The following is a 57,671-nucleotide window of genomic DNA, read 5'->3' as shown; positions in this document are numbered from 1 at the left end:
GCTTCCATGCATGGAATGCCTCATGGGGGAGGTGCACTAAAAAATAACTTCCGAGGCCACTTTTGTATACACTTTTATGGCAGTACAACACACCGTACGAATTTTATGGACTTATCGCATAAATTGATGATTTTAAAAGCAGCCGGGAAGCTGGAAGACTATCTTCATGGTGCAAACCCTTATGATGTAATCAGTGCATTTATCGCAGGTTTGAAGCAGCAAGATCCTAAGATAGTAAAACTAATATCCCTTCAAACACTAAATTGGAACAAATTGCTGCCCAAAATAGAGAATGTCAGACTAAGCGCAATGCCAGTTTTTCCTGCTGAAGATTTAACAGAGGAAGTAAGCCTCGAAATACCAGTAGAAATAGATTGGTTTATAAAAGATCAGGGCAGGCAGCATTTTCGAGGCAGCATGTACTTGGTCCGTTTCTCCCCAGCTGACTCATGGAAAGTGGATAATGAACGGTTTTTGCAGGAGAACGATCTCATCTCAAATAAATAAAAGCTTGAGACAAAATCTCAAGCTTTTATTTATTAGTATTCTGAAAAGTGCGAGCTTTTTTATTGCTTCTCACCAAATTTAACAAATGTCCGTTCATCTTCTACTAGTCCGCAGGCAGCGCATTGAACCCTTTTATCAGGGCCCTTATATGGCATGTGAAAAGGGGATAGCTGTTCACTGCTGTACTCCTCGAGCACCTGCCCTGTCAGGGGATCCATCTTGATCGATTGTGGAATCTGCTGAATGATATTAAATCGGCTTCTGTTCGTTTTACAGTTTGGGCACCGGTAAGGTGAACTCATACATTCATTCTCCTTTCTAGCATATTAGCTATATTTTTTGCATTTGCAAATTTATTTATGTAAAAATACATTTATAGATCAATAATATTTCCTGGATTGGAAGGGATGTGTGCATAAAATGGAGCTGAATTTTACTCATTTACTTAATGAATATAGAAAACTCTGGAATAATCGGAAACTTGCTGGAGATGAAGATGCAGAAGCCGTGTTGAAAGAAGCGATCGAAAGAGAACTAAAGGATGAAAATTCCCATCCGAGAGTCCGTAAACCGCTTTATGAAAAGTTTTTCCTTGCAGTAAAAAGAGTAACAGGTTCAAATTTGGACGCTGCTGATAAAAATTCCCTCATTAAATTACATATTGAGATGCTTGAACGTATGAAATAGGAAGTGGGAAGCTTCCTATTTTTTTATAAGTAAGGGTTCCTTTCATTTTAATTGCTGTATGGTTTTAGTCAAAAATTTTGGCAAAACCGTAATCATTAGCTTTTCGTGCAAGATTCAAAGTCCTTTCACATTTATCACACAAAATTAATGTATGATGAAGTTAAGATTGTCTTAAGGAGAAAATGGTATGTTTAAAAAATATTGGTTTTTCGGATTGATTTTGATAACCATCCTTCTTTCTTCTTGTACAGAAAAGAGGCAGCCCTCCCTACCGGAAGATATTTCTTTTGCCGCTACTATCAATTTAAAGGATATGACAGTTTCGTTTGTGGACTTAAAAAAGCTGGCTCTTGCAGAGGAATGGAAAATGGAAAAGCCTTATACAGGGGCACTAATCCTGCCTGACAGGGATACGATTCTCTTTTACGGGAATCAGCTGGAGACGGCTGATTTATATTCCTTAAAAGAAGGGAAAAAGATTGGCAGCTGGGAAACGGGAACCGGGATTGTAAACGGAAAATTGCTTGAGGACAAGACTGAAGTCGCTCTGGTCGACCAGGATCTGAATAAAATACGTTTTTTTAATATAAAAGGGAAAGAACTTAAGCAGATTGAGACTGAAAGCAATCCGCTTACAATCCTTGAGTCAAGGAAAGCCAAAAAGTTATATGTGCTCAGCTTCAATCATGAAAAACTGGCTGTGATCGATCTGCAAACGAAAGAGAAAACAGACGAATTCATTACGCATCCATCTGCTGCCGGCGCCTGGCTAAATGAAGAAAGCAATGAACTATGGATTGGAGGCCATGGGGAAGGAATAGAGATTGAACAGGATATCCATGTTTATGATTCGGAGACCGGAGATTTAAAAAAGACGATCCCGGCTCCGTCCATGCCGATCAATTTTCTTGAAAAAGATAGCCATGTATATGTTTTAAGCCATGGGTCAAACATGTTATATAAAATAAAAGAATCAGGTGAGTTGGCTGCTTCTGTTTCAATCGCAGCCAATCCTTTTGAAATGGCTATTGCTGAAGGGAAATTATTGGTTGCCGGATATGACAGCAATGATGTCCATATCCTGGACCCTCAAAATTTAAAATCGCTGAAAACGATAAAGGTAGGGGAAGGACCCTTCAAAATTGTTTTAAGGGAGAGAATGAAATGAGCTTGCTAAACATCCTCATTATTGATGATGAAGCAGATATGAGGCATCTAATTGAAATGTACCTGGGGAATTCCGGGTTTCAATGCTATACAGCAGAAAACGGAAGTGAAGGGTATAACATTCTTGAAAATACATCAATCGATTTAATCATTCTTGATATCATGATGCCAGAAGAAGATGGATTTGAGGTCTGCTCAAGAATCAGGGAGAAATCCGATATACCTATTATTTTTCTATCGGCTAAAGGAGAGGAATGGGATAAAGTTAAGGCCCTTCAGCTAGGGGGCGATGATTTTATTGTTAAACCCTTCAGTCCGGGTGAACTTATTGCCAGAATGAATGCTGTTCTCCGGAGAACAGGCGGGGTAAAAATGGAACCAGGTTCTCTGCAAATTGGAAAAATTACAGTTGAGAAGAAGGCGAGGAAAGTATTAGTAGAAGGAAAGAAGATTGCACTGACTCTGAAAGAATTTGAACTTCTCCTGTTTTTTATCGAACATAAAAACCATGCATTAAGCAGGGAACAGCTTCTAGAGCGGGTATGGGGCATCGATTACACAGGCAGTTTAAGAACGGTTGATACACATATAAAAACATTAAGAATGAAATTGGGTGTTGGCGACTATATCCAGACTGTCTGGGGAGTAGGCTATAAATTTGAGGTACCAATTGAATGAGGTTTCTGACTAATAGTCTCGCCAAAAAAATGTGGCTCACTGTAACAGCTGCTATTTTAATTACCATCCTTTATTCCTATTTTTTATCTTATCTTTTTTATGAAAAAATTTATGTTGAAAATGTTGAGGAGTCCCTGCTCGCTGAAGGGGAACGCCTGGCTTTGGAGTACCAGGGCGGCCCTTTGACAGATGATCTCAGGGAGAAAGTTGACTGGTATAATTCCAAATCGGAAACAGAAGTTTTTATCGTCAGCAATCCTAGGGAGTTAAGTGCCTGTTTGCCTTTTGAAATAGATTATCAGACTTTGATAGGGAAGGAAGAGCGGGAAGAGCTCCTTAAAGGCAATGCTGTACAAAAATTGGGCTATGAAGAAAGGTTCGACCGCAAAATCATGGGTGTGATCATCCCGCTGCTGGATGAAAATAGGCTCCAGGGCATTCTTTATTTATATTTGCCTCTTGCAAAGATTTCGGAAATAACCCAAGGCTTTGCGTATCTGTGGTTCATTGCAGCCATGATATTTACAGTGGTCAGTATGGTTTTGGGAACTATACTCGTCAAAAAACTTACCAAGCCGCTGCTGGATATGAAGGATGCTGCAGAGCACGTATCCCAGGGACACTATGACGTGAACCTGGCAATTGATTCTAAAGATGAGATTGGGCAGCTGGCCCATGCTTTTAACCATATGTCTTCTTCTATACAAAAAGAGGACGAACGGAAAAGAGATTTTCTGGCAAATGTTTCACATGAGCTCAGAACTCCCATCAGCTATGTTAAAGGCTATAGCGATGCTCTTATGTCTGACATGGTCCAATCAGATGAAGAAAGAAATAATTATTTAAGGCTCATTCATAGAGAGGCCGGAAGAATGGAACGCCTTGTCGGGGATTTGCTTGATTTGTCCAAACTTGAATCAGATGAATACAAACTGGAGAAAATGCCTCTGCCTCTTGCACAGCTAATAGAAGATGCCTTAGAAAAATACAAACCTTTTATTCAGGAAAAAGGGCTTGAGCTTCATTATGATTTAGATCCCGACATTATCATTAATGGAGACGAAGGCAGAATTGAACAGATTATCCAAAATATTATGGATAACTCACTTCGTTACACAGAAAAAGGAGAGATTAGAATCCGCTTATATCAAATTAAGGAAAAATGCTGGATCGACATAGAAGACACTGGAATAGGCATTCCTGAAGAGCATTTAAACAAAATCAAGCAAAGATTTTATAGAGTGAATAAAGGGCGTACGAGATCAGATGGAGGTACAGGCCTGGGGCTTGCTATCTCAGAAAAACTTGTGAAACTCCATCAAGGCGAATTAATTGTATTAAGTGAAGTTAATAAGGGAACAACGGTAAGGATTATGCTTCCTGTCCTTGAAATGGAATACAACAATTAACACGTATATATAAAGGAGATTTATAATGAAAAGAATAAAAAAACGTAGTTTGCTCCCAATGCTGTTGCTGTTATTTGGTTTAGCAGCATGCAGTGATAATGATGCTGTCGAGGAAGAGCCGCAATTTCTTGAAGTAGAATTATCTATTAACCCGGACAAAGCAGAAGTAAATGAACCGGTAGTTTTTGAAGCAAAGGTTACTTACGCCGAGGAAGAAGTGACAGATGCAGATGAAGTTAAGTTTGAAATCTGGAGAGCAAATGATGAAGAGCATGAGAAAATTCTTGTTGAAGACGCTGAAAATGGAGTGTACCGTCTTGAAAAAAGCTTTGCAGAAGAAGGAACCTACTATATATACTCCCATGTAACTGCACGGAGAATGCATAATATGCCAAAAAAAGAGTTTATCATTGGGAAGCCTAGTGAACCTGAAGAAGATCAAGCAAAATCAGAATTGGAAAATAAGGAAGATACCGAAGAACATAGCAGCCACTAAAAAAGCAGCCACTGGCTGTTTTTTATATTCTAGGTATAATTACCCTTTTTTCGTGATCCTGACGTTCATTTTTGTTACATCGCTGTAATAAACGTAAAAATAACCACGACCCTAAAAACCTGTCAACAGCAATCTTTTAGTATATAAATGGCATTGTTTTAAGAGGATTTCCACCATAGTGAAAAATACCCATCCATACCTCTACCCGTTTTTATAGGACTATAAACCTTTTAAAATAAGGATTTACGATACTTTTATAGTTTTTATATTCTTGTAATTTTCTAATAAAGAAGCTGAATTTGGCTAATTGTAAAATACACCCAGAAATATTACGAAAAACCCTGTGATATGATGATGTTGCAAGTCACACGGAACAACAAAAGAAAACATACAACAGGGAGGATTTTAATAGATGAATAAGAAATTGATTTTTTCAGTAGCAGCTGCAGCAGCATTATTAGTATCTAACCCTGCAGCAAATAAAGCAGATGCAGCAGAGCCTGTACAAGTTCAATCAAAGGTATTTTACTATCAAACTGGCAACTTAAGCCAAGAACAAATCAATAGTATTCTTCAAAAATATTTAAAAAACTACAATATTAATTGGGGAAATGCTCAAGTAAATAAAGAAGAAGCACAAAAGCCGAAAGCGCCTGTACAAGAGCCGGCTAAAGCACAAGAACCTGCAAAAGCCCCAGCTCAACAGCCTGCTAAAGCACAAGAACCTGCAAAAGCTCCAGCTCAACAGCCTGCGCAACAGCAGCAGGCACCAGCTGAGAAGCCAAAAGCAGCAGCACCGGCAACTTCTGAAGTAAGTGCATTTGAACAAAAAGTGTTCGAATTAACAAACCAGGAACGCGCTAAAGCAGGCGTACCTGCACTTAAACTAGATGTTGAACTAAGCAAAGTGGCACGTGAAAAGTCACGTGATATGAATGCTAAAAACTACTTCAGCCATACAAGCCCAACTTACGGTTCACCATTTGATATGATGAAGCAATTCGGCATTTCTTACCGCACTGCTGGTGAAAACATTGCAATGGGCCAGCGTTCACCTGAAGAAGTTGTAAATGCATGGATGAACAGTGAAGGCCACCGTAAAAACATTATGAATGCAAGTTTCACACACCTTGGTGTGGGCCATGTTGCAGACGGCAACTACTGGACACAAATGTTTATCGGAAAATAATATAGGATTTCTCAAAAAAGGCAGCCTGACAAGGCTGTCTTTTTGTATTTTATCTGCCATAACTGTATATTATACTTGTCTATTTAATGTATGTATTTACTTCGTGAAAGGAACATTATTTAGAAGACATTACATTAGAAATGACAGGTGATTTTAAGTGGAAATACGAAAAGGTACAGAACAGGACCTGGGAAAAATTATGGATATCGTTAAACAAACAGTTGATATCATGGAATCTGAGGATAATGACCAATGGAATCGGACATACCCAAAGGATCAAGATTTTTTAACCGATATTAAAGCAGGAACATTATATACTGCTGTCCTGAATGGAAGTGTCACTGGTTCCATTACAGTTGACCAAAATCAGGCTGAAGAATATAAAGGTGCCGGGTGGAGAAAGGATGCGTCATGCTATGTATTCCACCGCCTGGCAGTGGATCCTGAAATTAGGGGAGAGGGAATTGCCAGCAAGCTTATTGAATTTGCTGAAAGTTATGCTGTCAGCCAAGGTGTTCCTTACATGAGAACGGATACTTACTCACTTAATAAAAAGGCACAAAGCTTGTTTGAAAAAAACAAATATACAAAAGTTGGCACCATTTACATGGACAGGGACAATCCGTTTTATTGCTATGATAAATTTTTGAGCTAGCTCGCTCCATTATTCTTCATATAAATAGGCACCTTTTCACCCCCATCGTTCTGGATTGGAAGGGTGATCGAAAGAATTCCATGGCTGAACGAGGTTTCAATGCGGCTTTTATCAATAGGAAAAGGGATAGTCAGCTTCTTTTCAAAAGTTCTGCTCGGCCTTTCCTTTAAAAAGTAGCGGAAATGATTCTGAAATGAGCTGCATTTTCCTTTAATAATAAGGTCATCTTGTATAAGGGTTACTTTTATGTCGTCTTTCTCCACTCCTGGAAGTTCTGCTTCAATAATAATCCTTCCGCCGGCTTCATACATATCACAGCGGGGATAAACTTCTTGGGTGGAAAGGAAAGTATTGATTTTTCCTTTTTCAAGGCCTGAAAAGGAACGCCTTTTGTTTAAATCCGAACTTTCCGGCGCCAGAAACCCTTTCCAGAAATCTTGATCTTGATACTGGGCCGACAATTTAATCAATTCTGTCCATTTTTCCATGTCCATGATTGTTCTCCTTTCTTAACAGAGATGTTAAAGGATTTCGGTTACGTCTATTTCTGAATATTGCATATCTACGTTTTTCGGTATTTTAATCTCCAGAAATCCATCCTTAAAGTGGGCAGTTGAACCTTTTCTTTTTACAATGGCCGGGAGGGTAATGATATGCTTATCATCCTTCTCAGGAATATGTTCAATAATCATTTGATTTGAGGTATGGTAAAGCTTCATATCTTTGAGCCAATCTTCCTTTTTAATGGGCATTCTAATATATACATGATCATGGGTTTCAAATACGGAGGAATCCAATGCTGAAGGATTTGGCTGTTTTTGGCCAGCCGCAGCTGTATTAAATTCTTTCATAAAATCCGGGGTGCCGGACATCCCTTGCATATTTTGAGGGAACATTTGCCCCATGATATTTTGGACATATTTATCTATCTCTTCCGGTTTCATCTGTTGCATCATATTCTTCATATCTTTATTAAATGGAAAAAGATTCCACGGGAACATCCTTCTCATCCTTTCCTTGCAATACTGCTGACAAGGCTCAGCCAGGCATTTAAAGTCATTTTATACTATGCTGAAAAGAGCCTATCCGTTAAGAATTTTCACTGCAAAAGCTTGCCTATCCCTTAAAAATTTAAATGGCAGGAAGGAAAAACTTCTTATTATTTGCATAAATACAGCGTAGTTACTAGTATATTGTTAATGGCGTATATAAAATTTTAAAAAAATTGAGGGGTAATTTTGTGAGAGATAAAGCAGCTTTAATCACGGGAGGAGCAACAGGGATTGGTAAAAGAACGGCGATTGCACTCGCTGAAAATGGTGTCCATCTGGTGATCAATTACCGTAGCAGTCAAAAGGAAGCTGTCTCATTATGCAAAGAACTGACCGAGAAGTATGGAACAAAAAATATAGCTATTCAAGGAGATATTACCATATCTTCGGATTGTGAAAAGATGGCTGAGGCTGCACTTAGCGAGTTTCCCGCAATTGATATTTTAATACATAATGCCGGCCCATACGTCCATGAACGAAAAGAGATGGCAGATTATACTTTTGAACAATGGAATTACCTTATAAATGGGAATCTGAATGCAGTTTTTTATTTATCAAAGCTGCTTCTTCCGAAGATGAGGGAAAACAAGTGGGGGCGTATCGTTACTATTGGTTTTGATAGGGTGGAAGCAGCGTCAGGCTGGATTTACCGCTCTGCTTTTGCGGCAGCTAAAACGGGTGCAGCTTCATTAACAAAATCAATTGCGCTAGAAGAAGCCGGCAATGGAATAACCGCAAATATGGTGTGCCCCGGCGATATTATAGGAGAATGGAAGGAAAAAAACATTGAAGACATAACTACAGTTGAAGACAGCGCCTCGCCTGTGGGCAGGCCTGGAACAGGGGAGGATATCGCAAGGGTAATCAGTTTTCTGGCGGATGAAAAATCAGGTTTTATTACAGGCAGCATCATTCCAGTTACAGGCGGGAAAGACGTTTTGGGAAAAATATATCAGGAATAACAAAAGCCATCGCTAAAACACGATGGCTTTTGTTTTCCTTTTGGCTCTGTTAAAGCTTATTCTTGATATTGGAAAGGAAAACCGAGATCCTCGAATTGCTTCGCATTTCCTTCGTACGGTGATGATCCAAGGATGTTTAGTCTAAAGGAGACCCTACAGGCGCTGGGAGCAGAGGAAGCTCCCGGACCGCCCACTGGAGTGGAAATGAACAGGCAAGTTTAACAGAACTTTCTTCTAAGAGTTCTTCTGTAAACCGGCAGGGAATTTCCTTTTTTGAATATAAATAAGGCGGCTTGTTAATGTGATGGCACCTGCAGCCAGTCCGGTAATTAAACCGATCCAATAGCCATATGCTCCCCAGCTTGTATAATTGGCAAGATAATAGCCGAAAGGAAGCCCGATCACCCAGTAGGAAATAAGTGACATAATAAAAGTAACATTTACATCCTTGTAGCCGCGCAAGGCCCCTTGGACTGGTGCCTGTATGGCATCGGAAAGCTGGAAGAACAATGCGTAAATCAGGAAATGTGCCGTCAGTTTTAAAACATTAGCATCTTTTGTATAGATGGAAGCCACTTCTTCCGGAAAAAGCAGAAGGATGGCGGCGCATACCAATGCCATTAAAACAGCTATGACCACTCCTATCCAGCTGTACTCTTTCGCATCCCCATACCTTGCAGCCCCGACTTCAAAACCTACTACAATCGTTAAAGCCATTGAGATGCTAAGTGGAATCATATATAGCAAAGAAGCAAAATTCAGTGCAATTTGATGGGCGGCAATTACCTTTGTTTCAAAATTGCTCATTAATAGAGTAACGGCAGAAAAAATGCTCGTTTCGAAAAAGATCGATAAACCAATAGGGATCCCGATCAAAAGAATTTCCTTCCATTTTGCCAAAGAAACTGCATGAAGTTTCCGGAATACTCCATAAGATGAAAAAGGAGTATGTTTATGAATAATATAAAAAGAGATAAGGGTAATCAGCCAATAGGTAATTGCAGAAGCAAAACCAGCTCCAGCGCCGCCCAGTTCTGGAAAGCCAAACTTTCCGTAAATGAATAAATAATTAAAAACCACGTTGATAGGCAGGGATATGAGTGTGATGATCATGCTTACCCGTGTCTTTCCGAGAGCATCGATAAAAGATCTTAACACATTGTATGCAAATAGGGGAATCAATCCAGTGCTTAAAGCTGCCAGGTAATCAAATGCAGTTTCGTGTACCCGGCTTTCCAGGCTCATCCCGTTTAAAATGGGCGTTAATGAAAATGCACCTGCTGCAAAAACAATGAGAGCCATAATAACTGACAAATAGACACCCTGTATGACGGAAAAAGCAACATTACCCTGTTTCTTTGCCCCGACCAAATGCGAAACGATCGGCGTAACAGCCAGAAGGATACCGCTCAGCCCAGTAAAAACAGGAACCCAAAGGGAAGAGCCAATGGCTACTCCTGCCAAATCATCTGAACTGTAGCGTCCTGTCATCAATGTATCAATAAAAGTCATTGAATACATGGCAAGCTGTGTAATAAGAATAGGAATTAAAATGAATAAAAGCTGTCGCAGTTTTTCTTTTTTGTTGTATGTCTGATCCATGAAATTTTCCTCTTTCTGTGAAGTGACGAAAGAATTATAACATAGAAAGTGGGAGCAGGCTTATTTTTATCTTTTTTGTATAGATAGGTCTTAACCTCTGTTCTATCATTAGACTGCTGATTCTATTCCCAAACTTCACAATTAGATTGCTAAAATTCAAAAAAAAAAAGCGCCCCAAACAATTGGGACACTTTCATTATTCTATGGAATAGGGAATTTGAAGCTTATTCAATGCCCCGCGGTTCGCTGAGCATCCTGGAGCGGAAATCAACCTCTCTCACTTAGCAACAAAGTTTGCGAAAACAGCCTAAACTAAAGGCTAACTTTTTCTCTTTTTACGAATGTGAATGCAATCGTTCTTTTTTCAGCAGATCTTGCTGTTCATCAACTGCCATTCCGTCCTGCTGGACAATTAGTGTTCGGGTAGGGAATGCGACTTCTACACCTTCTTCTTCAAGCAAGTCCATAATCCTGAAATTAACATCCTCCTTGATGTTTAAGTACTCAGCAAATGTAGTGACAGTTGTGAAGAAGTACAGGTATATATCCAGGCTGGAATCGTTAAAACGATCAAATTTAACAAGAATTGTATCGTTATGAATGTCTTTGTGGTCAATGAGCATCTGCTCGATTCTCCTCACCAATTTTTCAAGCTTAAGTTTTGGTGTAGTATAGGTAACGCCAAGATGGAAAGCAATCTGCCTTTTACCCATTTTGGACCAGTTGATGATTGGTTCGTTGGCAAGCGTTGAATTGGGGACCGTTACAAGAGCCTGGGCGAACGTTCTGATTTTCGTACTTCTAAAGGTAATATCCTCAACAGTTCCTTCCACACTTGGAGTTTTAATCCAATCCCCGATAGTAAAAGGCTTTTCTGTCACAATGACAACTCCGCCAAAAAAGTTACTGACCGTTTCTTTTGCAGCAAGCGCGAAAGCCAATCCGCCAAGTCCCAAACCGGCAATAAATCCATTGATGTTATAGTTCCATTCCTCTGCAATAATTGTAATGCCCAATACAACGATAATCAGTTTTGCAATCTTCGTTATAAAAGGAATAACAATCCGATCGACATCAATGTCGAGCTTATTCATGAGGCGGGGGAAAATGATCGTAATGGTTGAACTTAAATTAAAAAGGCCCCAGGTGATCAATAAAACAAAGAGTGTCCGGAAAATCTGTGTTTCCCGGTTATCGGCAATAAGATCATAAGGGAAGAATTTAAGAGCAAGCTGAAGTCCAATGATGACGAAAAGCAATCTAACGGGCTTTTCAAATGCAATTAAAATATTTGCTGCCGTTTCGACTTTCCTCTTTTGCATAAAAGAGAGAATCATTTTAAAAACGTAAGTTGTAAAAACCTTTCTCAGTGCTAAAAACAGTAAAAGGATACCTGCTGAGATGCCTATCCGCACCCATGTATTTTCTAAATTAATAAAATCCATTCATTATCCTCCATATCTAAGGTACTATGCTGACAGTCGAAGAAATAACCCGATTACTTTACCATCTTTTTAAAAATAGTTTAATAGTGAAAAAGGTTTATTTTTATTGGATTTTAACGTAATTAGCAGCAGGGAATCTTTTTCATGCTAGCAGACAAACAAAAATAGAAGTAAGTCCAAAGATATTCTTTATAAAAGGTCTATACAGACGAAAAATTCCCACAGAAGTGTCTTTATAAGAAAACAAAAAAGGTACTTAGCCTAAATCAAAGATTTGGCATCAGAATGATGAATCCTCAGCCCTCCTGCGGGAAGGTTTCATCATTCTGAAGAAAAGTTATAAAATCGACACATCATTTTTTCAATTATGTGAACTTTTAAAAATTAGGAATGAAAACGTTTACACTTGTGGAGTATAAATTAATAAAGAAACCATTTCAAATTAGAATTGCACTGTTGTCCTGTCTGCAGCTTATTTTTAGGAAGGAGGAGAAGATGATGAGCTTTAATTTAAACAGGATTAATCCGAATCAGACCCAAGTCATGTTTTTCGATGGCCGATTTGAAACACTGACAAATGAAGAACTGGAAGAGCTGCTGTCGCAAACGGGAATTAGTGAAAAAGCAGAGGAACAGGAATCCAGTGTAACTAGTTAACAGCTGCCCAATTCGGTGCAGCTGTTTTTTCTTAACATAATAAAAAGCACTCGTTCAAAAGAGCAAGTGCTTTCACATCTGCTAAGCCTCCAGTAATTGGGACGATACTTGGGCTGTAACTCCTTGCCGCATAACATGCAGCATATATAAATCCTTTGGAATTTCATATAAATTGTATATATCGCCATTGGCATTTAATTGATCATACACAGACCTTCTTGTTTCATTTGCAAGAATGACATAAGGAAGCTTTTCTGCAGCTTTTTGCGAGCGGATATTTTCTTTTCGAATTCTCATGAAGATGGTTTCAATGCCTGTTTCATAAAAAAGCTCTTCAAAGAAAGCATCCTTGGCTAATTTGTTGTAGCCCTTCCCGTGGTAGGGTTTTCCTAGCCATGTACCTAAAAATCCTGCATTGTCCTGGATGTCGAATAAATTAATCGTCCCAATCGGAGCGCCCCATTCATCAAGAATTGTGCGTGAAATCAATTCACCGCGTTCTTCTGCTTCGATTGTCTGCTTTGTTATAAACATAAATTCATCATAGGAATTGGCTTTTTGGCGAACAAAAGGGAAGACATCAGGGTGCGTCATTAAATCATACAAAGCATGGCAGTCGTGAAGATCACGTTTCTTGAGCATAGGTTATCCCTCCAATTGAGGGCAGTCCTACTCCATGCCAAATAGAGCCTTCGGTCCACCCTCGAAATTTTTTATAATGTTGCAAAAAATTTCGGGGTGGGAATCGAACCCACTAGAACCAGATAAACCTGGTGGCGCACCATTTGCCTTCCCTATAACTATCGTTTCCGATATTTGATTGTCTGTCATTTTAGAAGCAAATTTTTCACTTCACTTAAGGTATAATACTAAAAAAAAATTAAAAAGGAAATAGGTTTTTTGATTATTTTTATTGCGATTTTATGTCAAATAACACCAGCAATTTTCGACAATAATTTACACATCTTTGAACGCAAAATTTCCTCCTATGATGGTCCATTTTGGCTTTGCCAAAAAATGAAAGGGATGGTGGCTCCATAGAACCAAATCAGCATCTTTTCCTTCTTCAATACTGCCCAGCTGGTTATCAATCCGCAAATTTCTTGCAGGCAGAATTGTAATGCCTTCCAGGGCTTTTTGCTCAGATAGACCCTCCCGGACTGCAATGGCCGCACACATATTTAAATACTGTACAGGCGTGTAAGGATGATCTGTTGTTATAGAGACTTCTACTCCATGCTCGGTAAGCTGCTGATAGGTTTTCCATGTTTTGTTTTTCAGTTCAACTTTTGACCGCCTTGTTAGAGTTGGACCAACAGATACTTTTAAATTTAGCCCTTCCAGCTCCTTGGCAATCAAGTGGCCTTCTGTACAATGTTCAATACGAAGATCCAAGTTAAATTCTTCAGCAAAACGGATGGCAGAAATAATGTCATCTGCTCGATGGGCGTGTATTCGGACTGGGATCTCCCTTTTTAATGCTTTTACAAGAGGTGCAAATCTTAACGCTTCCGGGTTATCACAATGAATCGCCTCATAAAAAGCTTCTCTAAGCATCCCCATTATGCCCATTCTGGTGATGGAATCTTTATTACCCTGGCTGTGAATCCGCTTGGGGTTTTCCCCAAGGGCGATCTTCAGTCCGGCTGTTTCCTGAATAATCATTTTTTGAATATTCTTTCCCGCGGTTTTTATAACAGAGGTTGTACCGCCAATAACATTGGCACTGCCAGGCATAATATGGGCTGTTGTTATTCCGTATTTCACCGCATCCGAAAAAGCAGGGTCCAGCGGATACACTCCGTCCATTGCCCTGATATGCGGGCAAAGCGGCTCAATTGTTTCGTTTGCATCGTTGCCGGCCCAACCGGTTCCTTCATCATAAAGGCCAAGATGTGTATGGACGTCTATGAAACCGGGGAGAAGGTGGAGGTTATTGCAATCAATAATTTTCACATTAGAATCAGTTTTAAGGTTTTTGCCAAGCTTTATAATTTTCCCATTCTCTATCAAAACGTCACCGTGAAAAGAAGCGGAAGTGACAGGGTAAATTTGTGCATTTTTTAATAAGGTTTTTGTCATAGTTTTCGTCCTTTAGTCCTGTAGTATTTTTTCTATTTTACAAAAATTGAACGAAAAGGGGTACAGAAATTTTTAAAATAGAACGTTTTCAGCAAGCGCTTTGTAATTTATGCAGGGCCAGGCTAAGTTGATAATATATAAGGTAGACGATATTTTTCTATCGTTGACAATATATATAGTCAGTTGATGCTTTTTCAGCCGAAGTTAATGATAAATGCTTCTCCAGCTTTAAAAGAGCGTGAAATCAGCCCATTTCACACTCTTTCTTTAATTTAATAATTTTTTTTCATTTTCTTACCCCTTTTTTACCGTTAAATCTATAAAGCGCCATTATTTTTTCCGCTTTTTATAAAGAAAATAAATTAAACCGGAAGAGAAGGCGAGAATAATAAGCGGCATAATAAAGGGCTTCGCGTACTCCTTAATATCTCTCCAATGAACTCCAAGTTCCATTCCCAACAATAAAAAGAGAACTGTCCATGGCACCATTGCAGCTATTGTATAAACTGTAAAAACAGAAAGCGGCATTTTGGCAATGCCGGCTGGGATGGAAATGGCATGGCGGATTACGGGGATAAATCTGGCTGTAAAGATAACCCCTGTCCCGTATTTCTCAAACCATTCTTCAGAGGCATCCAAATGGCTTTTCTTGATCAATAGATACTTCCCATACTTATCAAGAACAGGCCTTCCTCCGTATGCGCCAAGCCAGTATAAAAACAACTGCGCCAGGGTCCCTCCTGTAATCCCTGCAAGCAAGGCTCCGGCAAAGTGAATGTTGCCTGTACTTACTAAAAAGCCGCCATAGCTTAGGACTATTTCGCTTGGAATAACTTCAACCATTAGGCCAAGGGCAATTCCAGCATATCCTAGCTGGGAAAGCACTTCAAAAATATAGCTAATTACTTCTTTCAATATGAAAACCTCCCCAGCAGGATTTTAATGATGAATTAAAATATCCCAGTCATCTGCAGGATTAATACAGTAAAGCCTAAAATCCAGACGTAAACAGCAAACACCTTCAACGATTTTCTTTTTAAAAAATTGATCATCCAAACGACGGCCATATATCCAAAGAAAGCCGATGACAAGGTTGCCATAAGCATGCTGCCGAGGGTTACCGCTTCTGTATGGCCTGACATCATTTCGCCAAATTGGAGGACGATACCGCCTGCGATGGCAGGAATAGAAAGCAGAAAGGAAAAATAGGCGGCTGTTTCCCTGTCCAATTTCCGGAAAAGGCCAGCTGCAATGGTTAGCCCAGACCTGGATACTGCTGGAAAAATGGCGGCTGCCTGGAATGCGCCGATGAAAAGGGCATCCCCGTAGCTGATGCTATCCATCTTTTTGGCCCCTTTTTTTATGCTGTCAGACATCCAAAGAATGAACCCGGTAAACAAAAATTCCCATCCAATGGTAACCCCCGATTTTGAAATGGAATCGAACAGGTCACTAAGCAATAACCCGACGATTACTGCTGGGATTGTGCCGATTACAAGCAGCATTGATAACTTGCCAAACGGGTTCTTTAAAATTTGGAACAGTTCATGTTTGTAAACGACGAGGACTGCCAGCAGTGTTCCTATATGAAGCATGGTATCCAGGAACAGGCCTGCTTCGTCAAGCCCGAAAAGATGCCTCCCCAAGTACAAGTGGCCTGTACTGGAAATGGGCAAAAATTCCGTAAGTCCCTGGATGATCCCAAGAATAAAGGCTTCAAGCTTTGACATCATCTATATCACCTTCCTAAATGTATGAATAACAAAATTAGGCAATGGAACTGCAAAATGCCTGTCTGTATCATGTGTATTCAAGTTGTCCTAATCAAGAACTGAAAATCGGACTATTGCGGTTCAGGAAATACAGGCTTAAAAATTGGGCTATTTCAAAGCTCATTGTTGATTTTGGTCCTCTGTTGATTGGATCGGAAGGCATAAGATCGTTGAAAATGCATTCGCGTTTCCTTCGTGCGGTGTAAATTGGGGGAAGTATATCAAAGCAGCGGGAAGAGCGAGTCAAAGGGAGACCAAGCATGTTAAGTGCTTGAGGAGTTTCCGGACTGCCCGCGGAAAGCGGGTGCTGGGGCGGAAATCATAGTCAAGTTTAACAGAGCCAAAAATTAAAAATTCATGAAACCTTTTTGAATGAATAACGTAAATAATATAGAAGCAGGAATTATTATTTAATCTTAATAAGGATAAATTTTAGGAGGAAACAGAATGAACGATTTAAAAATGCCTTCCAATGATGAAAGGCTTTTAGCAGCTGCAATCTATGTAACCAGCTTTTTTACCACTTTTATCGGACCGCTTATTATCTGGCTTTTGAAGAAAAATGACTCGGAGTTTGTTGATTATCACGGAAAGGAATACCTAAACTTCCTGATTTCTTATACTGTTTATAGTGCAATCAGTGTCGTTTTAATGATTATTTTAATAGGAGTCATTACTATTTGGATCGTAGGGATTCTGGCCTTTATTTTCACGATCTTGGCTGCAGTCAAAGCATATGAAGGAAAGGAATACAGAATACCGCTGGTTTTCAGGATTTTGAAGTAATGGAGGAAGAGCCCAAGGCCTTTGCCACAGGGCTTTTTTTAATAGATAATAATAAGTATTGAATCCGTTATATTTTAGGTGAAAGGGGTGAGAAAATGACCAGGCTTGATAATAAAGAAAGAATGCTAAAGCTTATGGAGATTCTTAGGGAACAGACAGATGAAGAAAATGAGTATACCCTGGATGACATCACTGAATGCTTTAAAAAAGAATATGGTCCGGATGTAAAGCTGAATAAAAATTCTTTAAGAGATGATATTGAGCATCTAATCGAAGCGAAATTCGATATTACGGTCAATCAGGAAAAAGAAGGTATGCCGAAATATTATAGCCATCAATATCGCCTGTTTGAGCTCTACGAACTTCGGATGCTTATTGATGCTGTTGCTTCTGCCAGATTCATAACAAAAGATGAAACGAAACAGCTGATCCGCAAAATTAAAAAGCTCACAAGCATGCATCATGCAAAAAAACTGCACAATGAAATTTTGATTGATTCGTCCGTTAAAAGCGAGAGCAAAATGGTTCGCCTCGCAATCAACGACTTGCATGAAGCTATTTCCGAACGGAGAATTGTAACCTTTCAATATGGAAGATACAATATCAACAAGGAATTTGTTTTAAGCCATGATGGCGGGGAATACAAAGTAAAGCCATTGGCGCTTACATGGGTAAACGATTTTTATTATTTAATAGCTTATTATTTTTCAAAAGAGGAAATTCGCCATTATCGGATTGACCGGCTTCGCAATGTCAGTATTACGGATGAACAATTCCCATATGAGCCTTTTGATGTTTCCAAATATGTTAGCTCAACCTTTCATATGTATGCAGGGTCGGAAGAGTGGATAAAAATCCGATTCCATAATGATCTGATTAATGTAATTATAGATAAATTTGGAAAAGATGCAGATATACGCAAGCTGAATGACGAACATTTCATCTTAACAGCTAAGGCAATTGTCAGTGATGGTTTGGTAAAATGGCTGCTGAATTGGGGGAACCAGGCCAAAGTCCTTTCGCCGGCTTCTCTGGTTGATGAAGTAGTATATGAAATCCGCAATATGATGGCAGTATACGAAAACACAGGAGATTGGTCCATTTTTTAATATTTTCATAAACACTCTATTCATGGGAGTGTTTTTTTATTTGGCTGTAAAAGCTTTTAGCACACTTGATTGGAGAGGAAGGTGCAAGACCCTTCGAAAATGTATTCGCATTGCCTTCATGTGTTTATTCGAAGAAGCTCTTCCAAAGTCCTGGGGAAAAAAGCGTGTCAAAGGAAGACCCCGCAGGCGCAAGTAGCAGAGGGGCGTCGGACCGCCCGCGGTTCGCTGAGCTTCTTGAGCTTAATCAACAGGGAGATTTAAAAAAGCTTTTTATTTAATAAATTTTATTTTCCATTGAACGGTTTCTCGATCTTTACGTCATATAGATGACAAAAGAAAACGAGGGAGGAAATTAAATGGAAATACTAGAAGGCATTAATTGGGCACTTCTTGCTCCGTTTGTCATTGTACAGCTTATTTTAATGGTTGTTGCCATTTTTGATTTAGTAAGAATCGAAAAAGCTAATGGACCGAAATGGGTATGGGCTTTAGTCATTCTGTTTATTAATCTGCTTGGCCCGCTTATTTATTTCATCTTTGGAAGGAGAAGTTACTGATGCCTGTCGTAAGCATTAATGGATTAAAGAAAAGGTTTCAGGACCAGGAAGTGATTAAGGGGCTGGACTTCCAATTAACAGAAGGTAAGTGCGTAGCACTTCTTGGTGCTAACGGCGCAGGGAAGACAACGACTTTGAAAATGCTCTCGGGACTTATGAAGCCTGATTCCGGAACGATTGTTTTCGAGGGAGCAGAGAAAGGGGATTTTCGAAGTTTAATAGGCTATCTTCCCCAGTATCCTGTTTTTTATGACTGGATGACAGGCAGGGAATTTCTTGAATATACAGGTAAGCTTGCGGGGCTTACCAATAAAGTGGCTAAAGGAAGAGCACAGGAGCTTCTTGAGCTTGTCGGTATTGCTGATGCAAAAAATCGTCGTACCGGAAAGTATTCAGGGGGCATGAAGCAGCGGCTGGGTATTGCACAGGCCATTATCCACCGTCCAAAACTAGTAATGCTTGATGAACCTGTTTCTGCACTTGATCCATTTGGGCGCAGGGAAGTGCTTGAGCTTATGGAAAAGCTGAAAAAAGAAACAACCATTCTGTTCTCAACCCATATATTGAATGATGCGGAAGAGGTTTGTGAGGAAATTTTATTTCTCGATAATGGTAAATTGGTTGAAGCAGGGACCATGTCTCAACTGAAAAATAAACATCAGCAGGCCAAAATTGATTTGGTTTTTAAAGAAAACACTTCTCAATATGCCGAAGAAATATCTGCTCTTTATCCAGTTACCTCTATTAAAATTGATGGGGAAAAGGCAAGCTTGTTCGTTGAGGATATAGAAGGAGCAAAAAAGTTATTCTTAACAGAGATAGCTAGCCGTAACTTGCCTTTAATTAAGTTTGAGATAAGCAGAACCAGTCTTGAAGATGTATTTATGAAGGTGGTGCAAAAATGAAGCAATGGCTGACATTATATAAGAAAGAGCTTCTTGAAATGGTCCGGAATTATAAATGGATTTGGGTTCCTCTTACTTTTATTTTAATTGCTGTAAAAGAGCCGCTGACAATCTATTATATGCCTCAGATTATTGATTCGCTGGGCGGGATGCCGGAGGGGACGGTCATAGAACTCCCTGTTCCGACTGCGGGTGAAGCCCTTGCGGCAAGCTTAAGCCAGTATAATACACTCGGTGTACTAATTATTGTTTTAATTACAATGGGGGTAATAGCTGGAGAAAGGAAAAGCGGTGTAGCAGGAATAATATTAGTTAAGCCGGTATCTTATGCCCGTTTTGTAACAGCAAAGTGGGCTGGTGTTATGCTGCTTATATGGTTCTCCTATTTTTGTGGCTATTTTCTCTCCTGGTATTATGTGGGAGTCCTGTTTGAGTTTATTTCTTTCACAGAATTTATACAATCCTTTTTTGTTTATGGAATTTGGCTGACATTTGTTTTAACGATTACAATTTTTTTCAATAGCTTTTTACAATCGCCTGGTGCTGTTGGTTTTATCACTATTGGCATCATCATCCTATTAAGCCTGGTAAGCAGCTCCCTGTCACATTTGCTTGATTGGAGTCCTGCTTTGCTCTCTGCTTATACAAATACTTTTATAATGGGCAGCGGTTTCCCGGAAGAATTGATGCCGACCATTCTTATCTCCTTATTCATGATCATTCTGTCCCTTTTTTCATCTATAGCAATCTTCCGAACAAGAGAACTTGCCTGATGCAAATTCTCTTCTATTGGGCATATTTCTATATTGGCCTAAATTATTTTGATAGTATAGTTTTATAAAAAATGAAAGGAAGATTACCATTGATTAGTGAAACGGGTCTGGTTCTTGAAGGGGGAGGAATGCGGGGGGGCTATACTGCCGGAGTCCTCGAATATTTCCTGGAACAGGAGCTCTTTTTTCCCTATGTGATAGGCGTTTCTGCAGGTGCGTGCAATGCCGCTTCTTACTTATCCAAGCAAAAAGGCCGAAATAAAATTGTGAATGTAGATTATGTAACAGACCCGCGCTATATTTCATGGCGAAACTATTTTAAATCCCGTCAGTTTTTCGGCATGGATTTTATTTTTGATGAAATCCCCAATAAGCTCGTTCCCTATCACTATGATGAGTTTTATAAAAATCAATCTGAGTTTGTCATTGGAGCGACAGACTGCCATACGGGTGAACCGGTATATTTTAAGAAAGAAGACTATGGAAAAGACATACTGAAAATTTTAAAAGCATCAAGTTCTTTGCCTTTTATTGCACCGGAAGTAAACTTTCAAAGCCGTATTCTGCTGGATGGAGGAATCAGTGACCCAATCCCAATCAAGAAAGCCCAGCAAGACGGATTCAAAAAAAATATAGTCATTTTAACCAGAAACAGAGGATATTTTAAAAAACCATCAAAGTTCGAGTTTCTGGTTAGAAGGAAGTATCCGGATTATACAGGGCTTCAGAAAGCTTTATCAGCCCGTTATCAAATTTATAACGAAACACTTCGTTATCTTGAACAGGAAGAAAAGAAGGGAACCGTCTTAGTAGTTCAGCCTCAGGAACCATTAGCAGTTGGACGAATGGAAAGAGATCCCCGGAAATTAGAAAAGCTTTATCTGAATGGTTATGAGGATGCCAGAAGATCCTTTGAGAAAATTAAGCAATTTTAAATGACCGCATCCATTTAGGTGCGGTTTTTTAATTATTTGGTTCTGTTAAAGCTTATTGTTGTTTTTTAGCACCCTGTTGATTGGAGCGGAAGGCACGAGCTCCTCGAAAATGCATTCGCATTTTCTAACGACGAGGTGTTTCTTCGAGGATGCTTATTCAACGTCCTGCGGGAGTGCGGATCAAAGGGAGACCCCGCAGGAGCAAAGCGACGAGGAGCGTCGGACCGCCCGCGGAAAGGGAGTGCCTCGTGCTGAAATCAACAGGCAAATTTAACAGAGCCAATTATTTAAGAGCAGGAAGATAGAAGGGGATTTTCGACAAAGGTGAAATGGTTTTTCTTTTGGGAGGCAGTGAAAATAGGTTATAATAATCATTGTTTTTTTAATATATGGAATAAAATGGAATTTATATGTATTTTTAGTAGGGGGGAGATGGAGAATTAAGAAGGTCCGTGTCGAAATATGCAGATTGATAGAGAGAGAATATTGAATATAATGAAAATTAGGAATGATAAGGGGGTCTAAATAATGAATATGAAAAAGAGTGTCTTTGCAGGTGCATTAAGTTTAGCTTTGTGCGCCTCGACTGTGTTTGCTGGTGCAGCCACCATTGGACAAGCACAATCTGTTGAGAAGAAATATTTGGTGGTCTTCAAGGATGAATCAAAGCTTCCGGCAGGCTATACAGATTTAGTAAAGAAGGCTGGCGGTCAAGTAGAAAATAAGCTTGATAAACTAGGAGCTGTTGAAGTTACATCCAGCAATCCTAACTTCCTGAATGAAGTAAAAAAGTCCTCACTGGTTTCAGCTGCTGGAACTGAAAATGTAATTTATCCGGAAACACCAGCGGTAGAAGCAGATCTGCCATTGGAAAGTGCTGATTTATATAACGACCTTCAATGGGATATCAAACAGGTCACAAACAATGGCAAGTCATGGGGACTTCCAGGTGGAACCGGAAAAACTGCTTCTGGCGAAGATATCGTGGTGGGTGTTATCGATACTGGAATTGACTATACTCATCCTGATTTAAAAGATAACTATGCATACGGTAAGTCATTTGTTCCTGGCTATCCTGATGCTATGGATGAAAATAGCCATGGTACGCACGTAGCCGGTTCAATTGCAGCGAAAGGCAGAACAATGGGTGTCGGCCCTGACTTAAAAGTAGCGGCTTACCGTGTATTCGGCCCTACTGGCGGCGCAGCAACTTCCCACATTGCAGAAGCATTAATGACAGCTGCAGATGATAATGTCGATGTGGTGAACATGTCTCTTGGCGGCTATGACTGGTTCCAAAACCCGGATTATGCTACAAGTGAAACAGTTGCAGATGTGCAAATGTTCAACAGAGCCATCAAATATGCCATTCAAAAAGGTGTAACAGTAGTTGGTTCTGCAGGAAACAATGCTGTTGATTTAAAGAGCCCAGGACAGCTTTCCGGAACTGATGCTGGTGCAACACACAGGAGCCCCAGCAGCCAGTTGATGATCCGAGTGTCTGCGGGAGGAGCCTTAAAGAACCTTGCTTTCTATTCCAATTACGGTGTGGGTAAAATTGATGTAATGGCACCGGGAGGAGACTTGGGACCGAACTATGATCCTGCGACTGGAGCTGGCGGGGATAATACTTACCTTGCGTATTCTACTATCCCAGGCGGGAAATATGGCTATAAAGGCGGCACGTCAATGGCTGCTCCTAAAGTAGCGGCTGTAGCTGGTGTGATTATTGCCAAGCATGGCAAAGACCAAATCACGCCTGCCCAAGTTAAACAAATCATTCAGTCTTCTTCTGAAGACATCTTCGAGCCGGGCTATGATGCAAAATCCGGCCATGGATTAATTAACGCAGTCAGTGCTTTAAAATAAAAATTTAGAAAAGGGCTGGCGGAATTTCCGTCAGCTTTTTATTATGGCATACAACTATAAAAGGAGAAATTGTGAACTTTGCGACTAAACAATGAAACTTACGAAAAAATAGTAAAAAATAACGAACAAGCTCTCAAAATCCCCGAATAAAACTTCAGATTTTGCGAATGAATTTCAATTTTTCACACATAAGTCATCAAACATTGCAAAACATTTTCCTGCAAAAAATCCTTCCAAAATTCATTTTTACGAGATTTTATTAATAGAATATAGAAGAATCATATAAAGCAGGGAGACAAAACGATGAATATCCAGCAATATTACCGAAACACGGCTGACATTTCACTAAATAGCAGCCTTGCCGCACTTGTACCTCCTTCGTTTTTGTTAATATATGCAATAATTGCCGCTCCCCCGATCAATTTGTTTCTGTTCGTAACTCCCTTTGTTATTTATAGTTTTTTCTGCTATCAAATTTATTTGCTGAATAAGCAAAGGGCAGATGAGATAGTGGATAGGGGTTTATCCAGCAGCAGCCCATATGCACGGCCATTGCTTTCGCAATCTAATGCCCTGATTGCCTTTATGCCGGCGCCTTCTCTTAGAATGGTCATTTTTGACTCGGAAGGAAGGCGAAGAGGAGAAATCAGGGATATGCATATGTGGAAACTCCGATGGTTCTTGCCCTATTCCTTCGATTGTTTTTTTTCTAAAAAGCTGGGTATCTTTAATGATGCTGACGATCTTGAGGCCATAATCATTTTCAAGAAAACTAGAATAGAAATTTTGGATGGCAAAGGTTCAGCAAAGGAATTGATATTTTTCAAAAAAGAAGGACGAATTCTAATATATAAACATAACAATGAGAGATACTATATTCCTAAAACCTTCTTCTATACTGACTTACAAGTTTATAAAGGGGACTCCAATAGAATTGCCCGCTTTCGCAAAGGCTGGATGCCGCTCGACTGGGGGCAGCGTTTTAAGGATCCTAACACACCAGTGCTTTCCTTTGAAGCCGGAGTGGCTGCAGAAGAAAAAGTCAGGATATACGCTATTTTTGCCTGTATTTTTCATTATCGGAATCATTAAAAGGCAAAGTGCAGAAAGATGGATTCCCTATTCCCCGTATTGTATGATAGATTTAGCAAATGTACGGGAATAACAGTAATTTATATAGAGGTGTCCAAATGAAAAAGTTTTTGCTGGGAGCGGCAGTTATTGTCCTTTTGCTGTTTATTGTTGATAAAACAATTCTTAAGGATAAAGGGGTAGTAGAACAAGCTGAACAAATGCAAAAGTATGAAAAAATAGAAAATCCGGAAGATCTGCCTGTTGGGCTGGAAAAAGGAAATCTTGCTCCGGATTTTGAGCTGACAGATATGAATGGAAACCCTGTAAAGCTAAGTGATTTCAGAGGCAAGGCGGTCCTTTTGAACTTCTGGGCGAGCTGGTGCCCGCCATGCCGGGCGGAAATGCCGCATATGGAAAAGCTCTTTAATAAATATAAAAATGAAAATTTTGATATTGTTGCAGTTAATCTTACGAATACGGAGAAAAGCAGCGGGGATGCCGAGAAGTTTGTTGAAGAACTTGGCCTTACTTTTACCATACCAATGGATGAAAAAGGGGTTGTTGGTGCTGATTATGAAGTGCTTGCTTATCCTACAAGCTACTTTATTGATTCGGACGGTGTGATTAGAGCAAAAGTTCTTGGAGCATTGAATGAAGAATATATGGAGAAGGAAATCACGAAACTTCCATAACTATTGGAAATGCCGGAGAGCTGTGAACAGCTTTCCGGCTTTTTATTCAGGATTCTCCTGTTCGAGGCGATTAAGGATTGCTCTTTTACGGTAGAGCATCATTCCAGCTTCTGCAATATCATTAACAGCAGAACGATTAATGAAAGCTCCAAATAGAAGTCCGGCAATCGGGATTATCTGAAAGAGCTTTTTCCAGCCAATCTGGTCCCGATAGGAAAATACAACCTCTTTCCAGCCCTGAAGCTCAGAAACAACTTCTCTTTTAGGCGCATCTGCATTAGAGTCAAACATGGAAAGCTGATGTAAAATGGCTTTCTTGCCAACGATATCAGAGGATACAAATTGCAAAATTTTGACGATGAACATTCTTTCATTTTTATCAGCAGGATCAAAGCCGTAACAGATAGCTATGTCCTGCAGTGTTTTTAGCTGAATGCCGAGGAGAAGGGGAATGTCAATGGTTAGAGTAAAAATTCCTCCGATCCCTGTACTGGCCCCTTGAAATGCCGCTGCTCTTTTCCGGTTGGAGGACAGTCTGGCAGCAGCTTCATCGATTCTTGCAATAGGCAGGCTTTCGACATCTTTTAAAGTATAAATATTTTGGTCAGAATAATAACTTTTTAAAGAGGATACCGAGCTTAAATACCTGCCTCCTGATTGGATGTATGTTCCTAGCTCATCAATCATTACCCCAACCTTTTTCTGTATGAATTCGGGTGTGTATTTGTCAATGAGTTTGAAAGGAAGCCGCCCGAGCTTCTCCCATAACCATAAGTCACTCTGGTCTTTTTCCCAGTCTTCGCATTTTTTTAACTCGATTTTTAAATGCTCTCTCGTTTCAATCATATATTTAGCGCCCTTTCAATTACTTGATAGCATTAATACGTTCAATGGCCACAAAAGTTTCAATTTATTTAGCCATTTCTCTTTGTATATTCCGATAATTCGTGATAAGATTCTTATAATAGAATAGGATTTCCTTCGGGGCAGGGTGAAATTCCCAACCGGCGGTAATGAGGGTATGCCCTCTAAGTCCGTGACCCGGTTTTGTTATTAGACAGAGACAGTAAGTTTAAGCGTTGAGATTCGATTACTGTCTAGCTCCAGCGCCTACCCCCTCGAGATCATAAGCTAATCCTCCCAAAAAGGCAAAGAACGCCTTTCCGTGAGGCTCGTCTTGTGCATATCGGGGGTGAGCGAGGCGCTTGCGCTTTTCTAATGAAAACGGTGGATTTGGTGAAATTCCAAAGCCGACAGTGAAAGTCTGGATGGGAGAAGGAATGATTAGCAGTTTGCGTTTAAAAAAGAAGTGATTAAACGCTTATTTCGTCATGTGATTTTTTGCCCCGTAGCACCTTTTGGTGTACGGGGTTTTGCCGTTTTTAAATACTTACTTGCTGAACTGGAGAAAAAATTAAGGAAGGAGGCTGAATATAAGTTGCTCGATATTGATTATATGAAATTAGCCTTAAGCTTGGCAGCTGCAACGAAAGGGCAAACAAGCCCGAATCCCCAGGTGGGTGCTGTGGTTGTTAAAAATGGCGAAATACTCGGGATGGGCGCTCACCTTAAAGCAGGAACTCCTCATGCAGAAGTCCATGCTATTGCTGCAGCTGGCGAAAAGGCCAGAGGAGCTGATATTTATGTTACGCTTGAGCCGTGCAGCCATTTTGGAAGAACACCACCGTGTGCTGATTTAATTATTAACTCAGGCATTAAAAGGGTATTTATCGCTTCTGTGGATCCAAATCCGCTTGTGGCGGGTAAAGGTATCGCCAGGATGCAAGAGGCTGGCATAGAAGTTGTTACCGGTCTTTTACAACAAGAAGCAGACGTTCTTAATGAACCATTTTTTCATTTTATAAAAACAAAGACACCATACGTAACGATTAAAGCAGCGTCATCTTTTGATGGGAAAACGGCTGCAAAAACAGGTGACAGCAAATGGATTACCTCTCCAGAATCCAGGCAGGATGTCCACCGGCTACGGCATGAACATGACGCAATATTGACAGGTGTAAATACCATCATTCACGATAATCCCCTTCTAACCGCCAGGCTGCCCCAAGGCGGACGAAATCCCATTCGAATCGTATTAGATACAAATTTAAGAATCCCGGCCGACTCCAATGTCATTCGTGATCAGGCTGTGAAAACCATAATTTATACAGGGTCCGAAATAGACAAATCAAAGGCTGAAGAAATTAAAATTTTTGGCGTTGAGATTTTCTCTTTTCCTTCCAGGCATGTTCCTATAGTTGATGTTTTAAAAGATTTGGGAGAAAGAGGCATAATGACTCTTTTTGTTGAAGGAGGTTCAGAAATCCACGCTTCATTTATAAAAAACAGTGCTTTTCAGCAAATTATTCTTTATATGGCTCCCAAAATAATAGGCGGAAAAGAAGCAATTCCTTTTGTAGGTGGAAGTGGAGCTGATTATGTAAAAGAAGCGCCTCACCTGGAATTTGTAAAAGTTGAAAGGATAGGCGGCGACCTTAAAATTATAGCAAAACCTCTAAGGAAGGAGGCAACCGATTAATGTTTACAGGAATTATTGAAGAGCTGGGCACTGTAAAGAAAGTAGTGCAGCGGGGGAAAGCGATGGAACTGGCTATTCACGCCTCTAAAATATTAACAGATCTTCAATTGGGAGACAGCATAGCCGTAAATGGCGTGTGCCTAACAGTAACGGAATTTACAAAAGACGGATTTTCGGCTGATGTAATGCCGGAAACATTCAAAAGTACTTCCCTATCAGCCATTAAGGAACGCACAAAGGTTAACTTGGAGCGGGCGATGTCAGCCAATGGCCGATTTGGTGGGCATTTTGTGACAGGCCATGTAGATGGCACCGGCAAGATAATGAAAAAATCAGCAAGTGAAAATGCGATCTATATTCAGATTTCGGTTCCGCCGGAGTTGAGCCACTTGCTTGTCATGAAAGGTTCCATTGCTGTGGACGGCATCTCCCTGACTGTCTTTGGCAATGAGGAGAATACAGTTACGGTGTCAATCATCCCGCATACGGCCAGTGAGACGGTTCTAGGCTTCAAAAGTGTGGGAGATGTCGTCAATCTTGAGTTTGATATGCTTGCCAAATACCTGTATTCCTTTATGAATAAACAGCAGGAACAAGCAGCGCCCAAAAAAGGAATATCAGAGCAATTTTTGCAGGAAAACGGCTTCTTATAAAACCTAGGAGCAGAAGGAGGGGGCAGTGATATGTTCAGTGAAATTAAAGATGCTTTAGAAGATTTAAAAGCAGGAAAAGTCATAATTGTCTGTGATGATGAAGATAGGGAAAATGAAGGAGACTTTCTGGCTATTGCCGAATATGCGAAGCCTGATACCATCAATTTCATGGCAAAAGAAGGAAGAGGTTTGATTTGCGCTCCCATAACCGAGGATTTGGCTGAAAAGCTGGAATTGAATCCAATGGTAGAAGTGAATACTGACAGTCATGGAACAGCTTTTACTGTAAGTATTGACCATGTAAAAACAACAACAGGAATCAGTGCATTTGAGCGTGCTTTTACAATAAAGGAAATGCTGGAAGACGATGCTGAACCTTCTGACTTTTCCCGTCCAGGACATGTTTTTCCGTTAGTAGCGAAAAAAGGCGGAGTTCTAAGGCGTGCAGGCCATACAGAGGCTGCTGTCGACCTTGCCCGTCTCGCCGGAGCTAAACCAGCCGGGATTATTTGTGAAATTATGAAAGATGACGGAACAATGGCAAGAGTGGATGATCTTGAAAAAGTGGCAGAAAAGTTTGAGTTAAAAATGATTACCATTAAGCAATTGATTGAATATCGATTGAAGCATGATTCGATTGTGAAAAGAGAAGTGGAAATCCAGCTGCCAACAGAGTTTGGAGATTTTAGAGCTGTAGGCTATACAAACACTGTTGATGGAAAAGACCATGTTGCTTTGGTAAAGGGAGAAATCGACGAAGATGAACCTGTTTTGCTTCGGGTCCATTCGGAATGCCTTACTGGCGATGTATTCGGTTCTAACCGCTGTGATTGCGGGCCTCAGCTTGAAGCGGCCTTAACGCAGATTGAAAAAGAAGGCAGAGGGATTCTCCTTTATATGAGGCAGGAAGGACGGGGCATCGGCCTGATTAATAAAATGAAAGCCTATAAGCTTCAGGAAGAGGGCTATGATACAGTCGAAGCTAACCATAAGCTGGGCTTCAAGGATGACCTGCGTGATTATGGAGTCGGAGCTCAAATTCTTAGAGATTTAGGCGTTAAAAAAATGCGGCTATTAACGAATAATCCGCGGAAAATAGCAGGTTTGGGAGGCTACGGGCTAGAGGTGGCTGAACGCGTTCCGCTGCAAATGCCTGCCAAAACAGAGAATGAAAATTACTTAAAAACGAAAAAGTCCAAGCTGGGACACTTATTACAATTTTAAGGGAGCGGTAAAGAGATGAAAAAAGTAATTGAAGGACATTTAGTAGGGACAGGATTAAAAATGGCTATTGTGGTTTCACGTTTTAATGAATTTATTACAGGCAAGCTTTTGAGCGGAGCAGAGGATGCGCTTAAGCGCCATGGTGTAAACGAAGAAGATGTAACAGTTGTTTGGGTTCCAGGAGCATTTGAAATTCCGCTTGCAGCCAAGAAGCTATCGGAATCAGGTAAATATGATGCTGTTATTACACTTGGAACAGTTATCCGTGGAGCGACACCACACTTTGACTATGTCAGCGGTGAAGTGGCAAAAGGAGTAGCTGCAACTGCTATGCAAAGCGGTGTACCTGTAATATTTGGCGTTCTGACAACCGATACAATTGAACAGGCGATTGAACGTGCAGGAACAAAAGCCGGAAATAAAGGCTGGGAAGCAGCTGCAGGTGCCATTGAAATGGGTAACCTTTATAAACAATTATCACAGATTGACGGGTAGTAATAGCCCCGCATTTAGATTTGAAGAAAAAAGAAGGATAAGCGGGAAAACTGCCCGTAAAGGCCCGACTATCAGAACTCAGACTAAAGGCGCTGCTTCCTCTCAAAAGCTGCCGCTTTTGGTCGTGGGATGAATCGCTGCTGCAGCTTTCCTCGTCCTGTCAATTTCTGAGTGACCCCTTATCGTGCGGGCCTTAACTTACCATCAATGTTGGAAGTTTCACTTTATCTGAATAGACGTCTGACCTTTCTATTGGCAGACAGCTTATTTTTTGTTAAAATACTGTTTGTGGCTCACCTGATTTTTCAGGCTCCTCTTCGGCGTGAAGAGACCAGCCTATCGGGGAGAGCGGGTAGGGAGAGGGCTAATTGAATAGATAGGTAGTATATATGAACAAGTGGTTTAACCACCTTTTTCAACTCGATTCAAATGGGACAACTGTAAAAAGGGAGGTAATGGCTGGAGCAATCGGCTTTTTTACGATTGTCTATATCATTGCTGTTAACTCTCTGATTCTCTCAGAAGCAGGAATACCTCTGGAAGCAGCTATTCTGGCTACGATTTTGACGTCGGTTGTCGGTTGTCTGATTATGGGATTCTGGGCGAATGTTCCGATCCTCCTTGTGCCTGGAATGGGGATAAATGCTTTATTCTCATACACAATGGTTCAATCCATGGGTCTTTCCTGGCAGGAAGCATTGGCTGTTGTCTTTATTTCCGGTCTTATCTTTGTATTCGTGGCTTTCTCGCGTTTCGCAAAGACATTAAGCGAATCCATTCCGCAATCACTCAAAGAAGCGATCACGGTGGGATTGGGGCTTTTCTTAATGCTGATCGGACTTGAAAAAGGCGGAATCGTTGAAAAAGGTACAAACTCCATCATTGCTCTTGGAGAACTTGGAGATCCGCAGGTACTGGCAACCATTTTAACCTTCTTGCTTGCAATCATTTTATTCATGCGAAATGTACCTGGCAACTTTTTAATTACAGTTGTAGCAGGCACTTTAATTGCATGGGCTTTTGGCCTAATAGAAGTGCAAAGTTCAGAGGGAAAATCGTTCTCGGTTTCAGATTATATGGAAGTCTTCGGAGCGATGTCATTTGAAAGTGTTCTTTCCATTACTTTCTGGGTCGCTGTGTTTTCTTTGACCATGGTGCTCGTATTTGAAAATATTGGATTGGTTCATGGGCATGTAGGCTTTATAAAGAGGCCAGAACAGTTTACTCGCGCCTTTCAGGCAAATTCGGTTTCAGCATTATTATCCGGTATTTTTGGCACAAGCCCGACTGTTTCGACTGTGGAAAGTGCAGCCAGCATGGCAGCAGGAGGCCGGACGGGATTGACTACCGTTACAACAGGTTTGTTGTTTCTGGTATCGGGATTCTTTATACCAGTCATAAAGCTGATTCCTAATAGCGCAATTGCACCCATTTTAATCATTATTGGCGGTTTAATGCTTCAAAATATCCGCCATTTGGATTTAAAAGATTTAAGTGAAAGCTTTCCGGCATTCTTCATTATTGCTATGATTCCTTTCACGTACAGCATTGCAGATGGTATAGCAATTGGTTTTATTCTATATCCCATTCTTAAAGTTTCGATTGGACGAGCAAAGGAAGTCTCCGTTGCGCTATATGTAATTGCTGCGCTTTTCTTGTTTAACTTTGTTTTTCATGTCATTAGTTAATATATTGAAAGGATGCCCGGAAAAGGGCATCCTTTTTTCATGCTTTGCTGATTATAGATTCCTCAGTACTTTCAGGTAAAAATGTTTTTTCCTAAGTGACAAAATGTGAGCTCTTTCCAGTGAAAAAAGAATTATTTTTGCGAAAGATCATATTTTTTTGTTATTTCAACAAGTTTCGACAGACATATAAAAGCTGTTTGGATAGAATGAGAATACAAAAATACGGCAATAGTTAGTTTCCGGAGGTATGAGGATGGAAGTATTTGTTGCGCGGCAGCCAATATTTAATGCAAAAGAAGAGGTTTTTGGTTATGAACTTCTTTACAGAAACAATCAGGATAATACTTTTCCAGACATAAATGGAGACCAGGCAACAGCAGAGGTCATTATTAATAGCTTTTTGAATATTGGAATTGACCAGTTGTCAGATGGCAAGCCATGCTTTATAAATTTCACCGAAAAATTGCTTAAATTGAGGCTGCCTACATTTTTTAGGCCCCGGGAAATCGTTGTTGAAATCCTGGAAACTGTTGAACCCAGCGAGGAACTAATTCACGTATGCAAGGAACTGAAAGGGCTTGGCTACAAAATTGCACTTGATGATTTTGTTTTTAATGAAGGCAATCCCTATGCAAGCAGGCTTATAAAATATGCAGATATTATTAAGGTGGACTTTCTCCATACTCCGAAAAATATACGCGAAAGAATTGAAATGCTCGTTAAAAAGCTGAATATTAAAATGGTCGCTGAAAAGGTCGAAACAAGAGAAGAATACGAGGAAGCGAGAAAAAAAGACTATGCTTATTTTCAAGGTTATTTCTTTTCCAAGCCTGTTATCATGTCAACACATGATGTACCTGCTTATTTTCACTCTTATTATGAAATGATTCAAACCCTTTCCAGCGCAGAACCAAGCCTAGACCGTATTACAGAGTTAATTGAAAGAGATATCTCACTTTCATATAAACTGCTTAAATTAATAAACTCGCCGGCATACAGGCCAAAGCAGAAGATTAATTCGATCCGTCAGGCGATTCTTCTTCTAGGACTGATTGAACTCGAAAAATGGATTTATATATTGGCTGTAAGGGAAACAACCAGCCAAAAATCAGAAATGGCTAAAGAACCAATAAGATTATCTATGACCCGAGCGAAAATGTGCGAGGAAATTGAAAGGCTAAAATCAGGTAATAACCCTTTATCCAGCTATTTTATGACAGGAATGTTCTCATTGATGGATTCGCTATTAAGTATTCCGATGAATCAAATTTTGTCTGGCCTTCCTCTGCAGGATGATATTTGTGAAGCCCTAAACGGAAGGGACAATATGCTAAAAGAGGTTCTTGACCTTGCGGTTGCTGTGGAAAAAGCGCAATGGGGCACAATCAGTGAAAAATGCAAGAAGCTGAACATTGATGAAAAAGATCTTTTTAAAATTTATGCTGAATCATTGAATTGGTCCAATAAATTGCTTAACCCGGAAAATATCTTTCAATAATGGACTGTCTGCAGGGGCCTATCTGCAGGCTTTTTTTCTTATGTTAAATCTCAATGTTGATTTTAGCACTGGGTTGATTGGAGTAGAAGGCGAGACTCCTCGAAAATGCATTTGCATTTCCTTTGTGCGGTGTTTATTGGAGGATGCTTATTCAATATCCTGCGGGAAAAGCGTGCCAAAGGGAGACCCCGCAGGTGAGTAATGCACCGAGGAGCGCCGGACCGTCCCGGTTTACTGAGCTTTTTGAGCGGAAATTAATAGGCTAGTTCAACATAGCTTTCATAAAAACGATTTTTGCGGCCGGATATACCTTTTTATTTCGGCAGCCATTTTTCTTTTAACAGATAAGGGGATTTCAGCAGCTGCAAGGTCTTGAGCATTAGGAAAGATTCCATGGTCATTGAATTTTGCCCGGATAACTCCTTCAAATACGGGAGCTTTATTGAAGAACGCTGTTGTTTCGATAAGGGCAATCTTTTCGTTAATGGGGCCGTCCATTTCGTCAATCTGCTTAATAAAAAATTTGAACGTATAGAGTTCAGTGTTTATGGCAGTCACCTCCCTGGGGTGCAGCGGAAGAATCGTATTCCCCAAATAGTATATTATTAATATAATATAGAAAACTATTATTGAATAATAAATGATTTTATGGCACTCTTACTATAAGTTAATTGAAATGGTTTGGAGGTTTTACTTTGAAGATCGACCTTATTAAATGCCACGGCTCAGGAAATGATTTCTTTATTATAGATGAAATATCCAACACATATGATTTTATAGAAGAACAGCGGGCCGAGCTGGCAAAGGCGTTGTGTGACCGCAGTACGGACCTCGGTGCTGATGGTATTCTCTATGTATTGAAAAGTGAAAAGGCAGACGCAAGGATGAGGGTGTTCAATCCGGACGGCTCTGAAGCTTCCATGTGCGGAAATGGGCTGCGCTGTGTAGCCCGTTATGTATGTGAACTTTTTGGTTTGAAGGAAGCGATCATTGAGACAATGAAAGCGGATCTGCAGGTGAAAAAGCAGGAAGATATTTTTGAAGAAATTCCTACTTACCTGGTAGAAATTTCACCGGTATCTTTTAACTTGGAGGACCTGCCGCTTAACCTTGAAAAAGAAACACTAATAAATGAAAAAATCAGCAAAATCTCTGAAGAATTAACTTTTACAGCTTTAGCAGTCCCGAATCCTCATTTTGTTTCAATTGTTGATAAGGAGCATATTTCCTACGATTTGCAAAAAGATATAAGCGAATACTTGAACGGACCGAATGAATTTTTCCCTGATGGCGTGAATGTCAGCTTTGTAAAACCGCTAAAAAAAGGCCATATTTATGTCCGGACATTTGAACGCGGTGTTGGTTTTACCAATGCATGCGGGACGGCAATGTCCGCTTCAACACTAGTTACCTGCATGAATGGCCTAAATGAAATAGAGGAACCCGTTGAAGTTTATAATAACGGCGGAAAGGTGCGCTGTGTCGTTCATGAGAAAAATGGAAGGCAGTATATTGACTTAATCGGGAATGCCAGCTACGTATACCGCTCTAAAGTAGATGTGAATATGGAAAATCCGGCTGAATTTACCCTGTCGCCTAAAGTGGAATTCGCTGATGAAATAAAACAGTATGCAAAGCTTCAGGAATATGCACAGCAATTTTTAAAAGAATGGATGTAGGATAAGGCGCAAGCCTTATCCTTTTTTAGCTATGTTTAACTTTAATAACATACTAAAGCGATAATGAATCTTTTAAATATGATCTCGCTGAAACTAAATGGGATGGCTTTATGACAAGTCCTTCTAATGCTGCTGTTTCAAAAAGTCGAGCACCGGCGAGAATTTCTGTATACTTTTTGTCTGGAAATAGGAATGGAAGGGGTCCCCGCCACTGTTTATCCGTTTCATTAGATTGGGTATTTGGAACTTTTCCATCGTTAACCGCTCGTTTACCTCTTCCCAAAATAAAGGAGTGGCCACAGTCGCCGCTTTGTTTCCTCTGGCTGAATATGGCGCGATGATCGTCTTTCCTTCCGCATGCTGTATATAATCTACATAAAGGCGGCCGCCCCGATTTTTCTTCATTCGTTCAGTTGTAAAAGAATCCGGATCTTTGGACACAAGATATTCTGCTATAAATTCAGTGAACAGGCGCGTTTCATTAAAGGAATACGTATTCTCAGGCAAGGGAATATAAATCTGGAGTCCTTTATTGCCTGATGTTTTGACAAAACTAATCAGCTCCAAGTGATCAAGCACATCTTTAATATATAAAGCGGCTTTTATTGCAAGAGGAAACGCATCCCTTGAAGGAGGATCCAAATCAAATACGATCTCGCTTGGCCCACTGCTGTGAATCGTTTTAAATGGAATATGGTATTCAAATGCCAGCTGGTTCCCTAGCCAAAGAAGAGTCTTTAGATTGTTGCAGACGATATAGTTAATGCCCTCAGACATTTTTGTTTCCACGAAATCCGGGGCGTAATCCGGGCAGTTTTTCTGGTAAAAAGGTTCCCCAAAAATGCCATGCGGATAACGGATGACGGTCAGCAGCCGGTTTTTTAAAAATGGGAGCATATAAGGAGCGATCTCCCGCAAAAAATGAATATAATCGATTTTTTGAACAGAAGGCGTTTCCCACAAAGGTTTGTCGGGATGTGTGATATCTATTTCTGGCGGCAAGTTTTTTTGATGCTGTATAAATTTATCATACGTACAATTATCAGGCTTAAGATCAAATCGGAATTGGTGGAAATGGGGTTCACGCATTTGCTCTTCATAGATCTCCAGGTATTTTACTTCCACGCAAATTGCAGGTTCAACGTAAATAAATCGGCTGTCTTCATCTGTTTTATTATCTTTGATTATTTGGAACAATGCTTGTTTTTCATCAGGTTTTAAGCCGAAGATAAACTGCCCGATGGGATAGATTTTTTCTCCTTGAAATACGCCTGCATAAAAGTAGCCATTTGATTTTTCATAGGCGGTAATGAAGCAGGATACATACTTCCAATTTTTGAATTTTAGCCATAAAGAAGATCTTTTGCCTTCTTCCCATTGATTTTTCGTCTGTTTTGCCACTATTCCCTCGCCGTCATGAAGGACAACCTTTTCCCAAAGTTCATTAAAATTTTGATAATTAGGGATTAGTTGGATGAGTTTAGGATTAGTCTCATCAGGCTTCAATGGCAAATCACATTCTTTAAAAAGGGCCTCTAGTTCCCCTTTTCTGAGATGATACTCTTTATTGCTGATTTTTTTGCCTTTTATCGTCAGGACATCAAAAATTAGAAGGCGGCAAGGAGCTGATTTTGCTTTTTCAGCTATCTTTTTTTCTGATCTCATTCTCCCTCTTACCTGAATTGAACTAAAGTGAGCTTTATAGGCGTTTTCTAAATAGACTAGTTCTCCATCTAGTGTTAGCGGAAGAAATGGCTCTAACTTTTCTTTGTTTTGTTCCAAAAATGCTTTTATTTCAGGGAATAAGTCTAATAATGGTTTATCATTTCTGCTGGTCAGGCTGATTTCCTGATCCCAATGCAGAATAGCCCTGAATCCGTCATACTTGGCTTCAAACATCCACTCCTCGCCTTCGGGTACATCAAAAGTTAGTGTAGGAAGCATTGGTTTCATTGAGGTTGGCCTCCTTGCTGATAGTTCACTTTAGTTTTACCTTTTCCGCAAAAACTACTCTGTTTCCAATTCTTTAAGGGTATGTGCGAATTTGTTAAAACACAAATTAAGAGTACATATAACATAATGAGAATGGAGTTTTACTATGCATACAATGTGGAAAGGAAGCATCAGCTTTGGGCTTGTTAATATTCCGATCAAGCTTCATGCGGCTACAGAGGATAAAGATATAAAGCTGAGAAATCTTCATAAAGACTGTCATTCACCAATTAAGTATGAGAAGACCTGTCCTGTTTGCGAAGTGGAAATCAAAAATGAGGATATCGTCAAAGCGTATGAATACACAAAAGGAAAATTTGTGGTATTGGAGGACGAGGATCTCGAAAAGCTTAAACAGGAAAATGAGGACAAGGCCGTAGAGATTGTGGATTTTGTTAAAATTCAGGAAATTGATCCGATTTATTTTAACCGTACGTATTATATGTCTCCAGGAGATGGAGGAGGAAAGGCCTATTCACTATTAAGAAAAGCGCTTGAGGATTCCGAAAAGGTCGGTTTGGCAAAAATCATCATCCGTTCAAAGGAACAGCTGGCAGTGGTACGCGTTTATGAAAATACCCTTGTAATGGAAACAATTCATTATCCGGACGAAGTGCGCAAAGCTGCAGATGTTCCAAATGTACCTGCAGAAGATAAAGTAACCGATAAAGAAATCGAAACAGCTATCATGCTGATTGACCAGTTAACATCCGACTTCAAGCCTGAAAAATATAATGATGATTACCGGACTGCGCTTCTTGAACTCATCGAAGCCAAGCGGACTGGAAAAGAAATCGTTACACCTGTTGAAAAAGAACCAGCCACCAATGTTACTGACCTTATGGCTGCCCTGCAGGCATCCATTGATAAAACAAAGCCGGCCGAAAAAGAAAAAACGAAAAAACCGGCAGCTAAAAAGAAACGCGCAACAGCAAAGGCAAAAGTGAAAAAACAAGCTTAATTCAATAGGATACCCGCAGGGGATAGATCTGAACCGGTTTTACTTTAAGTAAAACCGGTTTTTTTATATTTTAATGCCTATATTTTTTGAAATACCGGATCGAAAACACCATTTATGCTCGTAGAACTGAAAAAGAGAAGCTGAAGGGAACTAAAGGCCGCGAATAGTGCCCATGGAAACGAAAAAGAGAAGCTGAAGGGAGTTAATCGTCGTGACTAATCCCCTTGAAAAGATAGTGGAGGTCAAATGAGTTAATCCTCATATAAATAAAAATTCTTTTTCTTCTAATAAAAATCCAAAATCACGTTCACTTTCCCCAGATTTGTGGTAATCCTATAACTAAAAAGGATTTGTGCGTATGAGTTGGAAGACGTTAACCTTAAAAAATATTATCTATATTGCATCGGCAGCAGCTATTCTTGGTGTGTTTTTGTTTCTTTTTGTTGAGATTGTTGATGAATTGCGAGAGAAAGAGCTCGTCAGTTTTGATGAGCGGGTGATTGACTATGTTCAAGCTTTTATATCTCCGCGACTTACGGAGTTCATGCAAGTGATTACTTTCCTGGGCTCTGTAAAGTGGCTGGCTTTTGCTGTCATTATAGCAGGAGTCCTGCTGTTTATTTTTAAAAAGCGTTCTTTAGCAATTTTTATGGTTATTTCATCGGGTGTTGGCGCGCTTTTCAATATATTATTAAAGTGGATTTTTAAAAGGGAGCGCCCGGATATTAGGCCATTGATTGAGGAACAGGGATTCAGCTTTCCAAGCGGTCATTCGATGGGTTCGTTCATCTTTTACGGTTCACTTGCATATATGATTGTACATCTGGCAAAAAAAAGAAGATGGAAGACTGCATGGGTATTGCTGCTGGGATTTTTTATTGTTTCAATCGGGTTAAGTCGTATCTATTTAGGGGTCCATTTTCCAAGTGATGTGATTGCAGGGTTTGCTGCAGGCGGTGTATGGCTGACGATTATGATCTTAGGATTTCGTTATTTTGAGTTCCGCAAAAATTTGTAATAAGTATTGAGAATTGTCCACTTTCCTTATAACATAGGGAGAATAACGGAAACGGGAGTGGAAAAAATGAATCAAAAGATTTTGCCTGCTTCTTCAAACATGAAAGAGTTTGAAAAGTTCCTGAAATGCCCTTATGAAATAGGGGTTTTTCTCGACATGCATATCTCTCAGCTGAAGAATGTTTCACAGATGGCAAAAGAACATCAAAAAAAAATGATCTATCATGTGGATCTGATTCACGGAATTAAGAGCGATGATTATGCAACTGAATACATATGCCAGGAATTTAAGCCATACGGATTAATCTCCACCAAGTCCAGCGTAATCCTTAAAGCAAAGCAAAAAGGGGTTATCGCGGTCCAGAGAATTTTCCTGATTGATTCGCATGCTTTAGAGAAGAGCTATAAACTGATAGAAAAAACAAAACCGGATTATATTGAAGTTTTGCCGGGTGCTATGCCTTGGATGATAAAAGAAGTGAATGAACGCTTGAATACCCCAATTTTTGCCGGCGGTCTAATCCGTTCAAGGGAAGAAGTAGTGAACGCTCTTGATGCCGGAGCTGCAGCAATTACCACATCCAAGATGGATTTATGGGAAATCTTCTCATAAATACAACCTGAAATTATATTCAAGAAAAAAGATTGACAACGTTTTCATTGGCTTGTATACTCTATTTAACAAGTTAATTCACGTGTCGGAGATTAGGAGATTCACACAGTTTAACCTTTCAGGGTTTATTCTGTCGTGGATCTCCTTTTTTATTTTCCGATACACTCAATAATGGAAAGGGGATTTTAAGATGTCTGCTTTTATGGGAGAGGTAATTGGGACAATGATTTTGATTCTTTTTGGAGGAGGCGTTGTAGCTGGAGCGAATTTAAAAAAGACCTTTTCATTTAATGGTGGGTGGATTGTCATCACTATTGCATGGGGGCTCGCAGTTACAATGGGTGTTTTTGCAGTCGGATCCATAAGTGGTGCACATTTAAATCCGGCTGTAACGATTGGTTTAGCGCTAAATGGCGATTTCCCATGGCCAAATGTGCCTGGCTATATCATCGCCCAGCTGATTGGCGGCTTTTTAGGCGGCGTTCTTGTCTTCCTGCACTACCTGCCGCATTGGAAAGAAACCGAAGATCAAGGTGCGAAGCTTGCTGTCTTTTCTACAAGCCCAGCAATTCCGCACACTTTTTCAAATCTATTAAGTGAAATCATTGGTACGTTTATTCTGGTGTTAGGCTTGATGTTTATAGGAGCAAATCAATTTACTGAAGGATTAAACCCAATTGCTGTCGGCCTCCTTATTGTCGTTATCGGGATGTCCCTTGGGGGAACTACAGGTTATGCAATCAACCCGGCACGTGATCTAGGCCCCCGCATTGCCCATTTCCTGCTGCCGATTCCTGGCAAAGGAAAGTCTAATTGGGGATATGCATGGGTACCTGTCGTCGGTCCGGTCCTTGGTGGTGCACTTGGCTCTGTGTTCTACCAATTTATGTTCGCAGGAAAGACATCCGGAATGTTATGGGGAGTGCTAGCTGTTAATATAATAGTATTAATTCTTTCATATACTTTCGGAAAAAAGCAGCCCGGAGAAATGGATTCTTCGAAAGTGGCAGCATAAAGCATTTTTATATACAAGAATTGGGGGCTTTAAAATGGAAAAATATATTTTATCTTTAGACCAGGGTACTACTAGTTCACGTGCGATTCTATTCAATAAAAAAGGTGAAATTGTGCATACTGCGCAAAAAGAATTCACTCAGCATTTTCCGAAGCCAGGCTGGGTAGAGCATAATGCCAATGAAATATGGGGTTCTATTTTATCTGTTATTGCTGGCGTCCTTTCAGAATCTGGAGCCAAACCTGAACAAATTGCCGGCATCGGTATCACCAACCAGCGTGAAACAACGGTTGTATGGGATAAGGAAACAGGTGCTCCGGTTTATAACGCTATCGTATGGCAATCGCGTCAAACAAGCGGCATTTGCGACGATCTGAAGGAAAAAGGTTATAACGATTTATTCCGCGAAAAAACCGGGCTTCTAATTGATGCTTACTTTTCCGGGACAAAAGTAAAGTGGATTTTGGATCATGTTGAAGGAGCACGCGAAAAAGCTGAACAGGGAAAATTATTATTCGGAACCATTGATACTTGGCTTATTTGGAAGCTATCTGGTGGTAAAGCGCATGTAACCGATTATTCCAATGCTTCCCGTACGCTTATGTTCAACATCCATGATCTAAAATGGGATGAAGAGCTGCTTGATATTTTAGAGGTTCCAAAATCAATGCTTCCGGAGGTGAAGCCTTCCTCTGAAGTTTATGCGCATTCGGTTGATTATCACTTCTTTGGGAAGAAAGTTCCGATTGCGGGGGCAGCCGGTGACCAGCAGGCTGCGTTATTCGGACAAGCGTGCTTTGATAAAGGGATGGCCAAAAACACATACGGAACCGGCTGTTTTATGCTTATGAATACTGGTGAAAAAGCGGTCCGATCGGAAAATGGCCTGCTAACCACCATTGCGTGGGGGCTTGACGGAAAAATCGAATATGCGCTGGAGGGCAGCATCTTTGTGGCAGGTTCAGCTATTCAATGGCTCCGGGATGGAATGAGAATGCTCAAGGATGCAAAAGACAGCGAGAGCTATGCGAAAAAAGTGGACTCCACGGACGGTGTGTATGTAGTGCCTGCGTTTGTGGGGCTCGGAACACCGTACTGGGATAGTGATGTACGCGGTGCGGTATTTGGTGTGACACGCGGTACGTCCAAAGAGCATTTTATCCGCGCCACTCTTGAATCCCTCGCATACCAGACTAAGGATGTTTTATCTGCGATGGAAGCAGATTCAGGTATTGAATTAAGAACGCTCCGCGTAGATGGGGGAGCAGTTAAAAACAACTTCTTAATGGAATTCCAGTCTGATATTTTGAATGTTCCTGTTGAAAGGCCGACTATTAATGAAACAACGGCCCTAGGAGCTGCCTATCTTGCTGGGCTGGCTGTCGGCTATTGGAATTCCCAGGAGGAAATAGCTGAGCAATGGGCAATTGACAAATCATTTAGTCCATCAATGGCGGAGGAAGTCCGTACTGACCTTTATGGAGGATGGAAAAAAGCAGTTAAGGCAGCGATCGCTTTTAAATAAAGGATATGTTAATGCGGATTGCTGATTTTGGTACCTGCTGATTGGAACTGAAGGCGAGAGATTTTCGAAAATGCATTCGCATTTTCTTCGTGCGGTGCCTATTCAGGATGCTTATTCAATGTCCTGCGCGAAGAGTGAGTCAAATGGAGCCCTCCATAGGCGCGTTATGCGCCGAGGGCAGTTTAACAGACTCTAAATAAAAGTACCCAAATAGAACAATTTATGTTATAATGAAATCAAGTTAATAGTTCGGCAGGAGATGCGGAGAGACCACAAAATCATTATCGGCTAATCGATAATGTATTTTGTGGTCTCTTTTTTATTCCCTACAAATAAAGGGTAGTAAGACAATTAGCTAGCCTTTTCATTTAAGGAGGAGACAGCAATGGCATTTTCAAATTTAAATCGAAATAACATGATAAATAAACTGACTTCCGAAAAATTCGATGTGCTGGTTATCGGGGGCGGCATTACAGGAGCAGGTATTGCTCTTGATGCGGCATCGCGGGGAATGAAGACAGCGCTTGTGGAAATGCAGGATTTTGCGGCAGGAACCTCCAGCCGCTCCACCAAACTTGTTCATGGCGGTTTAAGATATTTAAAACAATTTGAAGTAAAAATCGTTGCGGAAGTCGGTAAAGAGCGTGCAATCGTTTATGAAAACGGACCGCATGTCACCACGCCTGAATGGATGCTTCTTCCAATTCAAAAGGGCGGTACTTTCGGCAAATTCAGCACCTCAATCGGCTTAAGGGTTTACGACTTTTTGGCAGGCGTTAAAAAGTCTGAACGCAGAAGCATGCTATCTGTTCATGAAACTCTGGCCAAAGAGCCGCTTGTTAAAAAAGCCGGATTAAAGGGCGGCGGGTATTATGTGGAATACCGGACAGATGATGCGCGATTAACGATTGAAGTAATGAAAGCTGCTGCTGAAAAAGGCGCCTTGCCTGTTAACTATTTGAAAGTCGATAAGCTTTTATATGACGAAGAGGGTAAAGTATGCGGTGTTTCAGCTGCAGATCAGCTTACAGGCAAACAGCATGAAATAAAAGCAAAAAAAACCGTCAATGCTGCTGGTCCCTGGGTTGACTCCATCCGTGAGAAAGATGGTTCCAAAAGCGGAAAAACATTGCGTCTGACTAAAGGAGTTCATCTTGTAATAGACCAGGCGAAATTCCCTTTGAAACAGGCAGTATATTTTGACACACCTGATAAAAGGATGTTTTTTGCTATACCAAGAGATGGAAAAACCTATGTGGGTACAACGGATACGTTTTATGATTCAGACCCGGTTAACCCGAAAATGACAACCAGTGACAGAACATACATCATAAAAGCAATCAATTTTATGTTCCCTTCTGTAAAGGTTACAGAAGATGATATTGAATCCAGCTGGGCTGGTGTTCGTCCGCTTATATGGGAAGAGGGGAAAGACCCTTCTGAAATATCCCGCAAGGATGAAATCTGGGAATCAGAATCAGGGTTGCTTACAATCGCAGGCGGCAAGCTGACGGGATATCGTAAAATGGCCGAGACCGTTGTCGATCTGCTCGCGGACAAATTCAAACAGGAATTAAATCAAACATACAGCAGCAGTGTCACGAAGAATCTGCCTATTTCCGGGGGGGATGTCGGGGGATCAGTTAAATTTAAAGAATTTATTAATTTCCAGACAGATAAAGGGACAGCTATAGGGTTAACAAACGAAGAATCTTCTCTCCTTGTTCGTATGTACGGTTCAAATGTACCTATCATATTTAATATAATTAAGGAAAAAGGAAGCGAAGCAAAGAAATTTGGCCTTCCAACTGTATTATGGGCAAAGCTGAAATATGCGATTGATCATGAAATGGCAGCAACGCCAATCGATTTCTTTAACCGCAGAACAGGTGCTCTTCTCTTTGACATCGAAACTGTAAGGACTTATCAAGACCAAGTTATAGATTATATGGCTGATGCCTTTAAATGGAAGTTATCCGAAAAAAAGAATTTTGAACACCAGCTAAACCAGGAAATCAGATCTGCTGCCATTCCGGCAGATCAAAACTAAAACTCTCCTTTTGGGGAGTTTTTTCTTTGGCTCTGTTAAACGTCCCTGTTGATTTCAGCTCCTGGGCTCAGAACCGCGGGCGGTCCGACGCTCCCCGGCGCATGGAGGCTCCCTTTGACACGCTCTTCCTGCTGGAGTCTCGTTCCTTCTACTCCAATCAACAGGGTGCCATAATCAGCAATAAGCTTTAACATAGCCTTTTCTTTAAAGTGAAACACAATATTCTTTAACAAAATGTACATTTCTGCGGCATACGATAGACTAGATAAGTTATGGAGGTGGCCTATGTATAATGTTCTGATGTTTGTTGACTCGGGAGTCGATGATTCACTTGCGCTAATGTATGCCTTGCAGCATCCGGATATAAATGTTGTTGGCGTAGTTAGTGCATACGGAAACATCACGAAAGAGCAATCAATCAATAATACTGCCTATTTACTCAAGCTTGCCGGCAGGGAAGACATCCCTGTTATCGCAGGGGCCAGTGGGCCACTGTCAGGGGAGACAGCTGTTTTCTATCCCGAAATACATGGGGAGGAAGGGCTTGGTCCTATACAGCCGCCAGAGGATTTTGTGGGCTTGGAAGTATATGATATCAATAAAGTTATACAGATAGTAAATGATTATAAAAATAATCTCGTAATTGTAGGATTAGGAAGACAAACGGATCTGGCCTTGCCGCTGATACTTTACGGAAAGGATGCCTATAAGAACGTAAATGCCCTTTATTTAATGGGCGGTGCATTTCTTGTACCCGGAAATGTCACAGCTGAGGCAGAGGCAAATTTTTATGCAGATCCAATTGCTGCAAATTCAGTTTTGGAAAAGGCAAAAAACATAAATCTTTTTCCATTAAACGTGACGAATAAAGCCATTATTCGTCCCGAAACCATCAATTTTGTGGCCAATAATACCCAATCACCCTTTAAAGATTTAATAAAGCCGGCCTATGATTATTACTATGAAGCATATAAAAAACTTGTTCCAGGAATAGAAGGTGCACCGCTGCATGATGTTCTGGTGTTAAGTGTGCTAACGAATCCAGATATGGTTAAGTATATCCCGAGAAGGGTAACAGTTGAGCTTTTTGGAAGAGCCAAAGGAAAAAGCATAGCAGACTTTAGGCCAAAACCTGAGGAGGAACCGCCTGAAACACTTGATAACATTGCGATTGAACTGGACGTGGAAAGATTTGTGATTGATTTTATGGAGGTGTTTCTTTCCCAAACCAATACGAACAACAAAAGCCTTTAACCATCTTAAGGGCTTTTTTATTCTTTTGAAGGGAATTAGCCCCCAAGCATAGAAATAGTAGGAAAACATTTGCAGTTAAGGAGAGCTCATAATGAATGACATTCTAGTTTTGGGCGGCACACAATTTTTTGGGAAAAGGCTTGTTGAAAAGCTGCTTACAGAAGGGAAAAAGGTTACAATAGCTACCCGAGGACTTACAAAAGATCCATTCGGTGACAAAGTGAAGCGTTTAATTATAGACAGGGAAAATATGAAATCACAGCTTGATGCTTTTTCGGGGAGGAAATGGGATGTTGTATATGATCAATCATGTTTCTCCCCGCAGGAAGTGAAGGCCACTGCAGAGGCTTTAGATGGAAAGGTGGCACATTATATCTTTACATCCTCAATGGCTGTCTACAATTTTGGGAAATTGCATAAAGAAGACGATTTTAAGCCGGAACAATTTTCTTTTACATATAAACCAAGAAATGCATATAAAGGGTATGAAGGATATCAGGAAGCCAAGCGTGCTGCAGAAGCAGTACTATTTGATTACCCAGGGTTTCAATCAACTTCAGCAAGATTTCCAATCGTAATAGGAACGGATGATTATACAAACCGCCTCAAGTTTCATGTTGAAAAAATCAGGAACGGGCAGCCAATAGGAATTCATGAACCTGAAGCCAGATATAGTTTTATATTATCTGATGAAGCAGCAGATTTTTTATACAGGGTTGGTGAGACGGGGCTTACCGGGGCCTTTAATCCAGGAAGCGAAGGAGATATCTCATTAAGCGAGCTCCTAAGTAAAATTGAAGAAATAACAGGTAAAAAAGCAATAGTAACAGATGAGATAGAAGCAAATAATGCTTCGCCATATGCTCTGCCTGGTTCTTGGTCCGTTAATACAGAACGGGTGAAAAACCTGGGATTTACCTTTTCCGATTTACATGAAACTTTTCATAACTTAATCGGATTCTATTCAACAAACTAAGAAAATAAAAAATATCCTTTAGGTTTGTTAATGATCTATACGAAAGAAAATCCATTGAGTTTCACTAAAAATCAATAAAAGAAAATGGAGGCTTTCTTAACTTTGCTGAAAAATAAAAAAATAAACCGAATTCTTTCCATAATAGGCATGATCATGGCAATCGCCATTGCTTACAGTGTTCTAGTTTATTTAAACAAGGAACAGAATACAGCGGGGGTGCAAAAAGTTTCCAAAACCGAAGAAATGGCTGAGCAGGACTTGATGTACAGTGATTTGGGGGATTTTATTGCCTCAAACCATACATTTTATAATGAAACCCTTGGCTGGGGCAGAGATCGTTTTGTCAGTTGGTCTAAACAGCGGAAACAAGCTGAATTAATTGCAAACTCGCTAAAGAGCCTGACAGCCGAAAATGAAGATTTGCAGCAGGATTTGAACACCATCAGCAATTTGGCAGAAAAGGTCCAGGGAGGCTCGAAGGATAAGGAAGCCCTTATTAAGCTCCATCGATTTTTTCATGATCTTGATATTGATTATAACGACTATAAGGATACAACCGATTACTTTGATGTAACGGAGTATAAAGGGGAAAGTTAAGAGGCATAACAGTTTTCATGATTCAAATAGTGACAAGTTTTTTATCTTGACAGAACAAAGTTTATGAAGTAATATAGGTATTGAAGTATTTGAGGTACAATTTTGAAGTCGTGAATTCACTTGAATGTCGGCGCCCAATGCTCCTTCATTTTGTGTGGAAGTCCGGCTTTTTGTTATGTTTAATGCTCTTTAGGTTTTGAAAGAGTAGGCATGTGTTTGTAATTAAGAAATAATTTGTGTGGACGGCTTTATGTCGAATTTCTTCTTAATCATCTTCTATAAACCAGACACTTCTCCGTTTTTTACTTCAGTAAGTTTCTTACCATTTAATTGAAATCTCAGAGAGCATCGATTCGGATAATAATCCGATATACCTGATTCCCGCTGGCGCGGTCAAGGAGCCGCAAGGATGGAAGAGAGGAAGGGCTTTCATTGTTTTAGGTCATAATTAAATAACTCAAATATATCATTATAAAGGACAGCATGTTTTCTGCTGTCCTTTTTTATTCATTTTTTGCATAAAACACGAACGTTTTGGGTAAAAAAACTTGAAACATATGTTTTTTATGGTATGATGATATTATTAGAATAAGAAACCAAATCGCAGTGACTGACGACAATGCGGAATTAACCGCTGGGGAGCTGCGTCTATGTATAGCCGGTCGTCTGGGCAGAGATAAGGGATTCCCTTGTCTCTTTTTTCATAATTAAATGGAGAAGCCCGTCTGCCTTTTAATGTGCTTTTCCATATCTGGAGGGATATGCATGGAAAATAAGCTTATACTTGATGGAATCGTTGTCGCAAATCATGTGAAGGAACAATTGAAAGGCAAAATCGCCGAATTGAAATTGAACGATGTACAGCCATGCCTGGCAACCATTCTGGTGGGGGATGACCCTTCATCGGAAACGTATGTCAAAATGAAAGGTAATGCCTGTAAAAAGCTCGGAATTATTTCCAAGCGTATTCATCTTTCCAAGAATAGTACAACTGATGATCTTCTTAAGACTATAGCGGAATTAAATGATGATCCGGCAGTACATGGAATACTTCTGCAGCATCCAGTGCCTGGTCATATTGATGAACGCAAAGCTTTTGAAGCGATTGCCATCGAAAAAGATGTTGATGGTGTTACTAGTTTGGGATACGGACAAACCGCTTTCGGATTTGGCGAATACCCTTCCTGTACGCCGGCGGCTATTTTAGAAATTATGGACTACTACAAGCTTGGTGCAGATGGACTGCATGCAGTTGTTGTAGGCAGAAGCCCGATTCTGGGGAAGCCTGTCTCTGCGCTTCTTCTTAATCGAAACGCTACCGTGACAACCTGCCATTCCCACACCCGAAACTTGCCGCAAATCCTTCAGCAAGCTGATATCGTTGTAGCTGCTGTCGGCAAACCTAACTTTATAAAAGGTGAGTGGATCAAAGAAGGAGCCATAATCCTCGATGCTGGCTATAATAAAGGAAACATAGGCGACGTTGAATACGTGACCTGTCATGAGAAAGCTTTTGCTATAACTCCAGTTCCAGGCGGAGTAGGACCCGTTACCATTTCCATGCTATTAAAACATACAGTACAGGCGGCTGAAAAGGCGAGAAAAATGAAGAAAGACGCAAATAGTCAATTTGTCACTATTTGAAAATGATCGCTAAAAAGATTGACTTATGACTATACGTCGTTTATTATTAGGTTAACGCTGTAAAGTTCGTTATATACTTTTTGGATAAGTAGTCGTAGCTGCAAAGAAATGTAGGCGATCGTTCATCCTCATTTTTGGCGGCTGCGACTTTTTTATGTTTAAGTTTATATGGTACATTATAGTGAAAAAACAATTTTTCAGGAGGCAACACAAATGAACACAGGTAAAGTAAAATGGTTTAATGCAGAAAAAGGTTTTGGATTCATCGAATCTTCAGAAGGTCAAGATGTATTCGTACACTTCTCCGCTATCCAAACTGAAGGTTTCAAAACTTTAGAAGAAGGCCAAGACGTAACTTTCGAAATCGTTGAAGGTAACCGTGGACCTCAAGCTGCAAACGTAACAAAAGCATAATCTTGCTTAAAATGAGGTGATGCATGTCTAATCATGCATCACCTTTTTACGTTATTTTACTCATCCACTTTGTAGTCTGCATGCATTCCTCTAAACAGATTCTTCCCATCTAACTGCTTTTTAGGAATAAAACATTTTTCATTTCTTCTAAATAAATTACTTCACTTACAAAATAAAGTTTAAAATTAGTACATTTGGAAATGTAAAAAAGAGATACAAACTGGAAAGCCTAGTAACGTAGTGAACATCATTAAATTAAAAGTTACAGTCTTTTTCAAAAGGCTTTAGTACAAGGAGGAAAATTTATTTTGACAACTTTTTCAGATTTCGGTTTAAGTAATGAAATAGTAAAAGCCCTTTCCAATATGGGGTTTGAAGAACCAACACCAATACAGGCACAAGCGATTCCCATCGGTATGCAAGGCAAGGATATGATCGGACAGGCACAAACCGGGACAGGAAAGACAACTGCATTTGGAGTGCCGCTATTAGAACAAGTAGATATTAATGAAGGCATTCAGGGGCTTGTGCTTGCTCCAACTCGTGAGCTAGCTGTCCAGGTAGCTGAAGAATTGAATCGCATTGGACAAGTGAAAGGAGTTAGAACCCTTCCGGTATATGGCGGCCAGGATATTAACCGCCAAATCCGTGCCCTTAAAAAACACCCGCAAATCATTGCGGCAACACCTGGAAGGCTAATTGACCACATCGAAAGAAAAACGATTCGATTAAGCAATATTAAAATGGTTGTTTTGGATGAAGCAGATGAAATGCTTAATATGGGTTTCATTGAGGATATTGAACGAATCCTCAGTGAAATTAAAGGCGAGCGCCAAACACTTCTTTTCTCTGCTACAATGCCAAAGAGAATTCAGTCTCTTGCGGAAAAATTCATGCAGGAACCTGAAATGGTAAAAGTAAAAGCAAAAGAAATGACCGTTAAAAATATTGAACAATATTATATGGAAGTGCATGAAAAACAAAAATTTGATGTCCTTTGCAATCTTTTGGATATTCAATCTCCGGAATTGGCGATTGTGTTTGGGAGAACAAAAAAACGGGTAGACGAAGTAGTAGAAGGTCTTATTAAAAGAGGTTATTCAGCTGAAGGAATTCATGGAGATATTCCTCAGGCAAAGCGTGACCAGGTTATCCGCCGTTTTAAAGAGCAGACTATCGAGATTATGGTTGCGACAGACGTTGCTGCCCGTGGCTTGGATATTTCCGGCGTATCCCATGTTTATAACTTTGATATCCCGCAGGATCCGGAAAGTTACGTTCACCGTATTGGCCGTACCGGACGTGCAGGAAACAAAGGGCTTGCGATTACGTTCGTTTCACCAAGAGAAATTGATCATTTGAAAATTATTGAAAGTGTAACAAAAAGTAAAATGGCCAAAAAGCCGGTACCTTCATTTAAAGATGTGGTTGAAGGCAATCAGCAGGCTACCATCAATAAGTTAATGGAAGTTATTGATAAAGGCGAACATGCAGACTTTAAGAGATCGGCGGAAACGCTTCTTGAGGATACCGATTCTGTGACAATGCTGGCAGCTGCTTTGAAATTACTGACAAAGGGTCCTGATGTGACACCTGTTAAATTGACTGCAGTTGAACCTATCCGTGTGAGAAAGCCTAAAGGCGGTGACCGTGGCGGCAGAAGATTTGGAGACAGGTCCAGAAGCGGCAGCCGGGATAGAAGAGATTTTAAAGGCGGAAGAGACAGACGCAGCAAAAATCGCAGTAAATAATTTTTATTAGTGTTCAAAAAGGGACATTACATCGATTTTTAAAGGACTTTTTGAACAACTTATTATAAAATCTGATTAATTTACCCATATTAGTAAATGCAGGGTAAAATATCACCCTGTGAGTTATAGATATTAGGAGGAAATAAAATGGCAACAGGCAAAGTAAAATGGTTTAATGCAGAAAAAGGTTTTGGTTTTATCGAAGTTGAAGGTGGAGAAGATGTATTTGTACATTACTCTGCAATCCAAACAGAAGGCTTTAAATCCCTTGATGAAGGCCAAGAAGTTAACTTTGACATAGAGCAGGGCCAGCGTGGACCTCAAGCTGTTAATGTAACAAAGTTATAATGCAAATAAAGGAGCCCCTTGCTGAAAAGGGGCTCCTTTATTTTTCTCTGAAATAGAGGATCTTTACATCGACTGATAGGGAGGAGGAGCACTTATTAAAATAATCATTGTGTCCGATACCCATATGCCAAAAAGAGCTAAAAAGCTGCCGGGTGTCCTTCTGCAGGAACTAGATGGCTGCGATTTAATTATTCATGCCGGCGATTGGCAGACCATTGATATATATCATGAATTAAAGACATATGCGCCTGTTGAAGGTGTATATGGAAATACGGATAGCGAAGAGATACGCGGTCTTTTTAGAGACAGGCTGCTGCTGGAGATAGAAGGATATAAAATAGGGGTGGTTCATGGACATGGAAAGGGGAAAACCACAGAAAAAAGAAGTATCGCGGCTTTTGGGAAAGAGAGAATGGATATCATTATATTTGGGCATTCGCATATTCCGGTGCATAAACAGGAAGGTGGACTCACGCTGTTTAATCCGGGTTCCCCCACAGACAAGCGCAGACAGCCGCAATATTCATTTGGCATTATGGAAATAGAAGATAAAATGCACCTCAGGCATAGCTTTTATGATTCAAAAGCATGAAAAACGGCTCTTTAAAGCCGTTTTTCTATACTTTTAAAGTTTATTTAAATCGTATTCATAATAATCCTGAGTGCCGTATGGCTCAAATCCGCATGATTTGTACAAGCCCAGGGCATGCTCGTTTTCTGCTGCTACTTCAAGATGCACCCTTTCAATCCCTTTGTTTTGTTCATTCATAACAACTTGTGAAAGTGCGCTTCTGCCGATTCCATTTCCCTGCAGAGAGGGTTTAATGGCGAAACCGTAAATCCAAATTGCATCTTCCTCTTTTTTAATCCTTATTTTCCCAGCTTTTTTTCCTCCGTATTCAACGATAAAGGTTGGTTCATTTCCTCTAAGCCAAACTTCTTTATTAAAAGCTATTGCCTCATGATCAGGGATATCGAAGCAGACTGAATCCAGGTAACTAATGAATTTGAGGTCGCTTTCAATTGCATTTCGCAAAGTTACTTGGGGATTTACTTCTGCTATTATCATGCTTGCCTGGCGTTTCATTTGGTATTCCGAAAAAGAATAAGTGCAGGGCCGGGATTTTAAAAAGCTTTTTGCAGAAGCGGAGTTGGCGGGGGCATTAATAAGCAATTTGCTGGCTTTTTCCAGTGAGTGCCTTGCCTGCTTGAACAGCTGGCTGAAAATACCCTTTTGCCTGTGTTGTGGGTGAACCATTCCGCATAATTCCATAGGCCCCCCGAAAGTGTAGAGAGCGAGATAACCGAGTAATTTTCCATTATCATCATATTGGAAAAAGTCATTTTGCTGCCCATCAGGCCTGTTCCGCAAGCTATCCCAATTTAGCTTTAAATCAATATTTTCTTTCTCTTCGCATATCTCCTGCAAGGATCTAATATCATCTAATTGTTTATTTTCCAGCACTCCTTCTACCTCCCTAGAATTATTCAGTCTAAATTACTTCTTGAATATCATATAGGAAAAAATTACAAACGAATAGACCCAAATTGGGTTTCAGCCTTTAAGAGAGGGTAATAATAGGAATATAATTTTCTTTATGTTAGCATGGGATGAGTAGAGGGGGAGAATCCGTGAAAACTTTTACTGTAAATTTCCACAAAGAAGATCAGGTGCAGCCTATGCATGTTCAAAAACTAAGTGAAAAAGATTTTGAGGAATACACTGTGGGTGGAACAAGGCATTTATTTGAGCTTGATACCAACATTGGTTATTTTATTTTTTTCGATGCTCTTGATAATGATGGTAAAGAATCCTATATGGTTTTGCAATATGAAGAGGACCAGGAAGAGCCGAACGCTTGCTATGCTTTTGAATTAAAAGACTTTTATCAATTTGCAGCGCTGCATCTGAATGATTTGGACTTTAATGAGGAAAATGATCAGAATGAAGATGAAGAGGCTTATACGCCAATCCAACACTTAGCGCACTTAATGTACCACATTTCAGAGGAAGGCAAGAATATCGAGGTATGATAAAATAAAAAGAGCAGGGAACCCTGCTCTTTTTATTACGCTTGAGATATGTTTTCACTGCAGAAGCGGGAAACTGTTTTCTCTTCCTCTTCGTCCAACGCGAATTCCAAAACCTTTCCTGTCTGGTTTTCGAGAAAGTGGTAATTTAGAATCCTTTCATCCTCATCGTTTTTATAGAAAAGTACTCTCAATTTTATGCCATTCACTGAATACAAATCATCTTCCTCATCAACATCGATATCTAAAAAGAATTCATAGCGGTCACCGGTTAGGATGCCAGTCGGATCTTTTATGTACTCAACCGAATATCCTGTAATGTTCATGGCCTTCACCCTTTCTTACATAAACATAACCTGCTGTACAAGTCATTATACACTTTTCCCCGAAGAGAATGATAGTATTTACTCTGTTTGTAATTTTGAGTAAAATGAAGCTGACTAAAAAGTATATCTTTTTGACAGGTTAACCTATATATGTTATACTATTTTTAGTTAAAAGAATATAATATTGCCCGTAAACACTTGTTATATAGAGCCGGTATGTTCTGTCCCTTTATATAGCAAGTGATTTTTATTTTGGGTATAGGGTCTTACTCTTTGGGAGGTGCCTGATTATGGCAATGGGATTTGGCAGAAGGAATATGGAAGAAATAAAGGTTGAGGAAGTTAAGGTTTGGGAATGTTCATCAGAATCTTGTAACTGCTGGGTGAGAGACAATTTTAAAAGCAGCCAAGTACCTATCTGTCCAATTTGTAAAAGTGAAATGAACGAGACGACAAAAGAATTGCAGGTCGTTAACAATAACAGCATCTTTTCTAAATAATGAAAAAAGGGCGATTATTTTAGTCGCCCTTTTATTTTTGATTAATTTTCTCGATAACATTAGGCAGTTCATCTGGCTTTAAAAACTCAATTGGGGAGAATCCCTTTTCAAACAAAATACTGTCAGCTTCAATAAGCAGTACATAGCGGCCATTTACCTTGGCCATATGAATGGTGTCTCCGAAATCCGAGAGAAGGCCGTTTATGGAAACATGATCCATTTTAAGCTTCAGTTCAATCTCGGGTGAATGTTCTATAATTTGTGCAGCAGCCTCGATTACTTGATCAGAGGAAAATCTCTCTTGTATTTCTCTTTTCGGGCTAGCAGCCCATACTTCCATGCTCGCTTCTATCTGTTCTTTTTCTTCACTTTCCGGCTGAAAAGTTTCATTAATATGATCCTGTACCATTCCTATCACTTGAGTTTTAACAATTTCCGGGAGGGAGGGTTCATAGTCTACAAACTTTAAAAAGTCTTCAAAGTATCGCGCATGCGAGGACTGGTGGATTTTTAGTTCTCCTTCCTCAATCATGCCTTCCTCCGGCATATAAGGATACTGAATCGATTTCATATTTTTAGTCGTAATTGCCATTTCCACATTTCTAATAAGGGTAGTTTCATCAGAAATTGATGCTACCTTTGGTTCGAAGTCACATTTCATGATAAAAAGGAAAGGTTCATCGAAATATTTCCTCAGCTTGGCATTTGCCACCAGCAAGACTCCTCCACGGACAGCGCTTGTATCAATATAGGCATTAACGATTTGTTCATTAGCCTCCCGGAAAAATTCCTTGGTTTCAGCCATTCTCACACGATTAAAAAGATTATAATTGGGGTTGGAGCTTAAATCATATCCCGGCTCCACAATAAATCGCCCAATTTTAGTAGGCGCCTGGTCTGTTTTCGGATGTCTTTCAACTTTCCTTTTTGAAATCTTTGCAAGTTCTCCATCTAAAAAGTCTTTCAAAGCACTATTTTCGTAATCCTCAGATTCAAGAGTTTGAAAGTGTTTAGAGAATTTTTCTGCGTTTTCTCCTTTTCCTTCTACCTGGACCACATAAAAAGATAAATAATTTATTTCAAAATCCATTTAATTCACCTGTTTTTCTTCTAATTTGACTTTTCTAGTATAGGAAAGGGGAGAACCAACGTCAATTCGTTTTAGTTCTTCCTGGTAAAGTATATGTTTGCGTCTGCTGAACAAAATAATGGAAACAGTTAAAACTGGAAGTGGAAAAATTGTCAACTAATTTACTGTGGTTCATTGGCTTGCTCCTTATAAGTGCATGGATTATGTATATTACATATAAGAAAACTAAATTTTATCTTAATCTTGCTGTATATTTTTTCACAATGGGCCTTTCCTTTTTAATGGAGTACATTGTACTGATCTTAGGGGATGCTTATTCCTATTATCCGAGGGTTTTTTCAAACCAATGGTATGATGATGTTTTTGGCTCCAGTATTTCACAGGCCTTTTTCATTCCAAGTATACTTATGGCAATTGCTGCTTTCCGTATTAATCTCAAATGGGTTATTTTGATTATCGTGTCTATCTTTGGAATTGAAGAGCTCTACCTCTGGCTGGGGATTTACAGGCATAATTGGTGGAATTCCTGGTACACAGCAGTAATCCTGTTTATATCTGTTTTTATAATAAAGTGGTGGAGAAATAGGGTCGAGGGACCTGATTTTTTTATTCAATTTGTAACTATTTATATGGCCATCACCACTATCTTTCAAGCTGTATCCTTTTATTTGCCGGCTATATTAGAAACACACAAGTATACGATCGGATGGTTTGAATCACCATACCAGGACCATATTGCTTTTAACGTTTTAATTTGGATCATCTATGCATTTTTTTTAACTTTAATTATTATTAAATTTTATCGCGTTCTTTGGCTCGCAATCCTTTTCCTTGCAGATTACCTATTTCATATCATCCTTATAAAAATGGAAATATTGCATATAAACTCTTTTTGGCACCCAATTTTCTTTAGCATTATTCTTATAGTTCTGATGATCCTGATTAGGAAACTAAACGCTTATATGTTTCCGCAATTAAAAAAATAGTGTTTTTGGGCTTAAAATTAGATTTTTTAAATAATTCGATTTATTCTATAATAAAAACGAAGGACTTAATGTTAATAAAAGAGGTATCAAATGAATGATAAAGGAAGAGCCCTGAATAAACTGGAGGGCACAGAAAAAGAGCTTCAATTTTATAAAAACCTCATCAGCCAGCTCCCTTTTTCTTTTTCTTATAGAGATGCTGAAATGGGAATGCAGCTTGATAAGGGGAATGATGAATACTATTCGATTTTTTATAATGAAGAAATCCAGCAAACCAAACTGTCGCATATTGATAAAAAGCTAGAGGACCTTCCATTTATTGAAATTGAAAACTTTCTAGAGCCAATACTTGACCTTGTTCCCCATCATATTGTCTTTATTGACAAAAAGGGTGTGGTGACTCTATGCAATTTACAGGCTTGCAAAGATCTCCATAAGAGTAAAGAAGATATAGTAGGCCGTCATATAAGAGACCTATTGCAAATTCCAGACGAGAAAATAAATTTGCTGGAGACTCTAAAATCTGAAAAGGCTATAGTAAATAGAGAAATACTTGATAAAAATTATGGCATTAATAATACAAGAATTATCAGGGGCCCGGATGGGAATATTCAAAGGGTTATCGGAGTTTTTCATTTCTTGAATGGAATTAAGGAAGCGGAGAAAGCAGCACTTGCAGGCAGGATAGCAGCAGGTATAGCCCATGAAATTAGAAATCCTCTAACAACCGTTAGAGGTTTCTTGCAGATACTTCAAAGTAATTCAGATAAGGTGACGGCTGATTTGTTTAAAACTTTGCTTATTCCTGAAATCGACAGAGCCAACAAAATCATTTCCGATTTCCTCAGAATTGCAAAGCCTGCAGAAATTACAACAGAAGAGATAAAGGTGAAGGAATTTATATATGATTATTTAGGTAAATTCTTAAATAGTGAAGCGTTGCTTCATAATATTGTTATTGAATATGAAACAAATCCCGATATCCTTCATTGCTCTTTTCAAGTGAACCGTGAAGAACTTTTGCAGGTTTTTATTAACCTGCTGCAAAATTCACTGCAGGCAGCGGGGAGTGCTGAATTGCAAATCCAGTTGAAGGCTGAAAGGGCGGGGGATGATATAAGGTTCACTTTTAAAGATAACGGCAAGGGTATTAGCGAATCGATTATTGACCATATATTTGACCCATTCTTTACAACAAAAGATGAAGGGACTGGCCTTGGCCTTTCTGTTTCACAAAAAATAATTGAAAACTATAATGGCACAATGGATGTTTTTAGTGACAGTTCTGGGACGAGCTTTATTATAGACTTGCCGATCTCAAATCCAGAGAATGGAATAAACTACCACAGCCCAAGGCGTTGACTGTAATTCTAACTGGTGCTATTATTTAAGAACAGCTTTCGGGAAAAAAGAAAACAGTTAATGAGATGAAAAAAAACCAAGAAACTGTTGACGTCGAAAATTGTGTGTGGTATATTAGTAAAGTTGCTTCAAAAAAACCGATGCTGCTCGAGGGAGAAATTCTCAGCTCGACGCAAAGTGTATGTGTAATATCAATTATGTTACTAACGAGGTTAATGAAGCAAGCAGTGTTGTTCTTTGAAAACTGAACGAACAAAAACGTCAACGTTTATTCTTTAGTCTTTTTTGAAAAGACAACTTATGAGCTTAATCAACTCTTATATGGAGAGTTTGATCCTGGCTCAGGACGAACGCTGGCGGCGTGCCTAATACATGCAAGTCGA

Annotated in this window: 60 protein-coding genes, 1 rRNA gene and 1 riboswitch (1 of these 62 running past the window's edge); of the genes, 45 read left to right on the top strand and 16 right to left on the bottom strand. The window is 39.9% G+C overall.

Annotation, left to right across the window (positions count from 1 at the left end; translation table 11 throughout):
- On the top strand, positions 1-507 hold the 3' portion of the coding sequence (locus DFO73_RS07000) for a hypothetical protein (RefSeq protein WP_110064069.1). Its footprint begins 330 nt before the window's first position; 507 of the gene's 837 nt are visible here — the last part of the coding sequence; its start codon lies off the left edge, out of view; the stop codon is at positions 505-507.
- Between the two features lie 59 nt (positions 508-566).
- Here DFO73_RS07000 and DFO73_RS06995 read toward each other — a convergent pair whose 3' ends face one another.
- On the bottom strand, positions 567-809 hold the full coding sequence (locus DFO73_RS06995) for a DNA alkylation repair protein (RefSeq protein ID WP_110064068.1): 243 nt from the start codon (positions 807-809) through the stop codon (positions 567-569).
- Between the two features lie 118 nt (positions 810-927).
- On the opposite strand from DFO73_RS06995, the gene DFO73_RS06990 reads away from it, so the two are divergent.
- From DFO73_RS06990 to DFO73_RS06960, 7 genes are all read left to right on the top strand, one after another.
- Positions 928-1,194 (top strand): hypothetical protein, encoded by a 267-nt coding sequence (locus tag DFO73_RS06990; protein WP_110064431.1) that lies wholly within the window; start codon positions 928-930, stop codon positions 1,192-1,194.
- Positions 1,195-1,381: 187 nt separating this feature from the next.
- Positions 1,382-2,362 (top strand): YncE family protein, encoded by a 981-nt coding sequence (locus DFO73_RS06985; RefSeq protein ID WP_110064067.1) that lies wholly within the window; start codon positions 1,382-1,384, stop codon positions 2,360-2,362.
- Positions 2,359-3,039 carry a response regulator transcription factor gene (locus DFO73_RS06980; protein WP_181395948.1) on the top strand — a complete coding sequence of 227 codons (681 nt, stop codon included), beginning with the start codon at positions 2,359-2,361 and terminating at the stop codon, positions 3,037-3,039. Before DFO73_RS06985 ends, DFO73_RS06980 begins: the two co-directional genes overlap by 4 nt.
- Positions 3,036-4,448 (top strand): sensor histidine kinase, encoded by a 1,413-nt coding sequence (locus DFO73_RS06975; RefSeq protein WP_110064066.1) that lies wholly within the window; start codon positions 3,036-3,038, stop codon positions 4,446-4,448. The genes DFO73_RS06980 and DFO73_RS06975 overlap by 4 nt, the downstream gene beginning before the upstream one ends.
- Positions 4,449-4,473: 25 nt before the next feature.
- A complete protein-coding gene (locus tag DFO73_RS06970) occupies positions 4,474-4,944 on the top strand; it encodes a FixH family protein (protein ID WP_110064065.1) in 471 nt (156 codons plus the stop codon).
- 412 nt (positions 4,945-5,356) lie between these two features.
- Positions 5,357-6,133, top strand: a complete 777-nt coding sequence (locus DFO73_RS06965; protein WP_110064064.1) for a CAP domain-containing protein — start codon at positions 5,357-5,359, stop codon at positions 6,131-6,133.
- Between the two features lie 157 nt (positions 6,134-6,290).
- Positions 6,291-6,788, top strand: a complete 498-nt coding sequence (locus DFO73_RS06960) for a GNAT family N-acetyltransferase (RefSeq protein ID WP_110064063.1) — start codon at positions 6,291-6,293, stop codon at positions 6,786-6,788.
- Here the strand turns inward: DFO73_RS06960 and DFO73_RS06955 are convergent.
- Together DFO73_RS06955 and DFO73_RS06950 are read right to left on the bottom strand one after the other, a co-directional pair.
- Entirely contained in the window at positions 6,785-7,282 is a 498-nt protein-coding gene (locus tag DFO73_RS06955) for an Hsp20/alpha crystallin family protein (RefSeq protein WP_110064062.1), read from the bottom strand. The two genes, DFO73_RS06960 and DFO73_RS06955, sit on opposite strands and share 4 nt — an antisense overlap.
- Before the next feature lie 27 nt (positions 7,283-7,309).
- On the bottom strand, positions 7,310-7,789 hold the full coding sequence (locus DFO73_RS06950) for an Hsp20/alpha crystallin family protein (protein WP_110064061.1): 480 nt from the start codon (positions 7,787-7,789) through the stop codon (positions 7,310-7,312).
- A 239-nt stretch (positions 7,790-8,028) separates the two neighbouring features.
- Between DFO73_RS06950 and DFO73_RS06945 the strand changes: the two genes are divergently transcribed.
- Complete coding sequence (locus DFO73_RS06945; RefSeq protein ID WP_110064060.1) at positions 8,029-8,802, top strand: SDR family oxidoreductase; 774 nt, start codon at positions 8,029-8,031, stop codon at positions 8,800-8,802.
- Between the two features lie 234 nt (positions 8,803-9,036).
- Here DFO73_RS06945 and DFO73_RS06940 read toward each other — a convergent pair whose 3' ends face one another.
- Both DFO73_RS06940 and DFO73_RS06935 read right to left on the bottom strand, forming a co-directional pair.
- Positions 9,037-10,404, bottom strand: a complete 1,368-nt coding sequence (locus DFO73_RS06940; RefSeq protein ID WP_110064059.1) for an MATE family efflux transporter — start codon at positions 10,402-10,404, stop codon at positions 9,037-9,039.
- A gap of 335 nt (positions 10,405-10,739) precedes the next feature.
- A complete protein-coding gene (locus DFO73_RS06935; protein WP_110064058.1) occupies positions 10,740-11,849 on the bottom strand; it encodes a mechanosensitive ion channel family protein in 1,110 nt (369 codons plus the stop codon).
- A gap of 498 nt (positions 11,850-12,347) precedes the next feature.
- On the opposite strand from DFO73_RS06935, the gene DFO73_RS28500 reads away from it, so the two are divergent.
- A complete protein-coding gene (locus DFO73_RS28500) occupies positions 12,348-12,506 on the top strand; it encodes a hypothetical protein (protein ID WP_219993426.1) in 159 nt (52 codons plus the stop codon).
- Positions 12,507-12,587: 81 nt separating this feature from the next.
- Here DFO73_RS28500 and DFO73_RS06930 read toward each other — a convergent pair whose 3' ends face one another.
- From DFO73_RS06930 to DFO73_RS06915, 4 genes are all read right to left on the bottom strand, one after another.
- Positions 12,588-13,148, bottom strand: coding sequence for a GNAT family N-acetyltransferase (locus DFO73_RS06930; RefSeq protein ID WP_110064057.1), 561 nt, complete (start codon positions 13,146-13,148; stop codon positions 12,588-12,590).
- 315 nt (positions 13,149-13,463) lie between these two features.
- The gene (locus DFO73_RS06925) at positions 13,464-14,588 is read right to left on the bottom strand and encodes an amidohydrolase (RefSeq protein ID WP_110064056.1); all 1,125 of its coding nucleotides are present in this window, start codon (positions 14,586-14,588) and stop codon (positions 13,464-13,466) included.
- A 330-nt stretch (positions 14,589-14,918) separates the two neighbouring features.
- The gene (locus tag DFO73_RS06920) at positions 14,919-15,503 is read right to left on the bottom strand and encodes a DedA family protein (RefSeq protein ID WP_110064055.1); all 585 of its coding nucleotides are present in this window, start codon (positions 15,501-15,503) and stop codon (positions 14,919-14,921) included.
- A gap of 35 nt (positions 15,504-15,538) precedes the next feature.
- Positions 15,539-16,318: an undecaprenyl-diphosphate phosphatase gene (locus DFO73_RS06915; protein ID WP_142669515.1), complete on the bottom strand. Its 780-nt coding sequence runs from the start codon at positions 16,316-16,318 to the stop codon at positions 15,539-15,541.
- Between the two features lie 489 nt (positions 16,319-16,807).
- Between DFO73_RS06915 and DFO73_RS06910 the strand changes: the two genes are divergently transcribed.
- The 9 genes from DFO73_RS06910 (at position 16,808) to DFO73_RS06870 (ending at position 25,060) form a co-directional block, all read left to right on the top strand.
- A complete protein-coding gene (locus tag DFO73_RS06910) occupies positions 16,808-17,146 on the top strand; it encodes a DUF4870 domain-containing protein (RefSeq protein ID WP_110064053.1) in 339 nt (112 codons plus the stop codon).
- Positions 17,147-17,241: 95 nt separating this feature from the next.
- The gene (locus DFO73_RS06905; protein ID WP_110064052.1) at positions 17,242-18,255 is read left to right on the top strand and encodes a helix-turn-helix transcriptional regulator; all 1,014 of its coding nucleotides are present in this window, start codon (positions 17,242-17,244) and stop codon (positions 18,253-18,255) included.
- Positions 18,256-18,611: 356 nt separating this feature from the next.
- Positions 18,612-18,812, top strand: a complete 201-nt coding sequence (locus DFO73_RS06900; protein ID WP_110064051.1) for a PLD nuclease N-terminal domain-containing protein — start codon at positions 18,612-18,614, stop codon at positions 18,810-18,812.
- Entirely contained in the window at positions 18,812-19,717 is a 906-nt protein-coding gene (locus DFO73_RS06895; RefSeq protein ID WP_110064050.1) for an ABC transporter ATP-binding protein, read from the top strand. Before DFO73_RS06900 ends, DFO73_RS06895 begins: the two co-directional genes overlap by 1 nt.
- Positions 19,714-20,490: an ABC transporter permease gene (locus tag DFO73_RS06890; RefSeq protein WP_110064049.1), complete on the top strand. Its 777-nt coding sequence runs from the start codon at positions 19,714-19,716 to the stop codon at positions 20,488-20,490. The genes DFO73_RS06895 and DFO73_RS06890 overlap by 4 nt, the downstream gene beginning before the upstream one ends.
- A gap of 89 nt (positions 20,491-20,579) precedes the next feature.
- Positions 20,580-21,425: a patatin-like phospholipase family protein gene (locus DFO73_RS06885; protein WP_110064048.1), complete on the top strand. Its 846-nt coding sequence runs from the start codon at positions 20,580-20,582 to the stop codon at positions 21,423-21,425.
- 528 nt (positions 21,426-21,953) lie between these two features.
- Positions 21,954-23,294: a S8 family peptidase gene (locus DFO73_RS06880; RefSeq protein ID WP_110064047.1), complete on the top strand. Its 1,341-nt coding sequence runs from the start codon at positions 21,954-21,956 to the stop codon at positions 23,292-23,294.
- A gap of 303 nt (positions 23,295-23,597) precedes the next feature.
- Complete coding sequence (locus DFO73_RS06875) at positions 23,598-24,386, top strand: hypothetical protein (protein ID WP_110064046.1); 789 nt, start codon at positions 23,598-23,600, stop codon at positions 24,384-24,386.
- A gap of 98 nt (positions 24,387-24,484) precedes the next feature.
- Positions 24,485-25,060, top strand: coding sequence for a TlpA disulfide reductase family protein (locus tag DFO73_RS06870; RefSeq protein ID WP_110064045.1), 576 nt, complete (start codon positions 24,485-24,487; stop codon positions 25,058-25,060).
- Between the two features lie 42 nt (positions 25,061-25,102).
- Here DFO73_RS06870 and DFO73_RS06865 read toward each other — a convergent pair whose 3' ends face one another.
- Positions 25,103-25,906 carry an EcsC family protein gene (locus DFO73_RS06865; RefSeq protein ID WP_110064044.1) on the bottom strand — a complete coding sequence of 268 codons (804 nt, stop codon included), beginning with the start codon at positions 25,904-25,906 and terminating at the stop codon, positions 25,103-25,105.
- Between the two features lie 592 nt (positions 25,907-26,498).
- Here DFO73_RS06865 and ribD point away from each other — a divergent pair.
- The 6 genes from ribD to DFO73_RS06835 all read left to right on the top strand — a co-directional run bounded on the left by ribD (position 26,499) and on the right by DFO73_RS06835 (position 33,157).
- Positions 26,499-27,599: a bifunctional diaminohydroxyphosphoribosylaminopyrimidine deaminase/5-amino-6-(5-phosphoribosylamino)uracil reductase RibD gene (gene ribD, locus DFO73_RS06860; RefSeq protein ID WP_110064429.1), complete on the top strand. Its 1,101-nt coding sequence runs from the start codon at positions 26,499-26,501 to the stop codon at positions 27,597-27,599.
- On the top strand, positions 27,599-28,252 hold the full coding sequence (ribE, locus tag DFO73_RS06855) for a riboflavin synthase (protein ID WP_110064043.1): 654 nt from the start codon (positions 27,599-27,601) through the stop codon (positions 28,250-28,252). Before ribD ends, ribE begins: the two co-directional genes overlap by 1 nt.
- A gap of 30 nt (positions 28,253-28,282) precedes the next feature.
- Entirely contained in the window at positions 28,283-29,476 is a 1,194-nt protein-coding gene (locus DFO73_RS06850; RefSeq protein ID WP_110064042.1) for a bifunctional 3,4-dihydroxy-2-butanone-4-phosphate synthase/GTP cyclohydrolase II, read from the top strand.
- Positions 29,477-29,491: 15 nt separating this feature from the next.
- Entirely contained in the window at positions 29,492-29,971 is a 480-nt protein-coding gene (gene ribH, locus DFO73_RS06845; protein ID WP_110064041.1) for a 6,7-dimethyl-8-ribityllumazine synthase, read from the top strand.
- 389 nt (positions 29,972-30,360) lie between these two features.
- Positions 30,361-31,659 (top strand): NCS2 family permease, encoded by a 1,299-nt coding sequence (locus DFO73_RS06840; RefSeq protein ID WP_110064040.1) that lies wholly within the window; start codon positions 30,361-30,363, stop codon positions 31,657-31,659.
- A gap of 253 nt (positions 31,660-31,912) precedes the next feature.
- A complete protein-coding gene (locus tag DFO73_RS06835; RefSeq protein ID WP_110064039.1) occupies positions 31,913-33,157 on the top strand; it encodes an EAL and HDOD domain-containing protein in 1,245 nt (414 codons plus the stop codon).
- Positions 33,158-33,436: 279 nt separating this feature from the next.
- Here the strand turns inward: DFO73_RS06835 and DFO73_RS06830 are convergent, their stop codons facing one another.
- Entirely contained in the window at positions 33,437-33,655 is a 219-nt protein-coding gene (locus DFO73_RS06830) for a hypothetical protein (RefSeq protein ID WP_258309291.1), read from the bottom strand.
- A 197-nt stretch (positions 33,656-33,852) separates the two neighbouring features.
- Here DFO73_RS06830 and dapF point away from each other — a divergent pair, with 197 nt between their 5' ends.
- Complete coding sequence (gene dapF / locus DFO73_RS06825) at positions 33,853-34,836, top strand: diaminopimelate epimerase (protein ID WP_110064037.1); 984 nt, start codon at positions 33,853-33,855, stop codon at positions 34,834-34,836.
- A gap of 123 nt (positions 34,837-34,959) precedes the next feature.
- Here dapF and DFO73_RS06820 read toward each other — a convergent pair whose 3' ends face one another.
- On the bottom strand, positions 34,960-36,789 hold the full coding sequence (locus DFO73_RS06820; RefSeq protein WP_110064036.1) for a DNA ligase D: 1,830 nt from the start codon (positions 36,787-36,789) through the stop codon (positions 34,960-34,962).
- Between the two features lie 145 nt (positions 36,790-36,934).
- Here DFO73_RS06820 and ku point away from each other — a divergent pair, with 145 nt between their 5' ends.
- The 6 genes from ku (at position 36,935) to DFO73_RS06790 (ending at position 44,009) form a co-directional block, all read left to right on the top strand.
- Positions 36,935-37,789, top strand: a complete 855-nt coding sequence (gene ku / locus DFO73_RS06815) for a non-homologous end joining protein Ku (RefSeq protein WP_110064035.1) — start codon at positions 36,935-36,937, stop codon at positions 37,787-37,789.
- Between the two features lie 358 nt (positions 37,790-38,147).
- Positions 38,148-38,807, top strand: a complete 660-nt coding sequence (locus tag DFO73_RS06810) for a phosphatase PAP2 family protein (RefSeq protein ID WP_110064034.1) — start codon at positions 38,148-38,150, stop codon at positions 38,805-38,807.
- Positions 38,808-38,873: 66 nt separating this feature from the next.
- Positions 38,874-39,419: a glycerol-3-phosphate responsive antiterminator gene (locus tag DFO73_RS06805; protein ID WP_110064033.1), complete on the top strand. Its 546-nt coding sequence runs from the start codon at positions 38,874-38,876 to the stop codon at positions 39,417-39,419.
- Positions 39,420-39,609: 190 nt separating this feature from the next.
- Positions 39,610-40,434 (top strand): MIP/aquaporin family protein, encoded by an 825-nt coding sequence (locus DFO73_RS06800; protein ID WP_110064032.1) that lies wholly within the window; start codon positions 39,610-39,612, stop codon positions 40,432-40,434.
- Positions 40,435-40,468: 34 nt separating this feature from the next.
- Complete coding sequence (gene glpK / locus DFO73_RS06795; protein ID WP_110064031.1) at positions 40,469-41,959, top strand: glycerol kinase GlpK; 1,491 nt, start codon at positions 40,469-40,471, stop codon at positions 41,957-41,959.
- 385 nt (positions 41,960-42,344) lie between these two features.
- On the top strand, positions 42,345-44,009 hold the full coding sequence (locus tag DFO73_RS06790; protein WP_110064030.1) for a glycerol-3-phosphate dehydrogenase/oxidase: 1,665 nt from the start codon (positions 42,345-42,347) through the stop codon (positions 44,007-44,009).
- A 35-nt stretch (positions 44,010-44,044) separates the two neighbouring features.
- Here DFO73_RS06790 and DFO73_RS06785 read toward each other — a convergent pair whose 3' ends face one another.
- On the bottom strand, positions 44,045-44,242 hold the full coding sequence (locus DFO73_RS06785) for a hypothetical protein (RefSeq protein ID WP_110064029.1): 198 nt from the start codon (positions 44,240-44,242) through the stop codon (positions 44,045-44,047).
- 52 nt (positions 44,243-44,294) lie between these two features.
- On the opposite strand from DFO73_RS06785, the gene DFO73_RS06780 reads away from it, so the two are divergent.
- The 8 genes from DFO73_RS06780 to DFO73_RS06745 all read left to right on the top strand — a co-directional run bounded on the left by DFO73_RS06780 (position 44,295) and on the right by DFO73_RS06745 (position 51,585).
- Positions 44,295-45,263 (top strand): nucleoside hydrolase, encoded by a 969-nt coding sequence (locus DFO73_RS06780; protein WP_110064028.1) that lies wholly within the window; start codon positions 44,295-44,297, stop codon positions 45,261-45,263.
- Between the two features lie 91 nt (positions 45,264-45,354).
- Complete coding sequence (locus DFO73_RS06775; RefSeq protein WP_110064027.1) at positions 45,355-46,239, top strand: NAD-dependent epimerase/dehydratase family protein; 885 nt, start codon at positions 45,355-45,357, stop codon at positions 46,237-46,239.
- A 102-nt stretch (positions 46,240-46,341) separates the two neighbouring features.
- Positions 46,342-46,836, top strand: coding sequence for a hypothetical protein (locus DFO73_RS06770; RefSeq protein ID WP_110064026.1), 495 nt, complete (start codon positions 46,342-46,344; stop codon positions 46,834-46,836).
- A gap of 596 nt (positions 46,837-47,432) precedes the next feature.
- Positions 47,433-47,515: riboswitch (ZMP/ZTP riboswitch) on the top strand.
- Between the two features lie 86 nt (positions 47,516-47,601).
- Positions 47,602-48,480, top strand: coding sequence for a bifunctional 5,10-methylenetetrahydrofolate dehydrogenase/5,10-methenyltetrahydrofolate cyclohydrolase (locus tag DFO73_RS06765; RefSeq protein WP_110064025.1), 879 nt, complete (start codon positions 47,602-47,604; stop codon positions 48,478-48,480).
- A 213-nt stretch (positions 48,481-48,693) separates the two neighbouring features.
- A complete protein-coding gene (locus tag DFO73_RS06760) occupies positions 48,694-48,894 on the top strand; it encodes a cold-shock protein (protein WP_009332508.1) in 201 nt (66 codons plus the stop codon).
- A gap of 308 nt (positions 48,895-49,202) precedes the next feature.
- Positions 49,203-50,645, top strand: coding sequence for a DEAD/DEAH box helicase (locus DFO73_RS06755; protein WP_181395945.1), 1,443 nt, complete (start codon positions 49,203-49,205; stop codon positions 50,643-50,645).
- Between the two features lie 147 nt (positions 50,646-50,792).
- Positions 50,793-50,993, top strand: a complete 201-nt coding sequence (locus DFO73_RS06750; RefSeq protein WP_110064024.1) for a cold-shock protein — start codon at positions 50,793-50,795, stop codon at positions 50,991-50,993.
- A gap of 94 nt (positions 50,994-51,087) precedes the next feature.
- A complete protein-coding gene (locus DFO73_RS06745) occupies positions 51,088-51,585 on the top strand; it encodes a metallophosphoesterase family protein (RefSeq protein ID WP_110064023.1) in 498 nt (165 codons plus the stop codon).
- A 33-nt stretch (positions 51,586-51,618) separates the two neighbouring features.
- Here the strand turns inward: DFO73_RS06745 and DFO73_RS06740 are convergent, their stop codons facing one another.
- Complete coding sequence (locus DFO73_RS06740) at positions 51,619-52,458, bottom strand: GNAT family N-acetyltransferase (protein ID WP_110064022.1); 840 nt, start codon at positions 52,456-52,458, stop codon at positions 51,619-51,621.
- A 167-nt stretch (positions 52,459-52,625) separates the two neighbouring features.
- Here DFO73_RS06740 and DFO73_RS06735 point away from each other — a divergent pair, with 167 nt between their 5' ends.
- Positions 52,626-53,027, top strand: a complete 402-nt coding sequence (locus DFO73_RS06735; protein WP_110064021.1) for a cytosolic protein — start codon at positions 52,626-52,628, stop codon at positions 53,025-53,027.
- Between the two features lie 35 nt (positions 53,028-53,062).
- Here DFO73_RS06735 and DFO73_RS06730 read toward each other — a convergent pair whose 3' ends face one another.
- A complete protein-coding gene (locus DFO73_RS06730; protein WP_110064020.1) occupies positions 53,063-53,350 on the bottom strand; it encodes a DUF6509 family protein in 288 nt (95 codons plus the stop codon).
- A gap of 290 nt (positions 53,351-53,640) precedes the next feature.
- Between DFO73_RS06730 and DFO73_RS06725 the strand changes: the two genes are divergently transcribed.
- Entirely contained in the window at positions 53,641-53,850 is a 210-nt protein-coding gene (locus DFO73_RS06725) for a cold-shock protein (RefSeq protein ID WP_110064019.1), read from the top strand.
- Between the two features lie 31 nt (positions 53,851-53,881).
- Here DFO73_RS06725 and DFO73_RS06720 read toward each other — a convergent pair whose 3' ends face one another.
- On the bottom strand, positions 53,882-54,940 hold the full coding sequence (locus DFO73_RS06720) for a DUF3900 domain-containing protein (RefSeq protein ID WP_110064018.1): 1,059 nt from the start codon (positions 54,938-54,940) through the stop codon (positions 53,882-53,884).
- Positions 54,941-55,089: 149 nt separating this feature from the next.
- Between DFO73_RS06720 and DFO73_RS06715 the strand changes: the two genes are divergently transcribed.
- From DFO73_RS06715 to DFO73_RS06705, 3 genes are all read left to right on the top strand, one after another.
- Positions 55,090-55,926, top strand: coding sequence for a hypothetical protein (locus DFO73_RS06715; protein ID WP_258309290.1), 837 nt, complete (start codon positions 55,090-55,092; stop codon positions 55,924-55,926).
- Between the two features lie 90 nt (positions 55,927-56,016).
- A complete protein-coding gene (locus DFO73_RS06710) occupies positions 56,017-57,288 on the top strand; it encodes a two-component system sensor histidine kinase NtrB (RefSeq protein ID WP_181395944.1) in 1,272 nt (423 codons plus the stop codon).
- Positions 57,289-57,606: 318 nt separating this feature from the next.
- Positions 57,607-57,671: ribosomal RNA gene (locus DFO73_RS06705) — 16S ribosomal RNA — on the top strand; the annotation flags it as partial.

Source organism: Cytobacillus oceanisediminis (genome assembly GCF_003182355.1).
Classification (GTDB): Bacteria; Bacillota; Bacilli; order Bacillales; family Cytobacillaceae; genus Cytobacillus; species Cytobacillus oceanisediminis_A.
The sequence above is the reverse complement of the archived record's forward strand: the minus strand, read 5'-3'. Positions and strand labels throughout refer to the sequence as shown.

Coding starts and splice junctions, on each gene's coding strand:
- DFO73_RS06870 (WP_110064045.1), top strand. CDS start 24,485: ATGAAAAAGTTTTTGCTGGGAGCGGCAGTTATTGTCCTTTTGCTGTTT.
- DFO73_RS06930 (WP_110064057.1), bottom strand. CDS start 13,148: ATGCTCAAGAAACGTGATCTTCACGACTGCCATGCTTTGTATGATTTA.
- DFO73_RS06850 (WP_110064042.1), top strand. CDS start 28,283: ATGTTCAGTGAAATTAAAGATGCTTTAGAAGATTTAAAAGCAGGAAAA.
- DFO73_RS06985 (WP_110064067.1), top strand. CDS start 1,382: ATGTTTAAAAAATATTGGTTTTTCGGATTGATTTTGATAACCATCCTT.
- DFO73_RS06970 (WP_110064065.1), top strand. CDS start 4,474: ATGAAAAGAATAAAAAAACGTAGTTTGCTCCCAATGCTGTTGCTGTTA.
- DFO73_RS06800 (WP_110064032.1), top strand. CDS start 39,610: ATGTCTGCTTTTATGGGAGAGGTAATTGGGACAATGATTTTGATTCTT.
- DFO73_RS06810 (WP_110064034.1), top strand. CDS start 38,148: ATGAGTTGGAAGACGTTAACCTTAAAAAATATTATCTATATTGCATCG.
- DFO73_RS06830 (WP_258309291.1), bottom strand. CDS start 33,655: ATGGACGGCCCCATTAACGAAAAGATTGCCCTTATCGAAACAACAGCG.
- DFO73_RS06935 (WP_110064058.1), bottom strand. CDS start 11,849: ATGGATTTTATTAATTTAGAAAATACATGGGTGCGGATAGGCATCTCA.
- glpK (WP_110064031.1), top strand. CDS start 40,469: ATGGAAAAATATATTTTATCTTTAGACCAGGGTACTACTAGTTCACGT.
- DFO73_RS06775 (WP_110064027.1), top strand. CDS start 45,355: ATGAATGACATTCTAGTTTTGGGCGGCACACAATTTTTTGGGAAAAGG.
- DFO73_RS06720 (WP_110064018.1), bottom strand. CDS start 54,940: ATGGATTTTGAAATAAATTATTTATCTTTTTATGTGGTCCAGGTAGAA.
- DFO73_RS06820 (WP_110064036.1), bottom strand. CDS start 36,789: ATGAAACCAATGCTTCCTACACTAACTTTTGATGTACCCGAAGGCGAG.
- ribH (WP_110064041.1), top strand. CDS start 29,492: ATGAAAAAAGTAATTGAAGGACATTTAGTAGGGACAGGATTAAAAATG.
- DFO73_RS06880 (WP_110064047.1), top strand. CDS start 21,954: ATGAATATGAAAAAGAGTGTCTTTGCAGGTGCATTAAGTTTAGCTTTG.
- DFO73_RS06905 (WP_110064052.1), top strand. CDS start 17,242: ATGACCAGGCTTGATAATAAAGAAAGAATGCTAAAGCTTATGGAGATT.
- DFO73_RS28500 (WP_219993426.1), top strand. CDS start 12,348: ATGAGCTTTAATTTAAACAGGATTAATCCGAATCAGACCCAAGTCATG.
- DFO73_RS06965 (WP_110064064.1), top strand. CDS start 5,357: ATGAATAAGAAATTGATTTTTTCAGTAGCAGCTGCAGCAGCATTATTA.
- DFO73_RS06915 (WP_142669515.1), bottom strand. CDS start 16,318: ATGTCAAAGCTTGAAGCCTTTATTCTTGGGATCATCCAGGGACTTACG.
- DFO73_RS06980 (WP_181395948.1), top strand. CDS start 2,359: ATGAGCTTGCTAAACATCCTCATTATTGATGATGAAGCAGATATGAGG.
- ku (WP_110064035.1), top strand. CDS start 36,935: ATGCATACAATGTGGAAAGGAAGCATCAGCTTTGGGCTTGTTAATATT.
- DFO73_RS06990 (WP_110064431.1), top strand. CDS start 928: ATGGAGCTGAATTTTACTCATTTACTTAATGAATATAGAAAACTCTGG.
- DFO73_RS06890 (WP_110064049.1), top strand. CDS start 19,714: ATGAAGCAATGGCTGACATTATATAAGAAAGAGCTTCTTGAAATGGTC.
- DFO73_RS06955 (WP_110064062.1), bottom strand. CDS start 7,282: ATGGACATGGAAAAATGGACAGAATTGATTAAATTGTCGGCCCAGTAT.
- DFO73_RS06840 (WP_110064040.1), top strand. CDS start 30,361: ATGAACAAGTGGTTTAACCACCTTTTTCAACTCGATTCAAATGGGACA.
- DFO73_RS06730 (WP_110064020.1), bottom strand. CDS start 53,350: ATGAACATTACAGGATATTCGGTTGAGTACATAAAAGATCCGACTGGC.
- DFO73_RS06780 (WP_110064028.1), top strand. CDS start 44,295: ATGTATAATGTTCTGATGTTTGTTGACTCGGGAGTCGATGATTCACTT.
- DFO73_RS06805 (WP_110064033.1), top strand. CDS start 38,874: ATGAATCAAAAGATTTTGCCTGCTTCTTCAAACATGAAAGAGTTTGAA.
- DFO73_RS06765 (WP_110064025.1), top strand. CDS start 47,602: ATGGAAAATAAGCTTATACTTGATGGAATCGTTGTCGCAAATCATGTG.
- DFO73_RS06790 (WP_110064030.1), top strand. CDS start 42,345: ATGGCATTTTCAAATTTAAATCGAAATAACATGATAAATAAACTGACT.
- DFO73_RS06875 (WP_110064046.1), top strand. CDS start 23,598: ATGAATATCCAGCAATATTACCGAAACACGGCTGACATTTCACTAAAT.
- DFO73_RS06750 (WP_110064024.1), top strand. CDS start 50,793: ATGGCAACAGGCAAAGTAAAATGGTTTAATGCAGAAAAAGGTTTTGGT.
- DFO73_RS06835 (WP_110064039.1), top strand. CDS start 31,913: ATGGAAGTATTTGTTGCGCGGCAGCCAATATTTAATGCAAAAGAAGAG.
- DFO73_RS06760 (WP_009332508.1), top strand. CDS start 48,694: ATGAACACAGGTAAAGTAAAATGGTTTAATGCAGAAAAAGGTTTTGGA.
- DFO73_RS06940 (WP_110064059.1), bottom strand. CDS start 10,404: ATGGATCAGACATACAACAAAAAAGAAAAACTGCGACAGCTTTTATTC.
- DFO73_RS06725 (WP_110064019.1), top strand. CDS start 53,641: ATGGCAATGGGATTTGGCAGAAGGAATATGGAAGAAATAAAGGTTGAG.
- DFO73_RS06910 (WP_110064053.1), top strand. CDS start 16,808: ATGAACGATTTAAAAATGCCTTCCAATGATGAAAGGCTTTTAGCAGCT.
- ribE (WP_110064043.1), top strand. CDS start 27,599: ATGTTTACAGGAATTATTGAAGAGCTGGGCACTGTAAAGAAAGTAGTG.
- DFO73_RS06995 (WP_110064068.1), bottom strand. CDS start 809: ATGAGTTCACCTTACCGGTGCCCAAACTGTAAAACGAACAGAAGCCGA.
- DFO73_RS06900 (WP_110064051.1), top strand. CDS start 18,612: ATGGAAATACTAGAAGGCATTAATTGGGCACTTCTTGCTCCGTTTGTC.
- DFO73_RS06925 (WP_110064056.1), bottom strand. CDS start 14,588: ATGACAAAAACCTTATTAAAAAATGCACAAATTTACCCTGTCACTTCC.
- DFO73_RS06895 (WP_110064050.1), top strand. CDS start 18,812: ATGCCTGTCGTAAGCATTAATGGATTAAAGAAAAGGTTTCAGGACCAG.
- DFO73_RS06865 (WP_110064044.1), bottom strand. CDS start 25,906: ATGATTGAAACGAGAGAGCATTTAAAAATCGAGTTAAAAAAATGCGAA.
- DFO73_RS06710 (WP_181395944.1), top strand. CDS start 56,017: ATGAATGATAAAGGAAGAGCCCTGAATAAACTGGAGGGCACAGAAAAA.
- DFO73_RS06975 (WP_110064066.1), top strand. CDS start 3,036: ATGAGGTTTCTGACTAATAGTCTCGCCAAAAAAATGTGGCTCACTGTA.
- DFO73_RS06950 (WP_110064061.1), bottom strand. CDS start 7,789: ATGTTCCCGTGGAATCTTTTTCCATTTAATAAAGATATGAAGAATATG.